This is a genomic window from Exiguobacterium sp. Leaf196 (assembly GCF_001423965.1).
Taxonomy (GTDB): Bacteria; Bacillota; Bacilli; order Exiguobacteriales; family Exiguobacteriaceae; genus Exiguobacterium_A.
This window is the reverse complement of the sequence record NZ_LMPV01000006.1, coordinates 115343-173013: the sequence shown is the minus strand read 5'-3', so window position 1 is coordinate 173013 and position 57671 is coordinate 115343. Positions and strand designations below refer to the sequence as shown.

54 protein-coding genes (2 of these 54 running past the window's edge) are annotated in these 57671 nt (G+C 46.8%); 52 read left to right on the top strand and 2 right to left on the bottom strand.

Annotated features, from left to right (window positions below; genetic code table 11):
- The 28 genes from ASG02_RS07055 to ASG02_RS06920 all read left to right on the top strand — a co-directional run.
- Nucleotides 1–651 carry the 3' portion of an isoprenyl transferase gene (locus ASG02_RS07055; protein ID WP_035407050.1) on the top strand. Its footprint begins 90 nt before the window's first position, so the window shows 651 of its 741 coding nt (coding positions 91–741); its start codon lies off the left edge, out of view; its stop codon occupies nt 649–651.
- A gap of 19 nt (nt 652–670) precedes the next feature.
- Nucleotides 671–1471, top strand: a complete 801-nt coding sequence (locus ASG02_RS07050) for a phosphatidate cytidylyltransferase (protein ID WP_035407053.1) — start codon at nt 671–673, stop codon at nt 1469–1471.
- Between the two features lie 14 nt (nt 1472–1485).
- On the top strand, nt 1486–2640 hold the full coding sequence (locus ASG02_RS07045) for a 1-deoxy-D-xylulose-5-phosphate reductoisomerase (protein WP_035407056.1): 1155 nt from the start codon (nt 1486–1488) through the stop codon (nt 2638–2640).
- 14 nt (nt 2641–2654) lie between these two features.
- Nucleotides 2655–3896: an RIP metalloprotease RseP gene (gene rseP / locus ASG02_RS07040; protein ID WP_056062204.1), complete on the top strand. Its 1242-nt coding sequence runs from the start codon at nt 2655–2657 to the stop codon at nt 3894–3896.
- 34 nt (nt 3897–3930) lie between these two features.
- The gene (locus ASG02_RS07035) at nt 3931–5631 is read left to right on the top strand and encodes a proline--tRNA ligase (RefSeq protein ID WP_035407061.1); all 1701 of its coding nucleotides are present in this window, start codon (nt 3931–3933) and stop codon (nt 5629–5631) included.
- Nucleotides 5632–5778: 147 nt separating this feature from the next.
- Nucleotides 5779–10050: a PolC-type DNA polymerase III gene (locus tag ASG02_RS07030; RefSeq protein ID WP_197026226.1), complete on the top strand. Its 4272-nt coding sequence runs from the start codon at nt 5779–5781 to the stop codon at nt 10048–10050.
- A 129-nt stretch (nt 10051–10179) separates the two neighbouring features.
- A complete protein-coding gene (rimP, locus tag ASG02_RS07025; protein ID WP_023468684.1) occupies nt 10180–10647 on the top strand; it encodes a ribosome maturation factor RimP in 468 nt (155 codons plus the stop codon).
- A gap of 17 nt (nt 10648–10664) precedes the next feature.
- Nucleotides 10665–11774: a transcription termination factor NusA gene (gene nusA, locus ASG02_RS07020; protein WP_023468683.1), complete on the top strand. Its 1110-nt coding sequence runs from the start codon at nt 10665–10667 to the stop codon at nt 11772–11774.
- A 3-nt stretch (nt 11775–11777) separates the two neighbouring features.
- Entirely contained in the window at nt 11778–12047 is a 270-nt protein-coding gene (gene rnpM / locus ASG02_RS07015; RefSeq protein ID WP_023468682.1) for an RNase P modulator RnpM, read from the top strand.
- On the top strand, nt 12040–12342 hold the full coding sequence (locus tag ASG02_RS07010; protein ID WP_023468681.1) for a YlxQ family RNA-binding protein: 303 nt from the start codon (nt 12040–12042) through the stop codon (nt 12340–12342). The genes rnpM and ASG02_RS07010 overlap by 8 nt, the downstream gene beginning before the upstream one ends.
- 15 nt (nt 12343–12357) lie before the next feature.
- Nucleotides 12358–14529, top strand: a complete 2172-nt coding sequence (infB, locus tag ASG02_RS07005) for a translation initiation factor IF-2 (RefSeq protein ID WP_035407064.1) — start codon at nt 12358–12360, stop codon at nt 14527–14529.
- A 39-nt stretch (nt 14530–14568) separates the two neighbouring features.
- The gene (rbfA, locus tag ASG02_RS07000) at nt 14569–14910 is read left to right on the top strand and encodes a 30S ribosome-binding factor RbfA (RefSeq protein WP_035407069.1); all 342 of its coding nucleotides are present in this window, start codon (nt 14569–14571) and stop codon (nt 14908–14910) included.
- Nucleotides 14911–14960: 50 nt separating this feature from the next.
- A complete protein-coding gene (gene truB, locus ASG02_RS06995) occupies nt 14961–15869 on the top strand; it encodes a tRNA pseudouridine(55) synthase TruB (protein ID WP_035407072.1) in 909 nt (302 codons plus the stop codon).
- 16 nt (nt 15870–15885) lie between these two features.
- Nucleotides 15886–16815, top strand: a complete 930-nt coding sequence (locus ASG02_RS06990) for a bifunctional riboflavin kinase/FAD synthetase (protein WP_035407075.1) — start codon at nt 15886–15888, stop codon at nt 16813–16815.
- Nucleotides 16816–16938: 123 nt separating this feature from the next.
- On the top strand, nt 16939–17208 hold the full coding sequence (rpsO, locus tag ASG02_RS06985; RefSeq protein ID WP_023468676.1) for a 30S ribosomal protein S15: 270 nt from the start codon (nt 16939–16941) through the stop codon (nt 17206–17208).
- Between the two features lie 138 nt (nt 17209–17346).
- Complete coding sequence (gene pnp, locus ASG02_RS06980) at nt 17347–19566, top strand: polyribonucleotide nucleotidyltransferase (RefSeq protein ID WP_035407078.1); 2220 nt, start codon at nt 17347–17349, stop codon at nt 19564–19566.
- Between the two features lie 74 nt (nt 19567–19640).
- On the top strand, nt 19641–20873 hold the full coding sequence (locus ASG02_RS06975) for a pitrilysin family protein (protein WP_035407082.1): 1233 nt from the start codon (nt 19641–19643) through the stop codon (nt 20871–20873).
- 59 nt (nt 20874–20932) lie between these two features.
- A complete protein-coding gene (locus ASG02_RS06970; protein ID WP_035407085.1) occupies nt 20933–22396 on the top strand; it encodes a UDP-N-acetylmuramoyl-L-alanyl-D-glutamate--2,6-diaminopimelate ligase in 1464 nt (487 codons plus the stop codon).
- A complete protein-coding gene (locus ASG02_RS06965) occupies nt 22393–23652 on the top strand; it encodes a lipid II:glycine glycyltransferase FemX (RefSeq protein ID WP_035407088.1) in 1260 nt (419 codons plus the stop codon). The genes ASG02_RS06970 and ASG02_RS06965 overlap by 4 nt, the downstream gene beginning before the upstream one ends.
- A complete protein-coding gene (locus tag ASG02_RS06960) occupies nt 23652–24314 on the top strand; it encodes a M15 family metallopeptidase (RefSeq protein WP_056062201.1) in 663 nt (220 codons plus the stop codon). Before ASG02_RS06965 ends, ASG02_RS06960 begins: the two co-directional genes overlap by 1 nt.
- A gap of 153 nt (nt 24315–24467) precedes the next feature.
- Nucleotides 24468–26132 carry a ribonuclease J gene (locus ASG02_RS06955; RefSeq protein ID WP_023468670.1) on the top strand — a complete coding sequence of 555 codons (1665 nt, stop codon included), beginning with the start codon at nt 24468–24470 and terminating at the stop codon, nt 26130–26132.
- A gap of 68 nt (nt 26133–26200) precedes the next feature.
- Entirely contained in the window at nt 26201–28348 is a 2148-nt protein-coding gene (locus tag ASG02_RS06950; protein WP_035407095.1) for a DNA translocase FtsK, read from the top strand.
- Between the two features lie 317 nt (nt 28349–28665).
- Nucleotides 28666–29679 carry a BMP family protein gene (locus ASG02_RS06945; RefSeq protein WP_035407099.1) on the top strand — a complete coding sequence of 338 codons (1014 nt, stop codon included), beginning with the start codon at nt 28666–28668 and terminating at the stop codon, nt 29677–29679.
- 222 nt (nt 29680–29901) lie between these two features.
- A complete protein-coding gene (locus ASG02_RS06940) occupies nt 29902–30621 on the top strand; it encodes a GntR family transcriptional regulator (protein ID WP_035407101.1) in 720 nt (239 codons plus the stop codon).
- 130 nt (nt 30622–30751) lie between these two features.
- Nucleotides 30752–31825 (top strand): BMP family protein, encoded by a 1074-nt coding sequence (locus tag ASG02_RS06935; RefSeq protein WP_035407104.1) that lies wholly within the window; start codon nt 30752–30754, stop codon nt 31823–31825.
- A 65-nt stretch (nt 31826–31890) separates the two neighbouring features.
- Entirely contained in the window at nt 31891–33420 is a 1530-nt protein-coding gene (locus ASG02_RS06930; protein WP_035407107.1) for an ABC transporter ATP-binding protein, read from the top strand.
- Nucleotides 33417–34487, top strand: a complete 1071-nt coding sequence (locus ASG02_RS06925) for an ABC transporter permease (RefSeq protein ID WP_035407110.1) — start codon at nt 33417–33419, stop codon at nt 34485–34487. The genes ASG02_RS06930 and ASG02_RS06925 overlap by 4 nt, the downstream gene beginning before the upstream one ends.
- Nucleotides 34487–35446 (top strand): ABC transporter permease, encoded by a 960-nt coding sequence (locus tag ASG02_RS06920; RefSeq protein WP_035407114.1) that lies wholly within the window; start codon nt 34487–34489, stop codon nt 35444–35446. Before ASG02_RS06925 ends, ASG02_RS06920 begins: the two co-directional genes overlap by 1 nt.
- A 133-nt stretch (nt 35447–35579) precedes the next feature.
- Here ASG02_RS06920 and ASG02_RS06915 read toward each other — a convergent pair whose 3' ends face one another.
- Nucleotides 35580–35828, bottom strand: coding sequence for a ferredoxin (locus ASG02_RS06915; protein WP_029342027.1), 249 nt, complete (start codon nt 35826–35828; stop codon nt 35580–35582).
- A 230-nt stretch (nt 35829–36058) separates the two neighbouring features.
- On the opposite strand from ASG02_RS06915, the gene ASG02_RS06910 reads away from it, so the two are divergent.
- The 8 genes from ASG02_RS06910 (at nt 36059) to ASG02_RS06875 (ending at nt 43957) form a co-directional block, all read left to right on the top strand.
- Complete coding sequence (locus ASG02_RS06910; protein WP_056062197.1) at nt 36059–37081, top strand: helix-turn-helix domain-containing protein; 1023 nt, start codon at nt 36059–36061, stop codon at nt 37079–37081.
- Nucleotides 37081–38511 (top strand): ATP-dependent DNA helicase RecQ, encoded by a 1431-nt coding sequence (locus ASG02_RS06905; RefSeq protein ID WP_069201480.1) that lies wholly within the window; start codon nt 37081–37083, stop codon nt 38509–38511. Before ASG02_RS06910 ends, ASG02_RS06905 begins: the two co-directional genes overlap by 1 nt.
- 43 nt (nt 38512–38554) lie before the next feature.
- Nucleotides 38555–38749, top strand: a complete 195-nt coding sequence (locus ASG02_RS06900; protein WP_035407120.1) for a hypothetical protein — start codon at nt 38555–38557, stop codon at nt 38747–38749.
- Between the two features lie 71 nt (nt 38750–38820).
- Nucleotides 38821–39705 (top strand): B12-binding domain-containing protein, encoded by an 885-nt coding sequence (locus tag ASG02_RS06895; protein WP_035407123.1) that lies wholly within the window; start codon nt 38821–38823, stop codon nt 39703–39705.
- Nucleotides 39706–39762: 57 nt separating this feature from the next.
- Entirely contained in the window at nt 39763–40353 is a 591-nt protein-coding gene (locus ASG02_RS06890; RefSeq protein WP_035407127.1) for an adaptor protein MecA, read from the top strand.
- Between the two features lie 139 nt (nt 40354–40492).
- A complete protein-coding gene (locus tag ASG02_RS06885; protein WP_056062191.1) occupies nt 40493–41425 on the top strand; it encodes a D-alanine--D-alanine ligase in 933 nt (310 codons plus the stop codon).
- Between the two features lie 146 nt (nt 41426–41571).
- Complete coding sequence (locus ASG02_RS06880; RefSeq protein ID WP_035407132.1) at nt 41572–42837, top strand: Glu/Leu/Phe/Val dehydrogenase; 1266 nt, start codon at nt 41572–41574, stop codon at nt 42835–42837.
- Nucleotides 42838–42967: 130 nt separating this feature from the next.
- A complete protein-coding gene (locus tag ASG02_RS06875; protein ID WP_056062188.1) occupies nt 42968–43957 on the top strand; it encodes a YpdA family putative bacillithiol disulfide reductase in 990 nt (329 codons plus the stop codon).
- Between the two features lie 50 nt (nt 43958–44007).
- Here the strand turns inward: ASG02_RS06875 and ASG02_RS06870 are convergent, their stop codons facing one another.
- Complete coding sequence (locus tag ASG02_RS06870; RefSeq protein ID WP_056062186.1) at nt 44008–44976, bottom strand: asparaginase; 969 nt, start codon at nt 44974–44976, stop codon at nt 44008–44010.
- A 167-nt stretch (nt 44977–45143) separates the two neighbouring features.
- Here ASG02_RS06870 and prsW point away from each other — a divergent pair, with 167 nt between their 5' ends.
- From prsW to aroC, 16 genes are all read left to right on the top strand, one after another.
- The gene (gene prsW, locus ASG02_RS06865) at nt 45144–45821 is read left to right on the top strand and encodes a glutamic-type intramembrane protease PrsW (protein ID WP_056062183.1); all 678 of its coding nucleotides are present in this window, start codon (nt 45144–45146) and stop codon (nt 45819–45821) included.
- 19 nt (nt 45822–45840) lie between these two features.
- Nucleotides 45841–46497, top strand: coding sequence for a flagellar brake protein (locus tag ASG02_RS06860; RefSeq protein ID WP_035407143.1), 657 nt, complete (start codon nt 45841–45843; stop codon nt 46495–46497).
- 76 nt (nt 46498–46573) lie between these two features.
- Nucleotides 46574–47248: a (d)CMP kinase gene (cmk, locus tag ASG02_RS06855; RefSeq protein WP_035407146.1), complete on the top strand. Its 675-nt coding sequence runs from the start codon at nt 46574–46576 to the stop codon at nt 47246–47248.
- On the top strand, nt 47245–47844 hold the full coding sequence (locus ASG02_RS06850; RefSeq protein ID WP_035407149.1) for a 1-acyl-sn-glycerol-3-phosphate acyltransferase: 600 nt from the start codon (nt 47245–47247) through the stop codon (nt 47842–47844). Before cmk ends, ASG02_RS06850 begins: the two co-directional genes overlap by 4 nt.
- A gap of 102 nt (nt 47845–47946) precedes the next feature.
- Nucleotides 47947–49080, top strand: coding sequence for a 30S ribosomal protein S1 (gene rpsA, locus ASG02_RS06845; protein WP_056062180.1), 1134 nt, complete (start codon nt 47947–47949; stop codon nt 49078–49080).
- 123 nt (nt 49081–49203) lie between these two features.
- Nucleotides 49204–50514 (top strand): ribosome biogenesis GTPase Der, encoded by a 1311-nt coding sequence (gene der / locus ASG02_RS06840; RefSeq protein WP_029342014.1) that lies wholly within the window; start codon nt 49204–49206, stop codon nt 50512–50514.
- A gap of 14 nt (nt 50515–50528) precedes the next feature.
- Entirely contained in the window at nt 50529–51554 is a 1026-nt protein-coding gene (locus ASG02_RS06835) for an NAD(P)H-dependent glycerol-3-phosphate dehydrogenase (protein WP_035407152.1), read from the top strand.
- Nucleotides 51555–51572: 18 nt separating this feature from the next.
- Nucleotides 51573–51770: a DUF2768 domain-containing protein gene (locus tag ASG02_RS15495; protein ID WP_231496841.1), complete on the top strand. Its 198-nt coding sequence runs from the start codon at nt 51573–51575 to the stop codon at nt 51768–51770.
- On the top strand, nt 51767–52501 hold the full coding sequence (locus ASG02_RS06830) for a hypothetical protein (RefSeq protein WP_056062177.1): 735 nt from the start codon (nt 51767–51769) through the stop codon (nt 52499–52501). The genes ASG02_RS15495 and ASG02_RS06830 overlap by 4 nt, the downstream gene beginning before the upstream one ends.
- 85 nt (nt 52502–52586) lie before the next feature.
- On the top strand, nt 52587–52859 hold the full coding sequence (locus ASG02_RS06825) for an HU family DNA-binding protein (protein WP_012370671.1): 273 nt from the start codon (nt 52587–52589) through the stop codon (nt 52857–52859).
- A gap of 140 nt (nt 52860–52999) precedes the next feature.
- Entirely contained in the window at nt 53000–53578 is a 579-nt protein-coding gene (locus ASG02_RS06820) for a heptaprenyl diphosphate synthase component 1 (RefSeq protein WP_035407157.1), read from the top strand.
- Between the two features lie 22 nt (nt 53579–53600).
- Nucleotides 53601–54308 (top strand): demethylmenaquinone methyltransferase, encoded by a 708-nt coding sequence (locus ASG02_RS06815; protein ID WP_035407160.1) that lies wholly within the window; start codon nt 53601–53603, stop codon nt 54306–54308.
- A gap of 1 nt (nt 54309) precedes the next feature.
- The gene (locus ASG02_RS06810) at nt 54310–55272 is read left to right on the top strand and encodes a polyprenyl synthetase family protein (protein WP_035407163.1); all 963 of its coding nucleotides are present in this window, start codon (nt 54310–54312) and stop codon (nt 55270–55272) included.
- 93 nt (nt 55273–55365) lie between these two features.
- Nucleotides 55366–55782, top strand: coding sequence for a nucleoside-diphosphate kinase (gene ndk / locus ASG02_RS06805; protein WP_035407166.1), 417 nt, complete (start codon nt 55366–55368; stop codon nt 55780–55782).
- Nucleotides 55783–55974: 192 nt separating this feature from the next.
- Nucleotides 55975–56751 (top strand): protein-glutamate O-methyltransferase CheR, encoded by a 777-nt coding sequence (locus ASG02_RS06800; RefSeq protein ID WP_035407169.1) that lies wholly within the window; start codon nt 55975–55977, stop codon nt 56749–56751.
- A gap of 19 nt (nt 56752–56770) precedes the next feature.
- On the top strand, nt 56771–57671 hold the 5' portion of the coding sequence (gene aroC, locus ASG02_RS06795; protein WP_035407171.1) for a chorismate synthase. 254 nt of this gene lie beyond the right edge of the window; only the first 901 of its 1155 coding nucleotides appear in the window; it begins with the start codon at nt 56771–56773; its stop codon lies beyond the right edge, outside the window.

Below are 57671 nucleotides of genomic sequence, written 5' to 3'. Positions count from 1 at the left end.
TGGGCACAAAAACGCGGACTTCCGCGTATCATGGGACATCGCGAAGGTATGAAATCGATTCGTGAAGTCGTTCGGGTTGCAAATGAACTCGGCATTAAGAGTCTGACATTATATGCTTTCTCGACGGAGAATTGGACGCGTCCGGAAGAAGAAGTGAGTTTTCTCATGAAGCTGCCGGCGCAATTCTTAGAGTCGGATTTAAAAGAGTTAGACGCGCAAAATGTTAAAGTCGAGGTAGCAGGAGAAGTATCACGCCTCCCTCATTTCACACGTGAGGCAGTGGAACAAGCGAAACTGGATACGCAACATAATACAGGACTTCGTCTGATTTTCGCTCTGAATTATGGAGGACGCGATGAACTCGTTCAAGTCATGCAAAAACTGGGCGAACAGGTTCAGGCAGGAACACTGTCACCGGATGCGATTACAACGGAGACGATTGAACGCGAGTTGATGACAGGATCCGTAACCGACGTCGATTTCGTCATTCGAACGAGTGGTGAACAACGGTTATCGAACTTTTTACTTTGGCAAGCGGCATATGCGGAGTTTTATTTCACAGACGTCTTGTGGCCAGAATTTCGCCGAAATGCTTTCTTAGCAGCAATTGAAGATTACAATCAACGGACACGCCGATTCGGTGGCGTCTGATTAAATGAGGAACTAGCTTATGAAAACTCGAATCATCACAGGGATATGGGCTGGTGCTATCTTTTTGGCACTTCTGTATCTCGGCGGACTTCCCTTTTTAGCATTTATGGCAATCTTAACGCTTCTCGGATATACCGAGCTCGTTCGGATGCGACAATGGAGCGGCTCACGCGTTCCTCGGATTCTGTTTGGTATTGGGACGTTATTGCCTTTCGTTGGTATTTATGAAGAAGCAGTCGATCAGACGCTTCCGATCGGACTTTCGCCAATCGCTTGGGCAATGATCATTTTATTGATCGGTCTCTTCTGGAACGTATTCTCAAAAAATGTCTTTACGTTCGATGATGTTGCGTTTTTACTGCTGACGGCCGTGTATGTCGGTGTCGGTTTTGCATCATTCGCCTATATCCGCTTACTCGAACACGGATTAACGTGGTCACTGTTGATTATCCTCTTGATCTGGTTCACGGATTCAGGCGCTTACTTCGTCGGGAAACGATTCGGTAAGAATAAACTGTGGCCGTCGATCAGTCCCAACAAAACGATCGAAGGGGCAGTCGGTGGCGTACTGCTTGCCATCTTACTCGGTGTCGTATTTGAAGGTATCGAACCGACAGTCGGTTTTGGGAAAGTCATTGTCCTTGCCATCATCGTTGCCGTCGTTGGGCAACTTGGTGACTTGGTCCAGTCTGCTTACAAACGCCATTATGGTGTGAAAGATTCTGGAACGTTACTACCGGGTCATGGTGGTATTCTAGATCGGTTCGACAGCATGATGATCGTCTTTACGGTCCTCGTCGTACTTGATATCTTTGCTTGAGGAGGCACTTCATTATGAAGAAAATCAGTATCATCGGTGGTACAGGATCGATTGGTACGCAGACGCTCGATGTCATTGCGGCTAATCCAGACCTTTTTGAATTGACGAGTTTTGCATTTGGTCGAAACACGACGGTCGCCATACCGTGGTTGAACCGTCTGCAACCGATGCTTGTCGGCGTCCAAGATGAGACGACACGTCAAGAACTCGAGCAACACTTGACTTATCAGCCAACGATCGTTGTCGGTGAAGAAAAATTGCTTGATGTCGTGACGCATCCCGAAGTCGATACGGTCATTACAGCGGTCGTAGGAGCTGTTGGCTTACGTCCAACGCTTGCTGCAATCGAGGCGGGTAAGACGATTGGTCTTGCGAATAAGGAGACACTCGTCACGGCAGGTCATCTTGTCATGAAGTTGGCACGTGAGAAAAACGTGACGATCTTACCAGTTGACAGTGAACATGCGGCGATTTTCCAATGCTTAAACGGGGAACGTCGTGAAGATGTGCGTCAAATCATCTTGACGGCTTCAGGTGGTAGCTTCCGCGACCAAACGCGGGATGAGTTAGCGAATGTTACGGTCGAACAAGCACTAGCGCATCCAAACTGGTCGATGGGAGCAAAAATCACGATTGATTCTGCGACAATGATGAACAAAGGGTTCGAAGTCATTGAAGCACATTGGTTATTTGATGTCGATTATGCAGATATCGATGTCGTCATTCACCGTGAATCCATCATCCACTCGATGGTCGAATTCAACGATGGTGCGGTCATGGCACAACTTGGTATGCCTGACATGCGAGAACCGATTCAGTACGCTCTTACATATCCGTCCCGCCTTGAAATTCAAGGGGGAGAACGGTTAAACTTAAAGGAAATCGGACGCCTACACTTTGCTGATGCTTCATTTGAGCGTTATCCGTTGTTGCGACTTGCTTTTGAAGCAGGTCAAGCCGGCGGATCGATGCCATCAGTACTCAATGCTGCGAACGAACAAGCGGTGGATCGCTTCTTAAAAGGAGACATTCGCTTTTTAGAAATCGAAGCGAGCGTTGAGGCGGCGCTTCAAGCTCATGAACTTATCGAGGAGCCTTCCTTGGATCAAATCCTTGAGGCTGATCGATGGGCGCGTGAGTTCGTATCGTCTCTTACATTCGCTAACTAAGGATGGGATAAGTAATGACGACCTTTATTTCAATCGTGCTGATGTTCGGTGTACTCGTCGCCGTCCATGAATGGGGTCATCTCGTGATGGCGAAACGGGCAGGTATTCTCTGTCGGGAATTCGCGATTGGATTTGGACCGAAGATCTTTTCAGTGTTTAAGAATGAGACGTTGTATACGGTACGTCTGTTGCCAATCGGCGGTTACGTCAAGATGGCGGGTGAAGAACCGGAACTCGTTGAGATCAAATCAGGTCAAACCGTCGGATTACAGTTAAAGGACGGCGTCATCGAGACGATTTATTTCGATGCGGATCAGCCACAAGTCGACCAAGTCGTTACTGTCGAACGGATTGACTTATTGCGTCAACTCGAACTCGTTGGATTACAAGACGAGACATCGGTTCGCTACCCCGTTTCACCGACAGCATTTCTCGTTGAAGGTCAGACACGGACACAAATTGCACCGTACGATCGTACATTCGGTTCGAAATCCGTATGGAAGCGCGTCCTTGCGATCGCTGCAGGACCGTTCATGAACTTTGTCCTCGCGTTCGTTATCCTGTTCGGTCTTGCCTTATATAATGGCTCTCCAACGGGGGACAGCGTCATCGGAACAGTTCAAAAGGGTTCTCCGGCCGATCAAGCTGGACTTGTTGAAGGTGACCGGATTGTCTCGGTCAACGGTCAGGATACAGCCAAATGGACTGATTTACGTGCTGGATTCCAAGATCGTGCCGGTAAAGCGACAGAAGTGAAATACGAACGTGATGGGAAAGAAACGACAACACAAATCACGCCAAAAGTACAACAGCAAGGAGAACAGAAGGTCGGCATCATCGGCGTCACGAATGAGACAGAAAAATCATTCGGGACAGCACTCCAAACCGGAGTTTCAGAAACATGGCGGATGTCGACGCTCATTGTCGGAGCTGTTGGAGATCTCGTGACGGGTGTCGTCGGCGTCGATCAATTATCAGGACCAGTCGGGATCGTCAAAATGACCGATCAGGTCGCAGATAGTGGGTTCTCGATGCTATTGACATGGACAGCATTGTTGTCCGTCAACTTAGCAGTCTTCAACTTATTGCCACTTCCAGCACTTGACGGAGGACGATTGTTGTTCCTCTTCCTTGAAGCCTTACGCGGTAAACCAGTTGATCCTCAAAAAGAAGGATTGGTTCACTTCGTCGGTTTCGCGCTTTTGATGCTACTCATGCTCGTCGTCACTTGGAACGACATTCAAAAATTCTTTTAATTAATCACTCAGTCAAAGGAGTTCGTGACTCATTATGAAACAATCAAAACTATTCATGCCAACGTTGCGTGAAGTACCATCTGATGCAGAAGCCATCAGTCACCAACTCTTGCTTCGTGCAGGATTCATGCGTCAAAATGCCGCTGGGATCTATTCGTATCTACCACTCGCAAAACGAGTACTCGCAAACATCGAGACGATCATCCGCGAGGAATTAGAAGCGGCGGGTGCGCAAGAATTGCTCATGCCAGCGATTCAACCAGCTGAACTATGGGAAGAAACAGGACGCTGGGATATCTATGGACCTGAATTAATGCGCTTGACGGATCGTCATGATCGCCGGTTCGCGCTCGGAGCGACACACGAGGAACTGATCACTTCGATCGTTCGTGATGAATTGAACTCGTACAAAAAGTTACCGGTCAATCTCTTCCAGATTCAAATGAAGTACCGTGACGAACGTCGTCCACGTTTCGGTTTATTACGTGGTCGTGAGTTCATCATGAAGGACGCTTATTCGTTCCATTCTTCACAAGAGAGCTTAGACGAAGAGTATCAAAACATGTTTGATACGTACTCGCGGATCTTCACACGTGTCGGTCTTGAGTTCCGTCCAGTCGTCGCTGACTCAGGTGCGATAGGTGGTAGTGGAACACATGAGTTCCATGCGTTAGCAGCAATCGGTGAAGATACGATCGTCTATTCGGATCAGTCGGACTATGCGGCAAACTTAGAGATGGCAGAGTCGATCGACGCCTATCCGAAGCAAGACAAAGCACCAGAAGCACTTGAAGAAGTGCATACGGCAGATGCGAAGACGATCGAAGCGGTCAGCGCACATTTGAATTTACCAGCAAACGAATCAATCAAGACCGTCATCTTCAAGACGGAGCAAGGGCTTGTCATGGCACTCGTCCGGGGCGATCACGAAGTCAACGATATCAAGTTGAAAAACTATCTCGGTGCACTCGACATCACGATGGCGAGCGACGAAGAGATTGAAGCAGCGCTTCACTCAACGCCTGGAACACTTGGACCAATCGGGGCAGATATGAAGGTCGTCGCGGACTACGCGATTCGTGCCTTGACGAACGCTGTCTGTGGTGCAAATAAAGCGGAAACGCATTATATCCATGTCGACCCAAGCCGTGATTTCGAAGCAGAATATACAGACTTGCGCTTCGCAGAAGAAGGTGACGCGTCACCAGACGGTAACGGTCAAGTCAAGTTCGCTCGCGGGATTGAAGTCGGTCAAGTCTTCAAACTCGGAACACGTTACTCAGAAGGAATGGGAGCGACGTTCCTCGACGAGGGCGGTAAAGCACAACCTCTCATCATGGGTTGTTACGGCATTGGTGTCTCGCGGACATTGTCGGCAGTCGTTGAACAACATTATGATGAGCGTGGAATCATTTGGCCAAAAGCAATCGCGCCATACGATGTTCATTTAATCGTCGTCAACGGTAAAAATGCAGAACAACTCGAACTCGGAGAGACACTATACCGTGAGTTGACGGCTGCAGGATTCAGCGTCTTGCTTGACGACCGGAAAGAACGAGCAGGTGTCAAGTTCGCCGATGCTGATTTGATCGGTCTACCGGTTCGCTTGAACGTCGGGAAAAAAGCGACAGAAGGAATCGTCGAATTAAAAGCCCGTCGTGGTGGCGATGCAGAAGAAGTTGGACAGGAACAAGTCGTTGAGGCTGTTCGTTCACTCTATGAAGGTTTAGAATAAAGAATGGAGACGGTCACTTTTCATAAAGTGACTGTTTTCTTGTCTCACACCCATTCGCCCCTTGGGCAATCCGCAAGAGGAGGAGGAGTTGCTGTCACGGTGTGAAGCGATCAGACAGCACAATTGCGAGTGGATACACAACAACGCATGTCACTGTTGCTCAGTGACTTGGAATTACCGAACGGTATCATTGAAGAATACTTTCACGAAGCAGTTCTCGAGAAGCTTCGCGTCAATAAAGCAAAGGCAACCTGGACATTTGAAATTCGCTTGCCACATGTTTTACCCCAAAACGTCTATCAACTCTTTACGAGTCGTTTGACAAGTCGGTATCAGCAATTTGCCGAAGTCAAAATCATATTACACGCAGATAGCCGTCCAGATGAACGGATGTATCATGATTACTGGCCATATGTCGTGCAGGATCTCGCAGATGTCTCATCGGCAATGCGGACACAACTCGGGCGTGTCTTACCGGAGTTTAAAGAACAGAAACTATTCATTCCGGTCCGAAGTGAACCGGAAGCAGGTTTCTTAAAGAGTAGCTTATGTGGGGAATTACAATTACTCTATAGTGCTTACGGATTCCCAAAATTCAACTGTGAACCGATTGTTCAGATCAACGAATCGAAACAAGAAGCGTTGCGAAATCAGGTGAAACAGGAAGACATGGAAGAAGCAAAACGGATGCTCGAGTTGCAATTCAAACGGGAACAATCGCGAGATGACGATGATGGCCCTGTCGAAATCCGGATCGGGAAACCAATTCAAGATGAGATCGTTCCGATCAAGACGATTCAAGATGAGGAACGACGGATTGCGATCCGTGGTCTTGTTTTCTCAGCTGAGAGTCGTGAACTACGAAGTGGGAAGACAATTTTTACGTTCAAGATGACAGATTATACGGACTCGCTCGTCGTCAAAATGTTTGCGCGTGACGAAACAGACGTCAAAATCCTCTCAGCCATCAAAAAAGGCATGTGGATTCAAGCAGCAGGTCGTGTCGAGTTCGATACGTTCCTGCGCGATCTCTGTATGATGATTGCCCAACTGTCAGAAGTGAAGATGGAAGCCCCTGCTGACCCTTGGGCAGGCGAGAAACGTGTCGAGTTACATGCGCATTCTCAAATGAGCCAGATGGACGCCGTCATGAACGTGACAAAATACGTCGAGCGTGCCGCAAAATGGGGTCACCCTGCTGTCGCGATTACGGATCACGCCGGTGCACAAAGTTTTCCGGATGCCTACTATGCCGGAAAGAAAAACGATATCAAGGTACTGTACGGAATTGAAGCAAACGTCGTCAATGACGGGGTGCAAGTCGCCTACCATCCGGTGGAGCGCAATTTGGATGACGCGACATTCGTCGTCTTTGACGTCGAGACAACTGGTTTATCGGCGATGTACAACAAGATCATCGAACTTGCAGCTGTTAAAATCCACGATGGTGATATCATCGATAAATTCGAAGCATTCGCGGATCCGAAGCATCTATTGTCGGCGACGACGATTGACTTGACAGGGATTACCGATGATATGGTCCGGGGAAAACCAGACCCGGAACAAGTCGTCAAGGAATTCATGGACTGGGTCGGCGACTCGATTCTCGTTGCCCACAATGCCTCGTTTGATATTGGATTCTTGAATGCGACACTCCGGTCTGGTGGTCACGATGAATCAGTCTTACCGGTCATTGATACGCTTGAGTTAGCCCGTGTCCTGATGCCGACACTTAAAAACCACCGGTTGAACACACTCGCGAAACGATTTGACATCGAATTGACGCAGCATCACCGCGCCATTTATGATGCGGAAGCGACAGGATATTTGATGGTCAAGTTGCTTCAAATGGCAGATGAGATGTTCAACATGAAGACACATGCCTCACTCAACCGAGAGATGGGAAAAGATATCTCGCGGGCACGACCATACCACGCGACGGTCTATGCGAAGAACCGGACGGGCTTGAAGAATCTGTACCAATTGATTTCGATTGCTCACACAAAACACGTGCACCGTGTCGTGCGGACACCACGCTCGCAACTCATCGCACATCGGGATGGATTGATCATCGGGTCAGCTTGTGATAACGGCGAGGTATTTGATGCCGCCTTGAATAAGTCGGACGAAGATTTAGCAAAAGTGATGCAGTTCTATGATTTCATCGAGATTCAACCACCAGCGATGTATGGTCATTTGATCGAACGGGAAATTGTTCAGAATGAACTTGAACTGCGCGAACTGATCAAAAAGATCATCCGTGTCGCGGAAGAACATGACATCTTACCAGTCGCGACTGGTAACGTACATTATCTCGATCAACATGACGCCACGTATCGAGAAATTTTGATCCGGACGCAAGGTGGAGCGAACATGCTGAACATGCGAAAACAATTGCCACCGGCGCATTTCCGGACGACGAAGGAAATGATGGACGACTTTAAGTTCCTCGGACCAGATGTGTCGGAACGTCTCGTCATCACGAACAGTCAAGCCGTCGCGGAACAGTTCGAGAACATCGATATCATTCCAAAAGATCTTTATACACCGAAGATCGAAGGGGCAGACGAAGAAGTTCGGAATCTGTCGTACGATATGGCGCACCGGATTTACGGCGAGACGTTACCGGAGATCGTCGAAGCCCGACTCGAAAAAGAGTTGAAGTCGATTATCGGTCACGGATTCGCTGTCATCTATTTGATTTCCCATAAACTCGTAAAAAAATCACTCGACGACGGCTATTTGGTCGGTTCACGGGGATCGGTCGGATCAAGTCTCGTTGCGACGATGACCGAGATTACGGAAGTCAATCCATTACCACCGCATTATGTCTGTCCGAATTGTAAGGAATCGGAGTTCTTTGATGACGGTTCCGTTGGTTCTGGATTCGATTTGCCGGATAAGTCCTGTTCGAAATGTGATATCCCGTTGTTTAAGGATGGTCATGATATTCCGTTCGAGACGTTCCTTGGATTTAAAGGGGATAAAGTACCGGATATCGATTTGAACTTCAGTGGAGAATACCAACCGCAAGCACACGCCTATACGAAAGTCTTGTTCGGTGACGATTACGTCTACCGTGCCGGAACGATCGGTACGATCGCTGAGAAGACGGCGTATGGCTATGTCAAAGGGTATCAGTCGGAGAATGAGCTGACGTATCGGAATGCGGAAGTCGATCGTCTTGTCAGTGGTGTCACTGGCGTCAAACGGACGACTGGTCAACACCCGGGAGGGATCATCGTCGTACCGGACTACATGGATATCTATGATATCAGTCCGATTCAGTATCCGGCAGACGATATGGGTTCTGAATGGAAGACGACACACTTCGACTTCCATTCGATTCACGATAACTTACTCAAACTCGATATTCTCGGTCACGATGATCCGACGATGATCCGGATGCTACAGGATTTATCGGGACGTGATCCGAAGACGATTCCGGTCGATGACCCGGAAGTCATGAAAATCTTCAGTTCGACGGAATCGATCGGTGTGACGCCGGAACAGATTGATTCAAAAACCGGAACGCTCGGTATTCCGGAGTTTGGGACGAAGTTCGTTCGCCAAATGTTAGAGGAGACGAAACCGACGACGTTCTCGGAGCTCGTTCAGATTTCAGGACTCTCGCACGGAACGGATGTCTGGCTTGGAAACGCCAGCGAATTGATCTACAACGGAACGTGTGAACTAAAAGATGTCATCGGTTGTCGAGATGACATCATGGTCTACTTGATCTACGCCGGTCTTGAACCGTCACTTGCCTTTAAAATCATGGAGTCAGTCCGTAAAGGGAAAGGACTCTCGATTGACATGGAAGAGGCGATGATCGAGAACGATGTGCCGCTCTGGTATATCGATTCCTGCAAGAAAATCAAGTACATGTTCCCGAAAGCCCACGCTGCCGCTTACGTCTTGATGGCTGTCCGGATTGCTTATTATAAAGTCCATCATCCGATGTATTACTATGCTTCGTACTTTACGGTACGTGCGGGTGACTTTGACATCGGTGCGATGAATAAGGGCTCTGCTGCTGTTCGGAAAGTTTTGCAAGACATCAAGGATAAAGGATTCGAGGCAACGGCGAAGGACAAAGGGTTGTACACGGTTCTTGAAATCGCGCTCGAGATGATTGAACGCGGCTTTACGTTCCAAAAGGTCGATCTCTATCGCTCAAGTGCAACGGAATTCCTCATTGACGGGGATACGTTGTTACCACCTTTTAACGCCGTGACAGGTCTAGGGACGAATGCTGCGAAGCAAATCGTCGAAGCACGTAAAGGCGGCGAATTCCTCTCAAAGGAAGATCTCCAAAAACGCGCCAAGTTATCGAAATCCATCATCGAGACGCTCGATAACCTAGGCTGTCTCGAAGGGTTACCAGACGAGAATCAGCTCTCCTTGTTCGACTTGTAAGCCCTTAGGAACACTTGCTTTGAGCGCTTTCCTATGCTATATTGAGTGAGGAAATGTTTTTTATACTACGACTTGGAAGGAGTAGGGGGACCTGCTCCTTTCTTGTTTGTTTTTTGAAGGAGGATGAAGATGACGAACGTAACGGAAAAGGTCGAAGCGCTCGCAAAACCAATCGTCGAACGAGAGGGGATGGAGCTAGTCGACGTTGAATTCGTCAAAGAAGGGGCGGATTGGTTCCTACGTGTCTCCATCGACAAAGAGGGTGGCGTAGATCTTGAAGACTGCGTCAAAATCAATGAACAGTTATCGGAAGCATTGAATGACAATGATCCGATCGACGAGCCGTATTACCTCGACGTCGCTAGTCCAGGAGCGGAACGTCCACTGAAGAAAGACGAGGACTTCGAAAAGGCGATTGGGAAACATGTGTACATCAAAACGCACGATCCAGTAAAGAATGCGGTTGAATTCGAAGGAACGTTGCTCGCGTACACACCTGAGATGCTTGAAATCGAAGTGCGTGTCAAAACAAGAAAATTGAAAATTGAGATACCGGTCGACAAGATTTCACTTGCGCGACTTGCGGTAATGTTCTGACGGAAAGGAAGAGAACGATGGGACCACAGTTACTCGAGGCGATCAATCAAATCGCGAAAGAGAAGGAAATTGACAAGAACATCATCATCGATGCGCTCGAACAGGCATTGATTTCAGCGTACCGACGCAACTTCGGAAAAGAGTCGGAGGCTGTAAAGGTCGAATTCGACCAGCAGACAGGAGACATTCGTGTCTTCGCGCTCAAGGAAGTCGTCGAACGATTGACGCAACCAGAGGAACAACTCTCGCTTGAAGAGGCGCACGAAATCGATCCGACATATGAACTCGGCGATTTCCATAAAGTCGAAGTGACGCCAGGCGATTTTGGTCGCGTTGCGGCACAAACAGCAAAACAAATCGTCACACAAAAAATGCGTGAAGCAGAACGCGAACGCATTTACAATCACTTCGCGGATCGTGAAGACGAGATCATGACGGGTATCGTCGAGCGTCAAGATGCACGCAACTTGTACGTCAACCTAGAAGGTATCGAAGCTGTCTTGACGACACACGAGCAAATGCCGAACGAGCGTTTCGGGATTCGTGATCGCATCAAGGTGTACGTCACGAAGGTTGATCCGATGGTCAAAGGATCAGGAGCATCAATTCTCGTATCACGGACACATCCAGGTCTCTTAAAACGTCTCTTTGAAATCGAAGTACCAGAGATTTCAAGTGGCGAAGTCGAAGTCAAGTCTGTGGCGCGTGAAGCGGGCGACCGTTCGAAAATCGCAGTCGCAGCGGACGACATCGATCCAGTCGGTGCATGTGTCGGACAAAAAGGGGCGCGTGTTCAACGCATCGTCAATGATTTGAACGGGGAAAAAATCGATATCGTTCGTTACTCGGATGATCCGAAAGAATATGTCGCGAACGCACTCAGCCCAGCTCAAGTCGTTGCGGTCTATGTCAACGAACCAGCGAAAGCGACAATCGTCGTCGTTCCAGATTTCCAACTGTCGCTTGCAATCGGGAAACGTGGTCAAAACGCACGTCTCGCAGCGAAATTGACAGGATGGAAAATCGACATCAAGAGCGAGTCTGAAGCGGAAGCGATGGATCTCGAAGATGTCTTCGCGACGGAAGAGCCGGCAGTAGAAGCGGTCCAAGTCGAAGGCGAGGAATAATTCGTGCAAAAAAAGGTACCATTACGTAAGTGTGTCATCACACAAGAAATGAAACCGAAAAAAGAATTAATTCGTGTCGTCCGGACACCTGAACAAGAGGTCGTCATCGATTTAAATGGTAAGATGAATGGGCGAGGTGCCTATTTATCGAAAGATGCGGCAGTCATTGCGACGGCGAAGAAAAAACGGACGCTTGATCATCATTTAAAGGTCAAGACGACAGATGCCTTATACGATGAATTGCTTGAAATCGCGGGAGGTACAAATGAGTAAATGGGAATCCCTTCTCGGTCTCGCGAATCGAGCTAGAAAAGTGACGACGGGAGAAGAACTCGTACTGAAAGAAGTACGAGGAGGGCAAGCGAAGCTTGTTCTTTTAGCAGCAGATGCGGGGGCTGCCACGCGTAAGAAAGTCACAGATAAATGTACGAGTTATCAGGTTCCTTACCTAGAAGTCGCCGACCGTACGATTCTCGGTCAAGCATTAGGAAAGGATGCGCGTGTTGTCGTGTCAGTCAATGAAGCCGGATTTGCGAAAAAGCTAACTGAACTCCTCTCGAACGACTAATTGGAGGTGGATCCTTTGGGTAAACGTGTATACGAATTCGCCAAGGAACAAAATGTAACAAGTAAGCAGGTCATCACCCAGCTTGAAAAGCTGGAGAAACCAGTCAAGAATCATATGGCAGTATTAGATGAACAGACAGTACAGCAACTCGATCAAGTATTTAATCCCGAGAAATATCGGGCTCAAAAGACGGAGGCTCCAAAACAAGTGAAATCAGATAATAAACCGAACCGACCAGGAAGTACAAACAAACCAGCAGGTAACCAATCACGTAATAGCAAAGGCGGACGCCCAGAATTCGGCAACCGTAACAACCGTGGCGGCAAACGTCGTCCGAACCAAAAGAAAGCAGAACCGCGTAAACTTGAAGTAGCGGATCCGAACTCGAAGTCGAGTCAACGTAAAGCTGCTCGCCGTGCACAAGAAGAGGCGATGGCAAACGTCGTTCAATACTCTGACAACTTGACAGTCGGTGAACTCGCTGAAAAAATGGCGAAAAAACCGAATGAACTGATCATGAAATTGATGGGTCTCGGTGTCATGGCGAACATCAACCAAGATCTTGATGACGAGACAGTGGAACTTCTCGCGACAGAGTTCGGCTTTGAAGTCGAGAAGACAGTCCAAGTCGATGAGACGGACTTTGATCAGTACGAATTGAATCTCGACCAGTACGAATTGTCTGAGCGTCCACCGGTCGTTACGATCATGGGACACGTTGACCACGGTAAAACGACATTGCTCGATTCGATCCGTAACACGAAGGTTACTGCAGGCGAAGCTGGCGGGATCACACAGCACATCGGTGCTTACCAAGTTGAGATCGACGGCAAGAAAATCACGTTCCTCGATACACCAGGTCACGCGGCGTTCACGACGATGCGTGCACGTGGAGCAGATGTCACGGATATCGCGATCATCGTCGTTGCAGCGGATGACGGTGTCATGCCACAGACAGAAGAAGCGATCAGCCACGCGAAAGCAGCTGGCGTTCCAATCATCGTTGCTGTCAACAAGATGGATAAAGAAGGCGCAAACCCAGACCGTGTCAAACAAGAATTGACAGAGTTCGAACTCGTTGCAGAGGACTGGGGTGGCGATACGATCTTCGTACCCGTTTCAGCACTTAAAGGTGACGGCATTGATGAATTGCTCGAAATGATTCTTCTCGTTTCAGAAGTACAAGAATACAAATCAACACCAGAAATGAACGGTCGCGGAACAGTCATCGAGGCGAAACTCGATAAAGGACGCGGTCCAGTCGCGACGCTTCTCGTACAACACGGGACACTTCGTGTTGGGGATCCAATCGTTGTCGGTCACACGTTCGGTCGTATCCGGGCAATGGTCAACGATATCGGTCGTCGTGTTAAAGAAGTTGGACCATCGACGCCAATCGAAATCACAGGTTTGAACGACGTACCGAAAGCAGGCGATCAATTCTTCGCATTCGAAGATGAGAAAAAAGCCCGCCAAATCGGTGAAGCGCGTTACCAGCGTGAAATCGAAGCACAACGTCGTGATTCGGCGAAAGTCAGCTTAGAAGATCTCTTCGATCGTATTAAAGAAGGCGAAGTCAAGGACCTCAACATCATCATCAAAGGTGACGTACAAGGTTCAGTTGAAGCCTTAGCCGGTTCATTGAAGAAAATTGATGTCGAAGGTGTTAAAATTAACATCGTACACTCAGGTGTCGGTGCCATCACGGAAGGTGACGTCATCCTTGCTTCGGCAGCGAATGCGATCATCATCGGATTCAACGTTCGTCCGGATGGTAACGCGAAATCAATGGCGGATCAGGAGAAAGTCGAAATTCGTCTTCACCGGATCATCTATAACGCAATCGAAGAAATCGAGCAAGCGATGAAAGGTCTTCTTGATCCTGAATTCGTTGAAAAAATCATCGGTCAAGCTGAAGTCCGCGATGTCATCAAAGTATCGAAAGTCGGTACGATCGCAGGTGGATATGTCACAGAAGGTAAGTTGACGCGTGATGCAGGCGTCCGTGTCGTTCGTGACAGTATCGTCATCTACGAAGGAAAACTCGATACACTTCGTCGTTTCAAAGATGATGTCAAAGAAGTCGCTACTGGCTATGAGTGTGGAATTAAGATTGAAAAATATGATGATATCAAAGTCGATGATGTCATCGAAGCGTTCATCATGGAAGAAGTCAAACGGAAGTAACAGAACGGAATCCATTCTTCCGAACTGGAGGGAATAACTATGAGTTTACGCTCGAATCGTGTCGCCGAACAGATGCGTAAGGAAATTACGCAATTGCTCATCAAAGATGTCAAGGATCCTCGCGTCAAGACGATTACCGTCACAGGTGTCGAAGTGACAGGAGACTTACAACAAGCGACGATCTTCTACTCGGTCCTCGGTGACGAAAAAGCACGTGAGGATGCGCGCATCGGTCTCGAAAGATCAAAAGGCTTCATGCGCAAGGAAATCGGATCGCGGATTCGTCTACGGAAAACACCTGAACTATTGTTCGAGGTCGATTCTTCTGTCGAATACGGATCACGCATTGATGAGTTGCTTCGGAATTTGAACAAAGATTAACATCTAAGGCAACCACGTGTGTGGTTGCCTTTTTTCAAGGAGGAAATAACGTGGAACCCATCGGAGTATTACCGTTAGATAAACCAGCGGGTATGACGAGTCATGATTGCGTCTTTCGTCTACGTCGCTTGTTTCAAACGAAAAAAGTCGGACATACTGGTACGCTTGATCCGGAAGTAACGGGTGTCTTACCGATTTGTCTCGGTCGAGCGACGAAGCTTGCCCGCTTCATCACAGATGAAGGAAAGCGCTACGCGGCGGAAGTGACGATTGGCTTTGCAACGACAACGGAAGATGCGCACGGGGAAACAGTTCGCGAAACAGCGGTTGAACCGGGAACTATTACCGAGGAAGCAATTGAGGACATCTTGACTCAATTGACAGGAGAGATCGAGCAGACGCCACCGTATTATTCAGCTGTTAAAGTGAATGGGAAAAAATTATATGAATATGCCCGAAAAGGCATTGAAGTCGAACGACCGACACGAATCGTCCGCATCGATCGATTAGAACGGACATCAGACCTTGTGTTCGAAGGTGGTCTTTGTCGTTTCCGTCTTGATATCGCTTGTGGAAAAGGAACGTATATTCGGACATTAGCAGTAGAAATCGGAGAACGACTTGGTTACGCGGCACACATGAGTGAACTACGCCGGACAGGCTCTGGTGCGATTGCTGAGACGGATACAGTGACTCTTGAGACACTCGAATCGTATGAGACGGTCGAAGAACGGATGCAACACGTTCTACCGATTGAACACGTCATCCAAAAATGGCCACGCTTGACGGTCGATGCGTCGACTGCACAGCGTGTGTTGAACGGAGCAAAGCTGACAAGCATTCCAGTCGAATTCGAGCTGTTTACTGTCTATAATGAAGAAGACGTACCTTTAGCGCTATATCGACGTCTTCCAGAAGAACAGGTAGCACGCGTTGAGGTCATGCTACAAATCGATTAAGATCGGAGAGAGCATCATGGACATCATACATTTAACATATCCGGAACAACCTCAAAAAGACCCTGCTGTCATCGCACTCGGCTTTTTTGACGGTGTACATCTCGGACATCAGCAAGTCATCGCAGCAGCACTAAAAGAAGCGGAGGCTCGTCGCCTGCCTTTGGCTGTCATGACCTTTGATCCCCATCCGAAACAAGTGCTTGGTAAAGGGGATGAACCAGTCCACTACATCACGCCGCTTGAACGCAAATTAGAGAAACTCGAGCAGCTTGGTGTCGATCGTGTTTATGTGATTGAGTTTACGATTCCTTTCTCGGAATTATCACCGCAAGCTTTCGTCGACGAATATCTGATTGCGTCTGGAGCAGAACACGTCGTTGCTGGATTCGATTATTCCTACGGTCGCTTCGGAGCCGGCAAAATGGCGACGCTTGATTTTCATAGTCGTGGCACATTTACGCATACCGTTGTAGCAGAATTCCAAGAAGAAGCTGAAAAGATCAGCTCAACCCGGATTCGTCGTTTACTTGCTGCAGGAGAAGTCGAACCGGCTGCACGTTTGCTTGGAGAACCCTACCAAATCAAAGGCACGATCATTCACGGTGACGCACGCGGACGGCAAATCGGTTTCCCGACAGCCAACATGCGACCGGAATTCGCCTACGTCATTCCGAAACTTGGTGTGTATGCGACATTCGTTCGCTTAGCAGACGGTCGCCGGTTCAAGGCGATGACGAATGTCGGGAGACGCCCAACGTTCTATGAGACGGGAGACGTCAGTATCGAGACGCATCTTCTTGACTTTGATGAAGATCTTTATGGTCAAGAATTGACGCTTGAATGGATCGCTTACTTACGCGATGAAAAAGCCTTCAACGGTATCGATCAATTGAAAGAACAATTGGCACGGGACCGCGAAGAAGCAAATGTACAATTAAGCGTTTGACAGTACGGACAGGGTTCGTTATGATAGGTCAGTACGATCACGTACAGCCGATTCACTTGGCATCTGGTCTCACCATCCGATGCTCGGGAATACGGTCATTCATAAGATGGAGGTGGAGTGACAATGGCACTCACAAAAGAACGTAAAAACGAAATCATCGAAGCATATGCTACGAAACAAGGCGATACTGGTTCGCCGGAAGTACAAGTTGCTGTTTTAACTGAACAGATCACAACTTTGAACGATCACTTACGTACACACAAAAAGGATCACCACTCACGTCGTGGTCTCTTGAAAATGGTCGGTCGTCGCCGTAACTTGCTCACATACCTTCGTAACAAGGATGTTGCACGTTACCGTTCGTTGATCGAGCGTCTTGGTCTCCGTCGCTAATCCCGACGAGAACGAGGTAGGGAAGCAGGAGCATCGTCTCCTGTTTCTTTTTTTTGCCGATTCATGGACTTTTTGCGCAAGAACCTACATAATTAGATTTGAATGAAAAAACGGATAGCAGTGAGAGGAGATTTGTGCATGTCACAAACAAAACAGACGTTTTCGACCGAACTCGGTGGACGTCCATTAACGATTGAAATCGGTCAATTAGCAAAACAAGCGAACGGAGCAGCATTGATTCGCTACGGTGATACAGCCGTTCTTGCTACGGTCGTTGCATCAAAACAACCAAAGGACTTAGATTTCTTCCCATTAACAGTGAACTATGAAGAAAAATTATATGCGGCAGGGAAAATCCCAGGTGGATTCCTTAAACGTGAAGGACGTCCTGGAGAGAGCGCGATCTTGACTTCGCGTCTGATCGACCGTCCAATCCGTCCATTATTCCCGGATGGTTTCCGTCACGACGTACAAGTGGCGACGACGGTTCTTTCGTCAGATGCTGACAATTCACCAGAAGTCGCTGCGATGATCGGGGCTTCGATTGCGCTTTCGATCTCGGATATTCCATTCGACGGTCCAATCGCAGGTGTGACGATCGGTCGCGTCGACGGAGAATTCGTCGTGAACCCGACTTCAGCGCAAATGGAAGTCAGCGACATCGACCTTCAAGTTGCTGGAACAAAACATGCCGTCAACATGGTTGAAGCAGGTGCGAAGGAAGTATCGGAACAAGCAATGCTTGAAGCGATTTTACTTGGACACGATGTCATCAAGGAAATGATCGCGTTCCAAGAAGAAATCGTCGCACAAGTCGGTAAAGGGAAGTTCGAATATACGGTATCAAGCTTCGATGAGACAATCGTCAATCGCCTGAAAGCAGAAGCATTAGCAGAAGTCACACAAGCGGTTCAAGTTGAAGAAAAACAAGCGCGTGACATTGCTATCAACGAAGTCATCGCAAAATACATCGAGTTGTATGCAGCTGACGAGTCCGTCACAGCAGAGCAACTGGCTGAAGTATCAGGCGTGCTCAACAAGTTCGTCAAAGACGAAGTCCGTCGTCTCATCACGGAAGACAAAGTTCGTCCAGATGGTCGTGGTCTTGCTGAGATCCGTCCGCTTGATTCAGAAGTCGGTCTCTTGCCACGTGCACACGGTTCAGGTCTGTTCACACGCGGTCAGACACAAGTCTTGTCTGTAGCGACACTTGGTGTTGCGGGTGACGCTCAAATCATTGATGGACTTGGTCTGAAGGAAGAGAAACGTTTCATGCACCATTATAACTTCCCACCATTCTCAGTTGGGGAAGCACGTCCGATGCGTGCACCAGGTCGTCGTGAAATTGGTCACGGGGCACTCGGAGAACGCGCACTTTTACCAGTTCTTCCGAATGAAGTTGATTTCCCGTACACGATTCGTCTCGTATCAGAAGTGCTTGAGTCGAACGGTTCTTCATCACAGGCTTCCATCTGTGGTTCGATCCTTGCCATGATGGATGCGGGTGTTCCATTAAAAGCACCTGTCGCTGGTATCGCGATGGGCTTGATCATGGAAGGCGAAAATTACTCGATCTTGACAGATATCCAAGGGATGGAAGATCATCTCGGAGATATGGACTTTAAAGTCGCTGGAACTCACGAAGGTGTCACAGCTCTCCAAATGGATATGAAAATTGGCGGAATCACGCGTCAAATTCTTGAAGAAGCACTTGAACAAGCACGTCTTGGTCGTCTGCATATTCTTGAGCATATGCAATCTGTCATTGCTGAACCGCGTGTCGAATTGTCGCAATACGCGCCGAAAATCGTCACACTTAAAATCAATCCAGATAAAATCCGTGATGTCATCGGACCTGGTGGTAAAGTCATCAACGGTATCATCGATGAGACAGGCGTTAAGATCGACATCGATCAAGACGGAACAGTCTTTATCGCTTCGACGGATCAAGCTGGCATCGATCGTGCCCGTCAATTGATCGAAGATATCGTCCGTGAAGTCGTCGTCGGTGAAGAATTCGATGGAACGGTCCGTCGCGTTGAGAAATTCGGTGCATTCGTCGAATTGTTCAAAGGAAAAGACGCACTCGTCCACATCTCGGAACTCGCACTTGACCGTGTTGGTCAAACGGAAGATGTCGTTAAACTTGGAGATAAGCTAAAAGTCCGTGTCACAGAAATCGATGACAAAGGACGCGTTAACGCGTCGCACAAAGTCCTGCTCGTCGAAGGATTAAGCGAAGAAGACCGTGCCGCATACGAAGAAAAGAAAAAGACAGAGCGTGAGAACCGCCCGCCACGCCGGGATCAGGGTTCACGCCCACCACGTGACGGACAACGTCCACCACGTCGTAACTAATGAATCCAAGGTGGCTCGACGGTGCAGAGAATGCAACGAGAGCCACCTTGTTTCCTATATTTGGAGGAATTACTATGATCGAACGGATACAACTAGAAAACGGGGTTCGACTAATCGTTGAACGGATGCCAGAAGCACGCAGCGTCGCGACCGGAATCTTCATTCAAGCAGGAAGTCGGACGGAACAGATCGAGGAGCATGGTATCAGTCATCTCATCGAGCATATGATGTTCAAAGGAACAAAACGCCATACGGCAAAAGAGATTGCGGTTTATTTTGACCGACTTGGTGGAAATATTAATGCGTTCACGAGTAAGGATCAAACGTGTTATTACGTCAAGACATTAGATGAACATGCAGGTGAAGCCTTTCAAGTGTTGGCGGACATGTTCCTCGAATCGACGTTCGATGCGGAGGAACTAGAAAAAGAGAAAAAGGTCGTCATTGAAGAGATTAAAATGTACGATGACACACCAGATGATCTCGTCCATGAGTTATTAGCTGTTGCGGCTTACGGAGAGGATGTCATGGCTCGTCCGATTCTTGGAACGGAAGAGAGTGTGCTTCGGATTGATCGTACAATGATTGAACAGTATCTCGAAGAAGCATATGCTCCGGATCAAATCGTCATTTCCGTTGCCGGAAACGTCTCAGACGAGTTGATTACGCAGATTCAAGAGCGGATGTCGATCCTCATATCACGATCGAAGACCCGTGAGACAGCGTCACCAAGGTTACAAAATGGTGTGATTCGTAAGGAAAAGGATACGGAACAGGCACATATTTGTTATAATTTCCGTGCGATTCCTTCTGCTGATCCACGATTGCCTGCCCTCGCCTTACTCAACAATGCATTCGGTGCGACGATGTCGAGTCGCTTGTTCCAATCAATCCGAGAGGAACGCGGTCTTGCTTATTCAGTCTTTTCCTATTACACGACGTTTGACGATCATGGCACGTTCACGATTTATGTCGGTACGTCTCCGGAATCAGTCGAAGAGGTCGAACAGGTTCTCGCTGCTGAGATTGATCGCTTGAAGCGGGACGGACTATCCGCTAAGGAACTCGAAGATGGCATTGAACAGCTAAAAGGTTCTCTGATTTTAGGAAACGAAGGCACATCGAGCCATATGAACCGAAATGCCCGAAATGAGTTGCATCTGCATCGTCACCCGTCACTCGAAGAAGTACTAGCGGATGTAGAACGAATTCGTCCATCGGACATCGAAGGGCTGATTGAGCACATCTTTTCGGAGGAACCGGCAAAGGCCTATATTCTTCCGGCAGACCAGGAAGAGGAAGCATGACAGCAGAACGGAATAGATGAAACATATGAAATGACGATGTCGAGAAAGAAGGAATACCGTTGAATTTAGCTGAACTGATTCAAGTCATACAGACGCAAAAAATCGAACGAATGGTAGAAGTGGACGTCACGTCCATCACGACCGATTCACGGGATGTTAAACCGGGAACATTGTTCGTCGCCATCAAAGGGTATACTGTTGATGGACACGACTATGCCAAACAGGCAGAAGCACAAGGAGCGGTCGCAATCGTTGCGGAACAACCGGTCAATGTGTCGATTCCTGTCATTCTCGTTCGTAGTACATCACGTGCCATTGCCGAATTGGCTGGCAAATTCTATGATTATCCTTCTGAAAAGATGCGGATGATTGGTATTACAGGAACGAACGGGAAAACGACGACGACGACGATTGTCCGTGATATATTAGCGCACCTTGGTCGGAAAACGGGTATCATCGGAACGGTCGAAGTCAAGATTGGTGACCGCGTCGTACCAAGTCGCAATACGACACCACAAAGCTCCGAATTACAAGCATTTTTGCATCAAATGCATAAAGAAGATGTCCAAGACGTCATCATGGAAGTCTCTTCGCATGGACTAGAGCTTGGTCGAGTAACGGGTGTCGATTACGACATTGCGGGATTCACGAATCTGACGCATGATCACCTCGATTTTCACAAAACGTTTGAGAACTATGCGCGTGCCAAAGGATTGTTATTCGCACAGCTCGGACAACGGCTGTCGACAGAGAAAGTCGCGGTCTTGAATGCCGATGATCCGACGAGCGAACTGTACGAAATGATGACAGGTGCTCGTGTCATGACGTACGGTATCGACAACGCAGCTGACCTCCGAGCAACGGCGATTGAACAGTCACTTCAACAAACGACGTTCACGATGATGTACAAAGAAGAACAAGTCGACGTCACGGCGAATTTCATCGGTCGCTTTAACGTCTACAATCTGTTGCTTGCGACAGGGATCCTCTTGTCTTGCGGATACGACCTAACGACGATTGCAGGAGCGATTTCAGCAATCCGTCCGGCAAAAGGTCGGATGCAACGCTTACCAATTGAAGGATATAACGTGTATGTCGACTACGCGCATACTCCTGACGGCATTGAACAGTGTCTGAAAGCACTCGTTGACGTACCGAAGGAAAAGATCGTCTTCCTGATCGGGACAGGTGGAAACCGCGACGTGACGAAACGACCGAAGATGGGCGAACTGGCTTCGACCTACGCAGGAACCGTCGTCATCACGACGGATGATCCACGATATGAAGCATATGAGTCAATTACATCCGGCATCGCCAAAGGGATGACCCACGATCAGTTCGTTGAAATCGGTGATCGGGAAGAGGCCGTGCGTTATGCAGCACGACTCGCACGACCAGATAATATCGTCATCTTAGCCGGTAAAGGTCATGAAAAATATCAAATCATTGGGGATGAGAAAATCCCTCTCGATGAGGAAGTCATCGTCAAAGAGATGATACGGCAAATGGAGGAACAGAAGTGACTTATCAACCAATCGTTGTAACCATAGATCAATTTGAAACATTCGTAAAAACACATCCAAAAGGCGACTTACTCCAGCTTCCAGCATGGGGAGAAGTCAAAAGCGCGACAGGATGGACACATGAACGGATCGCGGTCGGAACAACTACTGGTGAGATTGCCGGAGTTGGTCTGCTCTTGTTTAAGAAAGTACCGAAGCTACCGTTCACGCTTTGTTATGCACCGCGCGGTTTCGTCGTCGATTATACGGATACGGACGCACTTCGTGCTCTTCGTGATGAAGCGATACGTGTCGCAAAACAACAGAAGGCGATTGCGATTAAATTCGATCCGAACGTCGAGCGGGAAGAATATCCAGGTCTGTTACAGGAGATGCAAGGACTTGGCTTCAAACATAACGGTTTTGGCGGCGGTTTTGACTACGCGCAACCACGCTTTACGATGGAGACGAATCTTGAAGGAACAGAAAAAGAGATCTTCGACGGTTTCCATTCGAAGTTCCGCTACAACGTCCGTCTTGCTGAACGCAAAGGGATCGTATGCGAACAAGCGGATCGTGAAGGACTCAAGACATTTGCGAAGCTGATGGTCGAGACGGGCGAACGGGATGGGTTCTCGATCCGCGGTCTGGATTATTTCGAGAATCTGTATGATCATCTCCATCCAAAGGGTGATGCGGTCTTGTTTTTGACGAAACTTGATGTCGTACGTGCTCTTGAGAATACGGAAGCTTTATTACTTCAAGCCGATAAGGAACTCTCGAAGATTCACCGTCAGCTTGAGAAAGAGACGGCTGAGAAGAAGCTAAAAAGCTTAAACAATCGCTTGGAGCAGACGACAGCACAAATCGAAAAAGCAGAGAAGTCGAAAACGGAACTGATGACGATTGCTGCCAAACATCCAAACGGTGTCATCCTGTCTGGTGGTCTTTTGACGCTTGCTGGTCGTCGTTCCTATTACTTATATGGAGCCTCATCGAACGAGTACCGGGAATTCATGCCGAACCATTTGATGCAATGGACGATGATGCAATATGCGAAAGAACATGGTGCGCTCTCCTATGACTTCGGTGGAGTCAGTGGTTCGACCGACCCGGATGATCATTACGCGGGACTCTATGCCTTTAAATCTGGGTGGGGCAGCCGAATGATTGAAAAAATCGGTGAGTTTGATTATGTACTCAATCGTCCGCTCTATCTGTTGCTTGAGACGGGGTTACCGATTCTACAAAAACTTCGGAAGAAGCTTCGCCGCTGATGAAACGGGGAACAATCTTCGGTTGGATCGTATTTTTATTGACGATGTTTGCGATTGGATTGTTTCTTGCGGCATCCATGAACCGGATGCCGACGATTTTGATGGACCAACCGGAACTCGGGATTGATAGTTGCCCACGAGACGTAGCAGGGGAAAACCGTTTGATCAATGCAAGCGAGGCGAACCTGAAGCGTCTCCATCCAGCTGTCGAGACAGGGGCAAAGGATCTGATCCGTGTTGCACATTCTTGCTACAATATCGATATCAAGATCACGCAAGGGTACCGCTCGATCCAGCAACAGAACGCACTTTTTGAACAAGGGCGTTCTGAGGCAGGTGAAGTCGTCACGAATGCACGAGGCGGTGAATCGATGCATAACTACGGACTTGCAATTGATTTCGTGCAACTCGTAAATGGACAGATTTCGTATGATCTTGAGTATGATGGGAATCGGTCAGGGAAAAGTGATTGGCGTGAAGTCGCTGATATCGGGAAAGCACTCGGTTTTGAATGGGGAGGCGATTGGAAGCGATTCGTCGATTACCCTCATTTTGAGATGACGTTCGGGTATTCGCTCGACGAACTGAAGGCTGGTGAACGTCCAAGCCGTTCGGAAAAAGCGAAACGAACAGAAGAAGTCGAAGATTTGTTGAATACATGATTAATGTCATTCCTGGAGTAATGTGGCAGGAATGACGTTTTTTTTAGATTTCCTAGTCCGATTGTTGGCAGATTGTGAAAATTCGGCTAGAATAGTGATAGTGATAAGTGGACGGCTCACGAAAAGTGAATATGAATTATAGGAGGTCATGTCGTGTCAAAGAAGAAGACGGAAAAAGTAAGCGTCTTTGCTCTTGGTGGCGCCGGTGAGATCGGTAAGAACATGTACGTCGTCGAACTCGACGAGGACATCTTCGTCATCGATGCCGGGTTAATGTTCCCAGGAGATGAGATGCTTGGAATCGATAAAGTCATTCCAGACATCAGTTATTTAAAAGAAAACAAAGAGCGGATTCAAGGGATTTTCATTACCCATGGTCACGAGGATCATATCGGGGCACTCAGTTACGTCTTGCGTGACTTGAAGGTACCTGTTTACGGAACACGTTTGACGCTCGGTTTGATTGAACACAAATTAAAAGAAGCCGGTTTATTGAAAAAGGCAGATCTTCGTCCAATTGATGCCAAGACGAAATTAACCGTTGCAGGTCATTTTATTACGTTCTTCCGGGTCAACCACTCGATTCCGGATGCAGTTGGGGTTTGTATTCAAACGTCTCAAGGTGCCATCGTTCATACGGGGGATTTCAAGTTCGATTACACACCAGTCGATGGAAAACAAGCAGACTTCGGGAAAATTGCAGCGATTGGTCAACGGGGCGTACTGTGCTTGCTGTCTGACTCGACGAATGCAGAGCGACCAGGGATGTCTGGGTCAGAATCGATTGTCGGTTCTGAATTGAACGACGTCATTTATGAAGCACCGGGTCGTGTGATTGTAGCTTCATTCGCTTCGAACATTCATCGTCTACAACAAGTGTTTGCAGCAGCAGAAGCGAACAATCGAAAAGTAGCGGTCGTCGGTCGTAGCATGGTCAACAACGTTGAAGTGGCACAGCGTTTGAATTACTTACGCTTCAAGCAGAAAACATTGATTGATCTATCTGACATCAATCGCCTCGATGATAACCAAGTCGTCATCTTGACGACAGGATCTCAAGGTGAGCCAATGGCAGCCTTGACACGAATGGCACGTAACGCACACAAGCAAGTCAATATTCGCTTGAATGATACGGTTGTCGTCGCGGCTTCCCCAATTCCAGGTAACGAGAAGTCGGTTTCGAAAACGATCGATCTCTTATTCCGTGCGGGTGCGAATGTTATCTACAACCAACGGAAAGTACACGTTTCCGGTCACGGTCATGCGGAAGATCTGAAGCTGATGCTCAACTTGATCAAACCGAAATTCTTCCTACCGATTCACGGAGAATTCCGGATGCAAAAGGCACACAGTCGTCTCGCACAGACGGTTGGCGTCAATGCGAACAATATCTTCATCATCGAGAATGGAGATGTCGTTGAGTTTGAGAAGCGTAAAGCACGGATGTCACGCAAAGTGAACGCCGGAAACGTCTTGATCGACGGAATCGGTGTTGGTGATGTCGGAAACATCGTCCTTCGTGATCGTCGCTTGTTGTCACAAGATGGTGTCGTCCTCTGTGTCATTACGATTAGCCGAAAAAACAAAACGATCGTCTCGGGACCCGAAATCATTTCTCGCGGATTCGTCTATATGCGTGAATCAGAAGATATGATCAATGAAGCGAACCGAATCGTCGCGAAACAACTACAAGGTAAATTAAACGGAGAATTGGATTGGACGGAGATGAAGTCGTTGATTCGAGATAAACTCAGTGCTTATCTCTATGAACAGACGAAACGCCGCCCGATGATTCTTCCAATCATCATGGAGATTTAACAAACGAGCGGCTCAGATTGACCAATACCTGGTCCACTGAGCCGTTTTTTTATCAGGAGGGATGACGTATGGCGACGACGAAACGAAAAACCGTACGAAAAAAAACGCCGCCACGGAAACGACCGGCAGCGAAGAAACAACGTCAGCCGATTGCGTATCGTACATATGCGACCATCATCGCAATCGTTTCACTACTTGCCTTCGTTCTCGCATTTGGGGAATTCGGGAAAGTCGGACTGACGCTAGCTGATGGAGGAGAACGATTAATCGGTCAGTTCGGTTCCTTATTATACGGCGGGATAGGTGCCGTGCTACTCTTGCTACTATCGAACGCGTCACGGGCTCAGAAATGGGCATGGTCGATGCTACTAATGGGTTCAGTCGTCTGGATTGATCTAATGCTCGGAGCACCGCGTGGTATTCTCAATGGATGGCTCTATCAAAACGCAGCATATTACATTTCAAGTAGCGGTGCCTTCTTGATTGGTCTGTTCTTCATCGGCGCAGCTGTTCATCTACTACACCCTTCGTTTTATGGAGAGCTATGGCTTGGACTGCGGGAACGCGCAGAAGAATTTCGTAATCGTGAACGGACACCTCGTCCTCGGATCGAAAAAGACCTGACACCGAAACCGGTCCGCGAGAAAAAAGCAAAGACGTTGCGACCAGCAACTGTTGAGGAACCAATCGAAACAGAGCAAGAAGCAGAGGATCCTTCGGTCAACATTCAAGACGTTCCAATTATCGGCTTTACGGATCACGTTGAACCGCAAGCAGCGGAGACACAAGGACCACTGACGATGACGGAGACACCGGACGGATATCAATTGCCGTCGCTTGATTTATTAGCAGAGCCGACGTCCAAAGACTTATCGGGTGAGAATAAGCGACTAAAGGATAATGCGACGAAATTGATTGCGACCTTAAAATCGTTCGGGATCGGAGCGAAAGTGTTGAAGATTCATCTCGGACCAAGTGTCACGAAGTATGAGATTGAACCAAAACAAGGTATCAAGCTTAGTCGGATCACAGGACTCGCCGATGATTTAGCGCTTGCGTTAGCGGCGAAAGATATTCGAATCGAAGCACCGATTCCTGGTAAAGCGGCTGTCGGAATCGAGGTGCCAAACCGTGAAGTCGCCATGGTATCACTTCGAGAAGTGTTAGGAGCGGAGAGCGTTCAATCCGACAATGATCGTTTGCTCGTCGCACTCGGACGAAGCATTTCTGGTGAGACGGTGACAGCAAAGCTGAATAAGATGCCACACGTCTTAGTTGCCGGTTCGACCGGTTCCGGTAAATCGGTCTGCATTAACGGGATGATCGTCTCAATTTTGATGCGAGCTCGACCGGATGAAGTCCGCCTGATGATGATTGACCCGAAAATGGTCGAATTAAACGTCTACAACGGTATTCCTCATCTTTTGGCACCGGTCGTCACCGATCCGAAAAAGGCGGCGCAGGCGTTAAAACAGGTCGTCTCGGAAATGGAACGTCGTTATGAGATTTTCAGTCAAAACGGAGCGCGCAACATCGAAGGCTACAATGCACTAATCGATAAGATGAACGCAGAGGAAAAAGTGCATCAACGATTACCGTATATTGTCGTCATCGTTGATGAGTTAGCCGACTTGATGATGGTCGCGTCAAACGAAGTTGAAGATGCAATCATGCGACTTGCACAAATGGCGCGAGCAGCTGGGATTCACATGGTTATCGCGACCCAGCGACCAAGTGTTGATATCATCACTGGTGTCATCAAAGCGAATATTCCGTCACGTATCGCCTTCAGTGTGTCGAGTGCGACGGATTCACGGACGATCCTTGATACGGGAGGCGCTGATAAATTGCTTGGACGAGGGGATATGTTGTTGCTCGGTAACGGCATGAACAAACCCGTCCGTGTACAAGGTGCGTTCTTATCAGACGAAGAAGTCGAGAAGGTTGTCAATCATGTCATCAGTCAACAAAAAGCGCAGTATGTTGAAGCGATGATTCCAAAAGATGTACCTGAAGGTGAAACAGAGGTCGATGACTCACTCTATGATGAGGTCGTCCAGTTCATTCTGACCCAAGAGACGGCATCGACGTCGATGATTCAACGAAAGTATCGTATCGGCTACAACCGAGCTGCCCGGTTGATTGATGCTCTAGAAGAAAATGGTCTGATTGGTCCTTCTGAAGGATCAAAACCACGCCGCGTCATGGGACGTTAATCAAGAATCACGGTATCCACCGTGATTCTTTTTTATTAAAATAATGGATATATATGGATGAGCGTATAATGTGCTCAAAAAAATGATACAGGAGTCGTATATGAGATGAGAAAATTAGAAATGAAAGGAAGGAAAAAAGACAAAAATAAAATAAAATCGCTTTCATGAAAATAGTTGTCAGACGTCTGTTGATTTTCAATATTTTTTTTGGCATACTCAGACATATGAGTGACCGACCTTCAACATGAGGGCTGGGAGCGACTTTTTCACAAATAGATAATGAAAGCGCTCTCATAAATGCAGAGGAGATGGATGATATGAAGAAAAAACAGGTAATCGTATCGATGATGTCAGTAGCAACAGTTGGACTTGCAGCCTGCGGCGGTTCAGGTGAGAAAGCTGACCAAAAAGATCAGTTCTCTGTCGCTATGGTAGCGGATAAAGGTGGAATCGATGATAAATCGTTCAACCAATCAGCTTGGGAAGGTCTGCAAGCGTACGGTAAAGATAACAAACTCAAGCAAAATGAAGGGTTCTCTTATTTACAGTCTAAATCACAACAAGATTATCAACCGAACTTGTCACGTCTTGCACGTGGTGGAGAAGATCTCGTTTTCGGTATCGGGAATACATTCAATGAAGATGTTAAAACCGTAGCAGATCAATTCAAGGATACACAATTTGCAATCGTTGATAATGTCGTTGAAGGGAAAAACGTCACATCGATCACATTTAAGGAAAATGAAGGGGCGTATCTTGCAGGGATCGTTGCTGCTATGGAGACGAAAAAAGATCACATCGGTTTCGTCGGTGGCATGAAAATGGACGTCATCGAGCGGTTCCGAGCTGGTTTCGAAGCTGGAGCGAAATCCGTCAATCCAAAAATCAAAATCGATGTTCAGTACGCAGAGGACTTCGCAGCACCTGAAAAAGGTCAAGCCATCGCAGCCGGCATGTACGGTAAAGGAGCGGATATCATCTTCCCAGCAGCAGGCGGTACAGGAAATGGTGTCTTCACAGAAGCGAAGAACCGTAAGAAAAATGGAGAAGATGTATCGGTCATCGGTGTCGACCGTGATCAAAAAGAAGAAGGTATGCCGGAAGACGTGACGTTAACATCGGTCATCAAACGTGTCGACCGCGCAGTTGAAGATACAGCTAACGCAGCGAAAGATGGAAAACTCGAAGGTGGTAAAACGGTTCGTTATGGTCTGAAGGAAGACGGCGTTGATATCGTCCCATCTGAAAAAATCTCGAAGAAGACGATGACTGCGCTTGAGAAAGCAAAAGCGGCTGTCGTTTCAGGGGAAATCGAAGTACCTGAGCAATAAGCGTTGAAAAGATAAAGGGCATTCTTAGGTAGAATGCCCTATTTTCTTCCATTATTGATTACGTTATGAAAAGGGTTACAAAAGCGCCAGAAGTCAGACTTCTAACCTGTTACAAAATGATTGCAGGATTGTGTTAAGCGTCATATACTTATCTTGGCTGGAGTTCTCATACGTCAGAAGTCTGAGCACTGGTTACAACTAGATAGAGGATGGAGATGCGTCATGTCGATTAAACTAGATCATCGTTTGCTTTATTTACGTGTGATTGAAAAAATCAAGTCAGACATCGATGACGGCGTTTACAAGGAAGGCGAGAAGCTCCCTTCAGAGTTTGAACTTTCAAAGCAACTTGGCGTCAGTCGAGCTACTCTTCGAGAGGCATTACGAATTCTTGAAGATGAGAACATTGTCATCCGTAAACACGGTGTCGGTACGTTTATCAATGCAAGACCACCGTTTACTTCTGGTATCGAGGAGTTATACAGCGTGACAGAGATGATCGCGCGCGCAGGCATGATTCCGACCTCAGAAGTGCTATCATCCGAGATGGTCCAACCGACTGAGCGCGACCGAGAACGCTTTCAACTTGGTCCGGATGAATTGGTATATCGAATCGAACGAATCCGACTCGCAGGAGATGTTCCTGTCGTCTATTGTATCGATAAGATTCCAAGCCATTATATTAAAAATGAAGAGCAGTTCACCTCTTCGACATCATTGTTTGATGCTTTAGAAAAAGAACTCGGACGACGTGTCACACATGCTGTGACGCATATCGAGCCGCGTATTGATCCGAAAATCGCTGAACAATTACATACGGACCAACCTCTGCTCGCTTTGCGTCAGACGCATTATGATGAGCTCGACCGTTCCGTTCTTTTTTCAGCGAACTATTTCCGAGCAGATAAGTTCGATTTCCACGTCATCCGTAAACGTGTGTGAGCCATTGTTTTAGGATGAATACTGAAAGCGCTTCCCGTCAAAACCTACGTAACGCTCCTCATCGCCAGCCTCAGGTGCTAGACGTAGTCTTGAACTTTGTATGACCATATTCGAAAGGGGATTTTTCCAGATGAAAAAGAAGTCACTTCTCGCATTAGCAGCAACAGGTTTAGCAATGAGTTCCGTCCTTGCAGCATGTGGTGGCAACGACGATTCGAAAGATTCAGGTAGCGGCAGCAAATCAGAAGGCTTTAAAGTAGGTATGGTTACAGATACAGGCGGCGTGGATGATAAATCATTCAACCAATCTGCTTGGGAAGGTATCCAAAAGTTCGGGAAAGACAATGACTTAAAAGAAGGTACTGGCTATAAATATCTCCAATCTGCAAAACAATCAGACTATCAACCGAACCTTCAGCAATTAGCACGTGCAAAATACGACTTAATTCTCGGGATTGGTTTCTTGATGGCTGAAGATATCGGTAAAGTAGCGGATCAGTTCAAAAAGAACAACTTCGCACTCGTTGACCAAGTCGTCGATAAACCAAACGTCGCTTCAATCGTCTTCAAAGAAAACGAAGGTTCGTTCCTCGTTGGTGTCGTTGCAGGTCTAACGACGAAAACGGATAAAGTTGGATTTGTCGGTGGTGTCAACTCGGACTTGATCAAAAAGTTCGAAAGCGGATTTAAAGCAGGCGTTAAAGCGGCTAACCCGAAAGCGGAAATCGAAATTCAATACGCAGAAGATTTCAACGCTGCTGAAAAAGGACAAGCAATCGCTTCAGGTATGTACGGTAAAAAAGTCGACGTCATCTATCACGCAGCTGGTGGTACTGGACAAGGGGTATTCACAGAAGCGAAAAACCGTAAAAAGAACGGTGAAGATGTTTGGGTTATCGGTGTAGACCGTGACCAAGTCGAAGAAGGTATGCCAGAAAACGTCACATTGACATCAATGGTCAAACGTGTGGATACAGCAGTAGAGCAAGTCGCGAAAGACACGAAGGACGGCAACTTCCCAGCAGGTAAAGTCGTTGAGTTCGGTCTAAAAGACGGCGGTGTCGATATCGCTCCTTCAAAAGACAACGTCTCAAAAGAAGCACTCGACAAAGTCGAAGAGTACAAAAAACAAATCATCGATGGTGACATTAAAGTTCCATCGACTGACGACGAGTATAAAGAGTACGAAGCGTCACTTAAATAATAATGAAAGCGGGGGTCGCTAGCATTGCGACTCCCCTTTTAAACTAAACATGGGAGTGGATTTTCTTGGAATACGTCATTGAGATGCTGAACATCAGAAAAGAGTTTGGCAATTTCGTCGCAAATGATAATATCACGCTCCAGCTTCGGAAAGGTGAGATTCACGCTTTACTTGGTGAAAACGGTGCCGGAAAATCGACGCTGATGAACGTCTTATTTGGTTTGTATCAGCCTGAGGCTGGAGAAATTCGTGTACGCGGTGAAAAAGTCAATATTACGAGTCCGAACGTCGCGAATGATCTTGGAATCGGCATGGTGCACCAACACTTCATGCTCGTTCAAAATTTCACTGTTACTGAAAACATCATTTTAGGTGCAGAGCCACGTACAGGGATTAAGATTGATCGTGCATCGGCGCGTGAAAAGGTACGCCAGATTTCTGAACAGTATGGTCTTGCTGTTGATCCTGATGCAAAAATCGAGGATATTTCAGTCGGAATGCAACAACGTGTTGAAATTTTGAAGACGTTGTACCGTGGGGCAGACATCTTGATCTTTGATGAACCATCTGCTGTTTTGACACCGCAAGAGATCAAAGAATTGATTCAAATCATGAATCGCTTGATTGCGGAAGGAAAGTCGATTATCCTCATTACGCATAAACTGAAAGAAATCATGGAAGTAGCTGATCGCTGTACGACGATTCGCCGTGGTAAATATATCGGCACGGTCGATATTGATGAGACGATGACACAGTCGCGTCTTGCTGAAATGATGGTAGGTCGTGAAGTCAACTTTAATGCGGAGTATTCCAAGGCAACTCCACAAGAACTCGTTCTCGATATCAAGAATCTAGTCGTCAAGGACGGTCGTGGCATCAAAGCAGTCGATGGATTGAATCTCGACATTCGTGCCGGAGAAATCGTTGGAATTGCCGGAATCGACGGAAACGGACAAACGGAATTGATTGAAGCCATTACAGGTCTTCGTAAAGCAGACAGTGGCGAAATCTTCCTCAACAACAAATCGATTAAAAACCTGAAGCCACGGAAAGTAACGGAATCAGGTGTCGGTCATATCCCGCAAGACCGACATAAACATGGACTTGTCCTTGATTATTCGATTGGACATAACATGGTCTTACAAACGTACTACAAACAACCGTACTCAAAAGCAGGCATCATGAACTATAAACAAGTCATGGAAAAAGCCAAAACGCTCATCGAGAAGTTCGACGTCCGAACTCCAAGTCCAGAGACGTTCGCTCGTGCCTTGTCTGGTGGTAACCAACAGAAGGCGATCATCGCGCGTGAAGTCGATCGTTCACCAGATTTGCTGATTGCGGCTCAGCCGACTCGTGGTCTTGATGTTGGGGCAATCGAGTTCATTCATGAACAATTGGTTCTTGAGCGCGAAAAAGGTCGTGCTGTCTTGTTGATTTCATTCGAACTCGAAGAAATTCTGCAAGTCTCTGACCGGATTGCCGTGTTATATGAAGGAAAAACAGTGGCCTTCTTGGATCCGAAAGAAACGAACGAAATTGAGCTTGGCTTCCTGATGGCCGGCGGTAAGAAAGAGGAGGTAGGTCATTCATGAAGTTAGAGCGTTTTTACGGCATCCTCATTCCGATTCTTTCCATCGTGCTTGGGATGGTCGTCGGGGCAATCGTCATGCTCATTGGTGGGTATGATCCGATTGCTGGGTTTGATCAATTATTCTATGGTATTTTTGGCGAACCGTACAGCATCGGTGAAACATTGCGTGCGGCGGCTCCATTGATCTTCGCGGGTCTTGCTGTCGCGTTTGCTTTTCGGACAGGACTTTTTAACATCGGTGTCGAAGGTCAAGTGCTCGTCGGCTGGATGGTTGCAGTCTGGATTGGAATCAAGTTTGATTTGCCGACAGTTGTTCATTTACCACTCGCTTTGATTGGAGCAGGTTTAGCAGGTGCGCTTTGGGCATCGATTCCTGGTATCTTAAAAGCGAAATTCCACGTACATGAAGTCATCACGTCGATCATGATGAACTATATCGCGTTATACGTCACGAACGATATTTTACGTCACGTCATCGGCATTACGAATGAGCGGACGGAGACAATCAAGGAATCAGCATCACTTGCGTCACCGTTCTTACAAGAAATCACGGATTTCTCACGTCTTCATAACGGAATTTTCATCGCAATCATCGCTGCACTCGTCTTCTGGTTTATTCTTTGGAAAACAACACTCGGTTATGAACTTCGAGCTGTTGGATTCAATAAGAATGCTGCTGAATATGCAGGGATGGGCGTTAACCGCAATATCATCTTATCGTTCGTCATCTCAGGTGTGTTCGCTGGTCTTGCTGGGGCGATGGAAGGTCTTGGGACGTTCCAAAACATGACGTTGAATGCGTCCTTCACTGGTGTTGGATTCGACGGGATCGCGGTTGCCTTGTTAGGTGCGAATAATCCGATCGGCGTCGTGCTCGCTGCATTGCTATTTGCAGGACTCAATATCGGTGGTCTGTCGATGCAACAGATTGGTATTCCACCGGAACTGATCAAAATTATCATTGCGTTCATCATCATCTTCGTGGCTTCTGGATACGCGATTCGTCTCGTCATCGAGAAGTTCGCAGTTAAGAAAGAATCTAAAAAAGCGAAAGGAGCCGGTCAGTAATGGGCTTTCTTGAAGTACTTTATATCATCGTGCCAATCGCACTTGCCTATTCGGCTCCGTTGATCATTGCAGCACTTGGCGGCATTTTCAGTGAGCGTTCTGGCGTCGTTAACATCGCGTTAGAAGGTTTAATGGTCATGGGTGCCTTCACGGGTGTCGTCACGGCATTGACGCTATCAAAAATGGGCTTGGGTGCTGCGAGTCCTTGGCTTGCGATGCTCATTGCGATTGTCGTCGGAGCAGTTTTCTCGCTCTTCCTTGCGATTCCGGCAATCCTTTTCCGGGCTGATCAAACGGTTCTTGGAGTTGCGATCAACTTGCTTGCAGTCGGTCTTGCCATCTTCCTCGTCCGGGCGCTTTACGGAAAAGGACAAACGGATTCGATTCCAAACCGAATCTCAAAAGAGAACGTGCCATTCTTGTCCGATATTCCTGTGCTGAAGATGTTCTTCGCGAACGTCTACTACACATCGTATATCGCGATCATCCTTGCCTTCGTCGCGTGGTACATCATTTTCAAGACGCCATTTGGTCTTCGTTTACGTTCTGTCGGGGAACATCCGATGGCGGCAGATACAATGGGAATCAACGTCACGAAGATGCGTTTCATCGGTGTCATGATCTCTGGTGGTTTCGGTGGTCTTGCTGGTGCTGTTTATGCGACATCAATCTCACTGAACTTCAGTGTGACGACGATCCTCGGTCAAGGGTTCCTCGCGATTGCGGCGATGATCTTCGGAAAATGGAATCCACTCGGGGCTATGGGTGCTGCACTATTCTTCGGATTCGCTCAAGCGATTTCAATCATCGGTCAGCAATTGCCGTTACTCGATCAAATTCCGCAAGTGTATCTATTGATTGCACCGTATCTCTTGACGATCCTAGCACTCGCTGGTGTCGTTGGTCGGGCGGATGCACCAAAAGCTGTTGGTGTACCATATATCAAAGGAAAACGCTAAATTTTTTACCACTTAGAAACCGGATGTTGCCAAATGGCGACGTCCGGTTTTTTTAATGATTGATAGATATATCGCGTGAATAAAAGACCAATAAAAAAAGATGTTTCGCAAGGAAACATCTTTTTTTATTCACTTATTCGAATTTTAACGCATCGCCTTCGAACGATTCATCTGCTACTTTGATTGAATCCGTCGGGCATCCTTCAAATGCATCAATCATATCGTCGAATAATGCTTCTGGAATTTCGGCAGTACCATTGTTATCATCAAGAATGACATATGCCAAACCCTCATCATCATAATCATAGATATCTGGTGCCGCTGCTCCACAAGCACCACAAGCGATGCAAGTATCTTTGTCGACAATCGTAAATTTAGCCATTGAACGGTCTCCTCTCTATACGAAAACATTATTGAAACACGCTGTTCTCATCTATATGTCATTGTATCGGACTCATCGTTGCATTTCAATGACGAAGCGTAAGTGATAACAGAAAATGTATATATCATCACATGCCCGCAAACAGTATGTCTAAAACGTAACGAAAAGAAAATGGATGAGGTATCATCTTCAAATCGATAAACACTATATATCAGAAAGGAGCGTGGCAGATGGAAATTTCATTACTAGAGCGCATTTTTCTAGAATCGATTCAGCGTCTTCGAGACGAACGTTCGGACCGGAGTCTTTATCATGTTTTTCAAGGGAAGAAGTCAGCAACTTCTCTTCAAGATGCTCATTTTTATGATTTAGAGTCGACGTTCGGTACCGTATTAGTCAGTAAACAGCGATTCGAGTCGGTTTTAACGGAACTTGTTCAGAAAAAGTGGATCGAACGGCAAGAGACACTTCGACTGACGAGCGAAGGCGCTCGACTAGTAGGACAAACGGATGGAGTAATCATTGATCAACTTGGTGGTGAACTTCGGGGATATGCTGAAATGATGTGGAAACGGCTCAGTCTTCTCGTTCAAACGGTAATTTGTCTAGAAGCACAACAACCATTCATTCCCGTGCAACAAGAGACGATCGTCCGGGAGTGGGTCAAGAGTGTTCTTCCGACCATCTCGAATCGAGCAGATTGGTTAGCGCAGATGTATCAAGAATTGACGCTCCTCCTTGAGCGCTTACCGGAACGAGATGCGACATTGATCAGTCATCGATTATCAGGTGTGCAAACGGGATGGTCATATCCTCAATTGGCACGAATGATGAAGGTAGATGTCGAGACGGTCCAGTTCGAATTTATCATAGCTTGGCGAAGATGCATCAATGACTTAAAAAGTACACCGCTCATTCAACAAATCGGAGCCGGTCTCCATACTCCGAAGATGACGCAGTCTGCTCAAACGACTTGGGAATTATTGCAACAAGGACTCACTGTTGAAGATGTTGCGGTCAGAAGACGTCTAAAAAATAGCACGATGGAAGACCATCTTGTTGAAATTGCAATGTATGCACCCACTTTTCCGTTAGATCATTTCGTTGATACGGCTCAACAAGAAGAAATTCGACATATCGCACAACAACTCAAAACTTATGCGCTCAAGCGAATCAAAAGCGCGATGCAATCAGACGTATCCTATTTTCAAATTCGATTGGTCTTAGCTCGTAGTAAATGGGAGGGAAGTTAATGGAAGCGTTATTGCATCGACATTTCGGTTATGAAGCGTTTCGACCTGGACAACGCCAAATCATCGAATCCATCCTGAATGGAACAGATACGTTAGCAATTTTACCGACAGGTGGAGGAAAGTCTGTATGTTATCAGTTTCCTTCGTATGTAAAAGGAGAGGGACTGACATTGATTTTGTCTCCGCTGCTCTCTTTGATTGAGGATCAAGTCATGCAAATCAAACGTCGGGGAGAACGTTCTGTCGCAAAATTAACATCTGTTGAGACGCGAGAAGAAAAAGAGCAAATCTTATCCGTACTCGAACATCTACGGTATCTCTACTTATCACCGGAACAACTCGCGTTACCACAAATACGGGCTCGTCTGAAACAGGTCGACATCGCGCTATTCGTCGTCGATGAAGCCCACTGTATCTCGCAGTGGGGACACGAGTTTCGACCTGAGTATGCAAGACTTGGGCAAATTCGCCGGGAACTAGGTTTTCCGCAGTGCCTCGCCTTAACCGCAACAGCGACTCAAGCTGTCGAACGAGATATCCGAATACAATTGCAGATGCGAGAACCGCATGTCATCCGTCGTTCCGTCAATCGACCGGAAATCCAGTACATCGTGGATCGCGTCGATCGAGAAGAAAAAGACGCAGTACTCGACCGTTGGATGACTCGTATCGTTCGTCCCTGTGTCATCTATACGACAACGCGTAAAGAAGCGGAACGGATTGCAGGAATCATTGAAGGGGCAACCTACTATCATGCCGGATTAACGATGGAAGACCGTCAGCTTGTTCAACAACAGTTTCTTCATGATGAAATGGACTGTCTCGTTTGTACGAGCGCATTTGGAATGGGTGTTGATAAAGGAAACGTTCGTACAGTTATCCATCATACGATGCCGGCGACGCTTGAAGCTTATATGCAGGAAATCGGACGTGCCGGTCGGGACGGAAAAGAGGCGACGGCGATCTTGCTTTATGCTCCTCAGGATGAACAATTACAAACCTTTCTGATTGAGACACAATATGCGCCTGTCCTTTGGATTGATCAGTTACAACAAGGGGTGAGAAGAGGTGAGTCCTACGCGAAAATCGAGACTCGTCTACACCTCAATCCGGAAGATCCAGCATATCGGTTACTGAAATCGCAACTTGAGAATGGCTGGTCGAAGGAACGTATAATGCAATGGCAGGTGGAACGAAAACAGCTCAAAGGACGAGAAGTCAGCCGGATGATGGACTATATTCACCGGAATGAATGTCGCCGTACGATGTTATTGCATCATTTTGATGAACCGGCAATCGTTCAGCCACGTTGTTGTGATATATGCGGTACGATCGAATGGCAGGATCCCGTGAAGAGTAAGGTGCTTCAAACGGTAAATTGGAAAAAGCGTTTAGAACAAGTCTTTTTTTCATCACTAGATTCGGTGTAAACTAGAAAATATCCTTATTTTTTTCAAGAAAAGGTGATGAACATTGAGTAAACAAGATCAACGGCGGTTACATCAGAACGAAGAGGAGCAACTCTTACCACCACGTTCCTCGCGAATCGAACACGTTCGAAATGAACGACTGAAGCAACCATTTCGAAAAAATCCGCTAGCAATCACGCTAACGGTACTCATGATCACGATCATCATCGCCTTCGTCTCCATCGGTTTCATGATGTAAAGGCACATTGTGAACGGAGATTTTTTTCCTTTCAGCGTATACTAGAAAGGAAGGGGAAGGAGGCACGATGCATGGATCGTGGGAAATACAATATCAAAGCAGTCGCTGCGTTGGTGGGACTCAACCCGACGACCATTCGTGCTTGGGAGCGGAGATATCAAGTGCTTGATCCGGATCGAAGTGAATCCGGGCATCGCATTTATAGTGATAGTGACGTTGCGAAATTGCGTTGGATCGTCGATAAACAAAAAGAAGGATTGTCGGTTTCAAAGGCAATTCAATTATATGAGATGCCTGTCAATCGAGCTGAAGTGCCCCATGATTACGGAGTCGAACTACGAGATCAGTTATTCCGTGCATTGACGAACTTCGAAGAACGACACGCGCATGACATCATGAATAAAGCGTTCTCGATGTTTAGTTTCGATAAAGTCATTCAAGATATCGTTGGTCCACTCTTACATGAAATCGGACTGAAATGGGAGTCAGGAGAGATTACAATTGCGCATGAACATTTTGCAACAGCTTTCTTAAGAGCCCGTCTTTCGACGTTATCACTACAGATGCCGATCAATCCGTTCTTGCCGCGAATCGTTTGTGTCTGTGCACCAGAAGAAGAACATGAGCTCGGACTACTCTTCTTCACACTCTACTTGCGGCAATCGGGTTTTGATGTGATTTTCCTCGGTTCTGGTATTCCGGTGCCGGACTTAGTAGCCGTGACACATCAATTGCAACCGAAAGCTGTCATCTTATCGTGCACGTTATCCGATCATTTACCATTGCTTGATGAAGCATTAGACTGTTTGATGGCTGATTTTCCGAATCTTGAAATTGGACTTGGAGGATACGCGGTCGATCAGCTTCCGGAACGATACGGACCACACTTACTTGGTGCGGACGATCAATCGTGGAAAAGTTGGTTAAGTCGACTCACTCCGGTATCTGGTGTATAGTATGGTTCATAGCGAACGGAGACACCTATGTTTCCGGTCTTGACTGGAGGAGTCTATATGAGGTTTGAACAAATGAAACAAGGACACCTTCGTGTCTTCATTACGAAGCAAGAGTTATCACTTCACGATGTCCGACCAGAAACGTTGGCCGTTGGGAAGGGACAAGCTCTATTGCGCAATTTATTAGAGGAAGCTGAATCGAATTTTGGTTTTCAGGCAGCAGGAACACTCGAATTTTTCGTCACATTCTTTCCGAATGACGGCATGCTCGTTGATGTGCGTCGTGAAGGTGATCTACCGGAAGAGATGAATGACGAATTTGATCAAGTCGAAATTCGCATGACGGTCGACATCGTCCATCATGTCTTGTATGCCTTGAATTCGCTCGAAGATGTCATTCAAGCGAGCCATGGGTTATTACGACATATGTCGTACACGGAGACAGGCGGTAGTCTTTATTTCTTCGAAGGCAGCTATTATCTCTATTTCCAGGAACGAATGAATGACGCGCTCGAGCGTACGGTGACGACGATTTTGTCAGAATACGGGGAACCGAGCCCGAAAAGTCCGCTCGTCATGTCAGAGTACGGAAAAACGATTCAATCGAAACAAGCCATTGCCACGATTGCGGAACAATTCCACATTTAGAACATTAGGTGCGACATTGCCTCGTCAGGCAATGTCGCACCTTTTTATCTTCTACCAGAAGTGGCACCATTTTGTATTTTTTCGTGGTCAGAAGGATGGTATGATAATCATTGAACGTAAGAAGAAGGAGTGAAGTAGGATGAAAGTGGCAGTGTTATATGGTGGGACTTCAGGTGAACGGGAGGTTTCATTAAACAGTGGAAAATCAATCATGGAAGCGTTAAACAGTAAAGGACATGAAGTCACGGCTGTTGATTTCCATCCTGATCGAGCACATGAACTCTTCCAGCTGGATGTAGATGTGGCTGTCATCGCTCTTCATGGGAAAATTGGTGAAGATGGACGCGTGCAGGCGTTACTTGAACTTGCGAATATTCCATACACAGGTTCAGGTGTGTTAGCGTCAGCACTTGCGATGGATAAGGCACGTTCAAAAGTTCACTTTGATAAAGCGGGTATCACGATTGCACGTGATGTATTATTAGAACGTGAAGATGATGTCGAGGCGAAAATCGCAGAATGGAATGGTCAATTCCCTTGTGTCGTTAAACCAGCACAAGAAGGTTCATCGAATGGATTGACAATCGCACAAGACGAGACGATGTTACGTGAGGGGATTGCAAAAGCGTTCGAAGCCGATGATGCGGTTCTCGTCGAACAATTCATTAAAGGACGCGAAGTGACGGTTCCAGTCGTTGGTCATAAAGGTGCAGAAAAAGCATTACCGGTCATCGAGATCATTCCGAAGAATGCCTTTTATGATTACGAATCGAAATATGCAATCGGAGGTTCAGAGCATATCTGCCCTGCCGAACTAGATGAGACGACGACAGCAATACTTCAGGAGTGGGCCGTCAAAGCACATCAAGTACTGGGTTGTGCTGGGTATTCCCGGTCAGATTTCCTTGTTCCTGAGTCCGGAAATCCAGTTATTTTAGAGACGAATACATTGCCAGGTATGACATCAACGAGTTTATTCCCGGACGGAGCACGAGCAGTTGGTATCGAATATCCGGAATTGGTCGAGTATTTCATGGAATTAGCGATTGAACGCCACGCCCAAATCAAGTAATCCAATCATTGATATCCTAGGAAAAGAAGTGAGAAAGCGCTTACAAATATGGGCGTAACCCCTTTCATTACGTTCGAGAAAAGAGTATACTTTATCCGAACAAGGAAACGGCATAGGGGATGCCACTTATGGGGAGGAACGTTGGAATGATTACTGACCAACAACATGCGAATCATCGCAAGAACGTACTGGAAGCAACACAAGAAATCGTCAAGGAAGCACTAGGGAAATTAGGGTATCCAGACGAAATGTATGAATTACTTAAAGAACCACTCCGGATGTTGACAGTCCGGATTCCGGTGCGAATGGATGATGGTTCGACGAAAATCTTCACAGGATATCGTGCGCAACATAACGATGCTGTTGGACCGACAAAAGGGGGAATTCGTTTCCACCCAAACGTGACGGAAGTCGAAGTCAAAGCATTATCCGTCTGGATGAGTCTGAAGGCAGGTATCGTTGATTTACCATATGGCGGCGGGAAAGGCGGGATCATTTGTGATCCACGTGAGATGAGCTTCCGCGAAATCGAACGTCTCAGCCGTGGATATGTCCGTGCCATCAGTCAGATCGTTGGACCGACAAAGGATATTCCAGCACCTGACGTCTTCACGAACTCACAAATCATGGCTTGGATGATGGATGAGTACAGCCGGATCGATGAATTTAACTCTCCTGGTTTCATCACAGGAAAACCGCTCGTTCTTGGTGGCTCACACGGTCGTGAAACAGCAACGGCGAAAGGTGTCGCAATCATGATCCGAGAAGCGGCAGCAAAAAAAGGCATTACACTTGAAGGAGCACGCGTCGTCGTTCAAGGGTTCGGGAACGCAGGTAGCTTCTTGTCGAAGTTCATGTATGACTTAGGTGCAAAAGTCATCGCCATCAGTGATGCTTACGGTGCACTTCATGATCCGAACGGACTCGACATCCCATATCTACTGGACCGTCGCGACTCATTCGGAACGGTTACGACATTGTTCAAAAATACGATCTCGAATAAAGAATTGCTTGAACTCGAATGTGATATTCTTGTTCCTGCGGCAATCGAGAATCAAATTACAGAAGACAATGCACATGATATCCACGCAGCGATCGTCGTAGAAGCAGCAAACGGTCCAACGACGAACGAAGCGACGAAAATTCTTGCAGAACGTGACATTTTGATCGTTCCGGATGTTCTTGCTTCGAGTGGTGGCGTAACGGTTTCTTACTTCGAATGGGTACAGAATAATCAGGGGTATTACTGGACGGAAGAGGAAGTCCACGAGAAACTCGAAAAGGTCCTCGTGAACTCATTCAACCAAGTCTATCAGACAGCACAGACGCGAAATGTCGATATGCGTCTCGCCGCTTATATGGTAGGTGTGCGGAAAATGGCAGAAGCATCCCGTTTCCGTGGTTGGGTCTAATTAAACGTTAAAAATACGTACCACCCGTTCCTCTAGATGAGGAGCGGGTGTTTTCCTATTGCAATTTCTTTCGTCTCTTGATGAGATTTGCTAAGATATAAAAAAAGCAACCGGAAGAGGAGATATTCGAATGTTAGATTGTATCGTAATCGGTGCAGGACCATGTGGTTTATCGGCAGCGATCGAAATGCAAGATCGAGGACTAGACGTCGAAGTGCTCGAAAAAGGAAATATCGTTGAAGCGATCTATCGTTATCCGACGCATCAAACGTTCTTTTCAAGTAGTGAAAAATTAGAAATCGGTGGCGTGCCGTTCATCAATAAGGAATTAAAACCACGTCGTCTCGATGCACTCGTCTATTATCGAGAAGTCGTCAAACGAAAGCAGTTGACGATTCGTCCATTTGAGACAGTCGAGCACATTGAACGTCAGGCGGATCGCTTCATCATCCATTCAGAACGCTCTGGAGTGAAGAAACAGCGAGAAGCACGATCTGTTGTGCTTGCGACAGGTTATTATGGGTTACCGAACCGAATGGACGTCCCAGGAGAAACGTTACCCCACGTATCGCACTATTTTACGGAAGGGCATCCATACTTTGATCAGGATGTCGTCGTCATCGGTGGGAAGAATTCAAGTGTTGATGCAGCAATCGAGCTTGAAAAAGCAGGAGCACGCGTAACTGTACTTTATCGTGGACCCGAGTATAGTCCATCGATCAAACCATGGGTCTTGCCGAACTTCGAATCACTCGTTCGTTCGGAAAAGGTCAAGATGGTGTTTGACGCGATGATCGAGGAAATCACGGACCAAGAAGTCGTTTACCGAGTGGAGGGAGACAAGCGGACTGTCCGAGCAGATTTCGTATTTGCGATGACGGGTTATACACCAGACGTCGGCTTGTTCGCTGATGCTGGTATCGCGATCGATCGCAAGACAGGTGTTCCGAGTCATGATGAAGAGACGATGGAGTCGAATGTTCCTGGGATTTATATTGCCGGCGTCGTTGCAGCAGGATACGATGCCAATAAGATATTCATTGAAAACGGACGTTTTCATGGCGCGAACATCGCGAATCATCTCGTCGAACGATTACGTGGTCTATCAATTCACGTCTAAAAAACCTCTTGATTCGGAATGATGAGTTCCGAGTCAAGAGGTTTTTTCATTTATTCGACCCTGAATGACTCTTCGAGTTCTGATTGGGTCGCATTGATTTCGAGTTCAATCATTAATTTAAGTCGTGCTTTTTGTGAGTTCAGTCCATTTGAGAAAATGACACCGATCTCTTTTAACTGTTGACCGCCACCTGTATATCCATAAACATCTTGCACGATTCCATTGAAGCATCGACTAACGATGACGATCGGCATGACTGCGATCAATTCGGCAATGGCATCGACGATACTCGGAGGGACGTTTCCTTGACCGAGAACTTCAAGTACGAGTCCATCGTAACCGAGTTGTTTCACGGCTAGTAATAAATCTGGTTCCATTCCGGCATATACTTTCAAAACAGCAACACGTTTAGAGAGCGAGGTTACCATATGTGTTTGCTTCAGAAGTGGCGTGTTGAATAGGTAAACGTGATCTTTCGTCACCATGCCAAGATTTCCGAAGTGAACCGATTTAAACGTATCGACGGATGACGTATGCGTTTTCGTGACGTTGAATGCCGAATGAATCTCACCATTAAAGACGACGAGAACACCTTTTTCACGCGCTGCTTCACTGACTGCGACACGGAGTGCCGTGATCAAATTAAACTCGCCATCCGATCCGACTTCGTTGGATGAACGCATGGCTCCAGTCAAAACAATCGGAACAGGTGCACCAATTGTCAAATGTAAGAAATAAGCGGTCTCTTCAAGTGTATCCGTCCCATGGGTGATGACGACTCCATCGTAGTGTTCCTTAGCAAGTTCACTTTCGATGAAGTGTGCCAAACGTAGCATGATGTCGGGCGTCATATGTGGAGAAGGTAAATTTGAAAAATGACGCGTTGTGATGTTTGCGATATCCGTCGCTCGAGGTAGTGAAGCATCCAGTGGATTGATGTCATTCGGTAAGACGTGACCAGAGTGATCTTGCGCCATCGCAATCGTTCCACCCGTATGAATTAATAATAATGATTTCATTCTAAATGGTCTGTGTCAAAAGACAAAAGACCTTCACCTACTTTCTATAGCATATTCAATTAGTTCTTCCATATTGTAACCTTTTTCCCTCCCGAAACAACGAGGACGTTTTCTTTTTTCCAAGAAACCTTTATTCTTATGGAGAGGAAGAAAGGGGGAGAGGAAGCGTGATTCAAATCGTTTTCTCCGGAGTTGCCCCAGGCATCGCACTCCTAACTTATTTTTATCTACGTCACGAACATGAATCAGAGCCCGTTGGATATATCCTTCGAAGCTTCATTTTTGGAATTTTACTCGTTTTTCCCTTGATGTTCATCGACTACATCGTTCAAACGGAGTTTGGTGGGCGTGAAGAGGTGCAATTGATTCGAACAGCAGTCACAGAAGAGTTTGCAAAATGGTTCGTCGTCTTTTATACCGTGTATATCCATCAACGGTTTAATGATTATTATGATGGGATCATCTATGCCGTAGCGTGCTCGCTTGGATTTGCTACCCTTGAGAACATCTTATATCTGATGGTGAATGGAACGGTCGAACACATGCTATTCCGAGCTTTACTACCGGTATCCGGTCATGCTTTGTTTGCTGTCATCATGGGTTTCTTCATGGGAATGGCGAAATTCTCGCCTCACCCGTATCGGTGGTTGTCCTTATCGATAACGATTCCGGTATTTGCACATATCTTATTTAATTTGTTAATATTGGAAAATGGTGGTATATCTGTTTTGCCAATCGTCTTCATGATCATTTTATGGACGATCGGATTATTTCAAGTACGAGGTGCCAACCGTTTGAATCGTCGATTCAAACGAAAAAAACAACATTCAGATGGCATCGAATAGAAAGTAGGAGCGAAGTAGGATGATGGAAATCGGGGATTTAGTAATGCTTTCGAATAGTGAAGATCGACAAGGACGGTCAAAAGTAACAGCCGTAACGAATCGATTGATTTGGATCGAGGCGCCAAGTGAGGTCGCGACATTAAAAACGTTCATCTTGTCAGATCACGAAGAAGTTTCTTTTTACTTCTTTAAAGAAAAAGGTAAATTATTTGGGTTTGATACGGTCGTCGTGGAACGACAAAATGATCCACTTCGTGGTCAGCGGTACGCCTTAAAGCGACCGAGTGATGATCAAATCGAGCGCATCCAACGACGTCAATTCGTTCGAGTACCACAAATGCTCGATGTCGCCGTTCATCCGCATAAAACGCAATTTGATCCGTTTACGACGGTGACGCTTGACTTATCGGCTGGTGGCATGATGATTTTGTCGGATCAGTTACCGATTCAAAAAGAGGAAGAGGTGGAGATGACATTCATTCTACCTACTGGTGACGGTATTTCGAGTACTTTAGATGTTATTGCTGAGCTCGTCCGTATCGATCGACGGGAAGAACGGTATGAACTCGCATTCCAATTTACAATGATTCCTGACAGAAGTCGTGAGCTAGTATTGCGTCACTGTTATCAAATGCAAATGAAAAGTTCAAGAAGGGGCATGAATCCATTCACCTGACCGCATTTTTTTGCTATGATAACGTTCGGAAGAATGAATCCCCATCAAATATGGGGAAGATGGAAGGATTGGATGGATGATGAAGAAGATTCAAATTGCATTAGATGGACCAGCAGGTGCTGGGAAAAGTACGATCGCAAAACAACTGGCGGCACGCCTTGACTATGTATATATCGATACAGGGGCGATGTATCGTGCCGTTACGCTCGCAGCACTCGAACAATCGCTTGATCTGAACAACGGAGAAGTGCTTGGCGAATTGATGAAATCGCTTGATATTCGTTTAACACCAGGCGAAAACGGGCAACGTGTCTTTATTGGTGATCGCGAAGTGACGGATGCGATCCGTTCCATCGAAATCACGAATAATGTATCGTTCGTCGCTCGTCAAAAAGAAGTTCGAGCAGCACTCGTCACGGCGCAACGAAAATTAGCAGATCAGGGTGGCATCGTCATGGACGGTCGTGACATCGGTACAGTCGTATTACCTGATGCTGAATTAAAAGTTTTCTTGACGGCAACTGTGGAAGAGCGTGCAGCTAGAAGGCACCGGGAGAACATCGCGCGTGGGATGGATAGCGATATCACAGTTCTTCAAGAAGAAATCGCGCTGCGGGACAAACGGGACAGTGAACGTGAAGTCTCTCCTCTACGCCAAGCAGACGACGCATTATATCTAGATACGACAGAGATGACGATTGATCAAGTCGTTGTTCGCCTGATGGAACTAGCGGAAGGTGTTCTAAAATGAAACGTCAAGATACCGTTTATCGGATTGCGCGGTTTGTCGTCTGGGTCATAGCCAAAACAGTCTTCCGATTGAAGGTGACGGGGCAAGAGAATATTCCGAAAGACGGTTCCTTACTCATCTGTGCCAACCACAGTTCAAATTGGGATCCCGTCTTCCTCGTCAGTGCGATTCCACCGAAACGTTCGGTTCGTTATATGGCGAAGGAGGAGTTGTTTAAAGTCCCTGCCTTAAAGCAGCTGATGATTGCGGCAGGAACCTATCCTGTCGGTCGTGGTCAAGGGGACCGTCAAGCCTTGAAACGGACGATCGAGCTGTTAAATACGGATGAGACTGTTGGCATTTTCCCAGAAGGAACGCGTTCTGCTCCAGGAGAATTCACATCAGCACAACCCGGTGTAGGGTTCTTCGCCTTACGATCGAATGCTCAGATTTTACCGATTGCCATCATTGGATCGTATCGCCCATTCAAACGAATGCGCGTCGCGATCGGAAAACCGGTCGATATTTCGGATTTACGTGATCAACGTGGTGCTGCGAAAGCGATTTCTGATCGAATCATGGACGAAATCAAATCCGTCTACTTCAATCACGCTTAATACCTTGACAAATAGTCAGAATTGTAAGAAGTTAGAAGCAGGATAAACGCATTGACACGTGTCAGGCGTTTCTTGTACTCATCGTGAGGAGGTTGTTTTGGAATGGTCGAAGAAATGAAAGATATGCCTGATTTTGAAATTCATCGGGACCAGGTAGTTACCGGAATGGTCGTGAAAATTGAAGACAAGCAAGCACTCATTGATATCGGATATAAAACAGAAGCCATCTTACCGATCAGCGAAGTATCGAGTCTCCATCTCGATGATATTCGTGGTGTGTTGAACGTCGGAGATGAACTACAAGTGAAGGTCAAGAAAATCACGGATGAAGAGGTCGTCGTCTCAAAACGAGAAATTGATGCACTTAAAGCGTGGGAGCAAGTTGAAGAGAAGTATAAATCAGGTGAGATCTTTGAAGTTGTCGTGAAAGACATCGTTAAAGGTGGTCTCGTCGTTGATATCGGTGTCCGTGGATTCATCCCAGCGTCGCTTGTCGAGCGGCATTACGTCGAGGACTTCTCGGATTACATCGGTCGTTCGATTGACGTCAAGGTCGTTGAACTCGATCAAGAGAAGAACCGTGTCATTCTCTCGCACAAAGCCGTCGTTGAAGGTGAATTGAACGCGAAGAAAAAAGAGACACTCGAAAATCTAGAAGTGGGGCAAGTTCTAGAAGGAACAGTCCAACGATTGACAGATTTCGGTGCTTTCGTTGACATCGGTGGCGTCGATGGTCTCGTTCATATCTCGGAAATGGCACACCATCGTGTCGAACGTCCTTCGGACATCGTCACGGAAGGTCAGAAAGTCGAAGTCAAAGTACTTGGCGTCGACCGTGATACAGAAAAGGTTAAGTTGTCGATCAAGGAAACACAACCGGGTCCATGGCAACAGATGGAAGGGAAAATCGAAGCTGGGGATATTGTCAAAGGACGCGTACGTCGTCTTGTCCAGTTCGGTGCCTTCATTGAGCTTGCACCGCAGGTAGAAGGGCTTTTGCATATTTCACAAATCGCGAACCGTCATATCGGATCGCCTTCAGAAGTACTTGAAGAAGGACAAGAAATTGAAGCGAAGGTACTTGAAGTGCGTCTTGATGAGCACAAGATCTCGCTCTCGACACGTGTTCTCGAAGAGGAAGAAGGGTCTTCTGAGGACTATTCGGATTACTCGAATCAATCAGAAGGATTTTCTGTCGCTGACTTGACAGAAGACGATTCAGAGACGAAAGAATAAAGGATGACACAAAGCGGACACAAGCGTGTCCGCTTTTTATATGCGGTTTGTTATGGTATATGAGAGTTTGATTTGATACAATAGAACGGCTATGAAGCGAGAGAAGAGAAAGAAGGTGTTGGGATGGCAATTCCAGTCGTGGCGATCGTAGGTCGCCCAAATATCGGAAAGTCGACGATTTTTAACCGGGTGATTGGAGATCGGGTTTCAATCGTAGAAGACAAGCCAGGCGTTACCCGCGACCGTATTTACGGAACTGGAGAATGGCTGAATCGTCATTTTCATTTGATTGATACAGGTGGAATCGAAGTTGGGGATGAGCCCCTACTTCAAATGATGCGTCATCAGGCGGAGCTCGCCATTGATGAAGCGGACGTCATCATTTTCATGGTGAACGGACGCGAAGGAATCACAGCAGCGGATGAGGAAGTCGCGAACATGTTGTTCCGTTCGAACAAACCAGTCGTCGTAGCTGTCAATAAAGTGGATAATTTTGAGATGCGTGATTTAATGTATGAATTCTACTCTCTTGGATTCGGGGACTTATTCCCGATTTCTGGTACACATGGTCTTGGACTTGGTGATTTACTCGACCGTGTCCTTGAATTAGCACCAGATAAAGAAGAGTTGGAATATGACGAAAGTACGATTAAGTTTGCCTTGATTGGTCGTCCAAACGTCGGGAAATCAAGTATGACGAACTCGATTCTTGGTGAAGAGCGTGTCATCGTCTCGAATATCGCTGGTACAACACGTGATGCAATCGATACACCATTTACGCGGGATGAACAAGAATACGTCATCATCGATACGGCAGGGATGCGAAAACGCGGGAAAGTCTATGAATCGACAGAACGCTTTAGTGTCATGCGTGCTCAAAAAGCAATCGAACGAGCAGATGTCGTCTGTGTTGTTCTTGATGGTGAAGAAGGTATCATCGAACAAGATAAAAAAGTAGCAGGATATGCCCATGAAGCAGGTCGCGCGGTCATCATTGTCGTCAATAAATGGGATGCTGTTGAAAAAGATGATAAGACGATGAAAAAGATGCAAGAAGAGATTCGGGAAGAATTCCGTTTCCTTGACTATGCACCAATCGTCTTCGTCTCAGCAAAAACAAAACGTCGTTTACAAACGTTATTACCAGTCATTCAGCAAGCAGCGCACAGTCATGCGCAACGGATTCAGACAAGTGTCTTGAACGATGTCATCGTCGATGCTGTCGCTATGAACCCTGCGCCGACAGATAAAGGAGTTCGTTTACGGATTAACTATGCGACTCAGGTCGCGTCGCGTCCGCCAACGTTCGTCTTGTTCGTCAATGATCCAGAATTGCTTCACTTCTCTTATAAACGATATCTCGAGAACCGGATTCGGGAGGCATTTGATTTCACAGGTACACCAATCCGGATTTTAGCTCGTCAAAAACAATAATGAGGTGATTCAGTATGACCAAAATCGCTGTCATCGGAGCAGGAAGCTGGGGAACAGCGCTCTCGCTCGTCTTAGCCGATAATGATCAGGAAGTCATTCTTTACGGTCGTGAACAAACAAATGTCGACCGTATCAATGAGCATCATGAAAATGCGCAATTCTTGCCGGGCGTCGTGTTGCCACAATCATTGAAGGCGACGACGGATCTCAAAGTGGCGGTCGAAGGCGCAACACATATTTTGATCGTGACACCGTCATCTGCGATTCGTGCGGTTTCTCGTCAATTAAATGAACTATTGACAGAACCAGTCGTCCTGATTCATGCATCAAAAGGAATCGAACCGAAGACACATCTTCGATTGTCTGAGTTGATCGAAGCAGAGGTCGACCCGGCGAAACGTAAAGCGGTTTGTGTCTTGACAGGTCCTTCACATGCTGAAGAGGTTGCGTTACGTAAACCGACGACGGTGACCGTTGCATCGGATGATTTAGAAGAGGCTGGTCGTGTGCAGGAATTGTTTACGAATGAAAACTTCCGTGTCTACCTCAATGCGGACATCATCGGGGCAGAACTCGGTGGAGCACTGAAGAATATCATTGCACTTGCTGCGGGTATGACAGATGGTCTCGGTTATGGGGACAATGCCAAGGCAGCCTTGATTACGCGTGGAATGGTCGAGATGGCTCGTCTTGGAACGATGCTTGGGGCAAACCCAATGACGTTCACCGGCTTGACAGGAATGGGTGACTTAATCGTCACTTGTACTTCTGTCCATAGCCGAAATTGGCGTGCGGGAAATGCCATCGGTCGAGGAGAAAAACTAGAGACAGTGCTTGAAAACATGGGAATGGTCGTAGAAGGTGTTCGTGCGACACAAGCTGCATATGATCTAGCAGAGTCGAAACAATGTGAACTCCCAATTACTTCTGCTTTATACCATGTTCTCTTTGACGGTCATACACCGGAAGAAGAAGTCAAAAAGTTGATGCAACGACCACAAAAAAATGAGATCGAGCATCTCTTCACGACGAAAGATTAACGGAGTGGGGTGGAAACCTTGAGTCCAGGATTATTAAAAATGTGGATTTCGTTCGCTGGCATCGGACTCTTTGCGATCAGTGTCTTGCTGGTCACGGTCAGTCGGACGAAGTTGAAAGGGATTTGGCAGATTCTCGTGTCAACCTTGGCATTCGTTTGTTTCATCGTTGCGTCGATCATCATGGTATTTATCGTCATGGCGGGACCGAGCGCATGAAAAAGTGGTTCGTACTACTCATGCTCATTCCGGTGACGTTATTATCAGGTTGTCTCTTTCCGGACAGCCAGAAACCGTCGAACCGCGTGCCGTATCCGCAACAATTACGTACCGTTCAGGATGCCGTCGATGCATACCAGAAAGACACAGGTGTTTTGCCGATCAAAACGATGGAGGCAGATACGCCACTCATGGAACGTTATCAAATCGAACTGGGCCGTCTGATACCTCGTTATATGAGTGATCCACCAACGAACAGTTTCGAAGGTGGGGGAACATTCATCTATTTGTTGGTCGACGTTGAGACGAAGCCGACTGTCAAATTGATGGATTTGCTTGTCGCGGAAGAACTACAGAAGCTTCAAGTCCGAATTGATGCGTATCGTAAGAAGAATGATAAGTACCCATTTAAAGGCTCCATCGGAAAAAATCAGTTTACCCTTGACTATAAAAAGTTATTCATCAAAAAAGAACCGACTGTCCCAAGTCCGTACTCAGATGAAAAGCTATCGATCTATGTCGATGGTCAAGGTCGTCTTTTCATCAACTATTTGCCAGAGTTGAAGAAAGCTGTACAAACTGCGAAGAAAAAGCCGAAAGTCGGTCGGGATATTCGGTATTTGCTTTATGAAGATCAACCATTTGTTCCTGCCTATTCTCAAAGCTACACGATAAACGAAAAAGGCGAACCTGTGTTTTCAGAGAAATCGAGCGAAGAATCTGAAAATTGAACGTTATTTACACGAAAATGTTGTAATAGCAACGTTTATAGGGTATGATTACCCTCGAAGAAGTGATTGGGAGGGGGTGAAAGTAATGAACAAAACTGAACTCATTCAAGCAGTCGTCGAAAAATCAGGTCTTACAAAAAAAGACGTGACGAAAGTTGTTGAATCAACATTCGAATCGATCACTGAGACACTTCAGTCTGGAGAGAAAGTCCAATTGATTGGATTTGGTAACTTCGAAGTCCGTGAGCGTGCAGCCCGTAAAGGTCGCAACCCACGTACGAAAGAAGATATCGAGATTCCAGCAAGCAAAGTACCTGCCTTCAAACCAGGTAAAGCATTGAAAGATGCTGTGAAGTAATCCGGCTACATAGTCGCCCGAGATTTTCTCGGGCGGCTTTTTTGTGGACATTCAGAAGCGTGAAAGCCCGCCGATTATGGTATATTAAAAAAGAAGAACGTCCATCAACGAGATGGCACTGGAGATCGGGGGGTAAAAGCATGGAACAACATGAGCTGCGCGTGGATGAAATCATCACTGCACTCACCACTAAACAAACGACACGATTGGCTCGACATGTGGATTTCCCTTCCATCGATCGTGAACAGATCCGTTGGTTGATTGATGTCGCTCAACATGACAAGCTAGATTCAGAAGCACTCGTCAAAGCGATTCATTTCGCACAAGTCGCTTTACGTCTGCATGAACGCGTCAGTAAAACATTACGCGGTTCGAAGGAAAGACAGCTTCTTGTATTAGCTGGAGATCTTTTCTCGAGCTACTTCTTCGAACAATTAGCGGGTTTGCCGAAAGAGGTTCTTGTCTCACTCGGACGGACCATTCAACGTGTCAATGAAGCGAAGTGTGCCTTACACGAAATGAACTATGAATCAACGGAAGAACGGGTTCTCTTATGGTTAACAGCAGAGTTCGGATTAATGCAAGGACTCGCGGCAATCACCAAACGAGAATGGCTGACACGACAAGGACGGCAGATCATTCAACAACAGGCAGAGCAGCTAGATCTGGTCGCACAGAAATTACTGTTATCGCATCTCGAACAGATGGCGGTAGCATGAGATCTTGGAAAGGGTGAGCAGTGTGCAGACAAAAGATAAAGAAAAAAAAGTGTATGAAGTGTTCCAATCGATATCAACGAACTATGATCAAATGAATTCAGTCATCAGCTTCCGACTGCATAAATTGTGGAGACGCGAAACGATGCGCCGGATGCAAGTCTTCCCAGGTGCTAAATGTCTTGATCTTTGTTGTGGAACGGCAGACTGGACGATTCAACTGGCAAAAGCAGCCGGTCCGACTGGTGTCATCAAGGGACTTGATTTTTCAGAGAACATGTTAAAAGTCGGCGTGGAGAAAGTAGAAGCGCTCGATATGAAAAACATCGAATTGATTCACGGAAATGCGATGGATTTACCGTTTGGTGACAACTCATTTGATTTCGTGACAATTGGTTTCGGTTTACGGAACGTTCCTGATTACCTTCAGGTCATTAAAGAGATGCATCGCGTCTTAAAACCAGGTGGAACGGTCGTCTGTCTGGAAACGAGTCAACCGACGGCACCGATTTTCCGAGAAGCATATTCGCTATACTTTGGAAAAATCATGCCACAAGTAGGTCGTTTGCTTGCTAAATCGTATGATCAATACAACTGGTTACAAGAATCAACGGAAGTGTTCCTCGACCGTGTCGAACTGAAACAACTCTTCGAACAGGCAGGCTTCATGCAAGTGGAAGTCAAAGCATTCGCGGGTGGGGCTGCTGCGATGCACCTTGGGAAGAAGTGGTGAGATGTCACTGCATTCCATCTACCGTGATGTCACGAAGGAAGTTAATTTAGTCGATCGTTTTCTGATCAGTCATATCGCTTCGGAGGAACCAACGATTGATGCAGCAGGAAAACAACTGCTGAAAGCTGGTGGAAAACGGATTCGACCAGCGTTCGTATTGTTAGCCTCTAAATTCGGTGAGGCAGATCGAGATGAACTGATCCGTGTAGCAGCAAGTCTTGAGCTCGTCCATATGGCATCGCTTGTACACGATGATGTCATTGATGACGCTGAACTACGACGAGGAAAACCGACCGTTATGCAATACTTCGATGAAGAAGTGGCGCTTTATTCAGGCAATTATTTGTTTGGGGAAGCGATTCGGTTGATTGGAGAAGTCGGAAAACCAGAGCTGGTCCAAGTCATGGTCCATACGATGCGTGAAATTTGCGAGGGTGAGATTGAACAGATCTATGATCAATATGATTGGGAACAGTCGATTAAACGTTATATCAAACGAATTGAACGAAAAACAGCCATTCTCATTGAAGCAAGTTGCCATCTAGGTGCAATCGTTGCGAATTGTTCAGCGGCCGATACGAAAGCGTTACGACTGTTTGGACGAGATATCGGACTCGCTTTTCAGATTGCTGATGATTTGCTTGACTTCACAGCGAATCGAACGCAACTTGGTAAGCCAGTGGCAGAGGATCTACGTCATGGACATAAGACGTTACCCGTCTTTTATGGAGCGGAAGATGCTGCCTTTTACGAAAGTCTTTCGAAAATCGAGACGATGCCTACCCATGAAGAAGTTGCACCATTGCTAGCATTTCTTCAAACTTCAGGTGCCCTCGAACGAACACAACGAACGGTCGATCTTTACATTCGTCGTGCCATCAACCGGCTCGAACCCTTACCTAAATCTTCCGCTAAACGATCGCTCGAAGAAGTGGCGCGCTACGTTGGTAAACGAAAAGGATAAAGATTGTCAAAAATTTCTTGCTGTTCTTCTAAAAAGCCAGTAAACTGACTATGTAAGCGCTTTTCTAAAAGCATTTCATAGGGGGAACTAGAGATGGAACAGACATTTTTAATGGTCAAACCGGATGGCGTAGAACGTGGATTGATTGGGGAAATCATCGGACGGATCGAACGCAAAGGATTCATCATTCGTGAAATGAAAATGATGAACGTCACAGAAGAACTCGCAAAAGCACACTACGAGGAACATGCGGAGAAACCATTCTTTGGAGAGTTGGTCACTTTCCTGACGTCAGGTCCTGTCGTCGCTTTGCGTGTTGAAGGGGCAGACGTCGTTGCCGTTTCTCGTTTGATGATCGGAAAAACAAAACCACTTGAAGCAGCACCTGGAACGATCCGTGGTGATTTTGCGAACACGATGAGTGAGAACGTCATTCATGGTTCAGACAGTATCGAAAGTGCGGAGCGTGAGCTTGGTCTTTGGTTTCAAGGACAGCCAGTTAATGTCTAATACATGAATAGTAGGACAAGCGGGGAGGGATTCGATTCAATCGAATCCCTTTTGTCGTATTCTTGTAAAACGGACTGACCGGATTGGTTAATTGCTTTTTGGAATGCCTATAGCTTTATGCTACTATAGAAAATAAGTTGAACCGGTCAAAGAGATGACCATTTGATATCGAGAGTGAGCGAGGTGTGCCAATTGGAAGATTACGAACTTTTCATTCAAAGATTCAAGATCAAATCAGGGATTGATCTCGGTCAGTATAAAGAAGCACAGATGAAACGACGGTTGACGGCGTTACGTGACAAAAAAGGGTACAGTACGTTTGCGTCCTATATGCAGGCAATGGACAAAAGTACCTCGTTATACGAAGAATTTTTAGATCGGATGACGATTAATGTCAGTGAATTCTTCCGTAATCCGATACGTTGGCAACAATTGGAGCAAGACATCTTACCGGTCTTGGAATCACGTGCACATGGACGAATTCGAACGTGGAGTGCTGCCTGTTCGACGGGAGAGGAACCGTATTCCCTAGCGATGATCTTAAGTGAACGACTCGATTCGTCGGCTTTTACGATTCAAGCAACGGATTTGGATGAGCTTGTCCTTGAAAAAGCGAAGCTTGGTCGATACGGAGCTTCCGCATTGAATGAGGTCGTAGAAGCGCGGAAAAAGCAATATTTCATCGAGCAAGAGCAGACATTCGAAGTTGTTCCAGAAATCAAACGACTTGTTCGTTTCAGTAAACATAATTTGTTAGGCGACCGGTACGATACCGGTTTTGATTTAATCATCTGCCGTAATGTACTGATTTATTTTACGGAAGAAGCGAAAGCACATGTCTATCGTTCGTTCGTCGAGGCATTAAAACCAGGCGGTATTCTGTTCGTTGGAGGAACGGAACAAATTTTCCAACCAGAACGATTTGGATTAAAGATGAAACAAAGCTTCTTTTACGAAAAAATCGGTTGAACAGGAAGGGATGAAGTGAATGCGTTACATGACAGCAGGAGAATCGCACGGAAAAGGATTGACCGTCATCATTGACGGGATGCCGGCAGGACTCACGATTGATTTCGAAGCCATTCAGCGTGAAATGACGCGTCGTCAAGGGGGATATGGACGAGGTCGACGGATGCAAATCGAACAAGATCAGATTGATGCACGTGGTGGGATTCGCCACGGATACACGACGGGATCACCGATCAGTTTGTTCATCGAGAATAAGGATCATACGCACTGGACACAAGTCATGCAGGCGGAACCGCTCGAAGAAGAGTTGGAACGCCCACGGACATTAACGCGTCCACGTCCCGGACATGCGGATCTCGTCGGAGGATTGAAGTACGGTCATCGCGATTTACGCGATGTGCTGGAACGTTCTTCAGCGCGTGAGACAGCAGCACGTGTTGCCGTCGGTGCCTTCGCTAAACAATTACTGAATGAACTCGGAATTGAAGTATTCTCGCATGTACGATCGATCGGTGGGATTGATGCCCCTTGGAAAGATCCTGTAGAATATCAGGAAACAATTGATGCTTCACCTGTTCGCTGTGCCGACGAACTTGCAGGACAACGAATGATGGAGGAAATTGATGCTGCCAAAAAAGAAGGCGATACACTCGGCGGTGAGATCGAAGTCGTCGTGACGGGCATGATGCCAGGCATTGGATCCTTTACCCAAAACGATCTAAAGCTCGACAGCCGAATCGCGCAAGCTGTCATCAGCGTCAATGCTATGAAATCAGTCGGTTTTGGTGACGGGTACGAGCTCGGTCGTCGCAAAGGAAGTACCGTCCAAGATGAGATCGTCCATGATGCATCCGGATATCATCGACGGACGAATCATCTAGGTGGAATCGAAGGAGGGATGTCGACAGGGATGCCGATTC

Excerpts from the sequence above, each read along its gene's own strand:
- ASG02_RS07050 (WP_035407053.1), top strand. The coding sequence starts at position 671 with ATGAAAACTCGAATCATCACAGGGATATGGGCTGGTGCTATCTTTTTG.
- ASG02_RS07045 (WP_035407056.1), top strand. The coding sequence starts at position 1,486 with ATGAAGAAAATCAGTATCATCGGTGGTACAGGATCGATTGGTACGCAG.
- rseP (WP_056062204.1), top strand. The coding sequence starts at position 2,655 with ATGACGACCTTTATTTCAATCGTGCTGATGTTCGGTGTACTCGTCGCC.
- ASG02_RS07035 (WP_035407061.1), top strand. The coding sequence starts at position 3,931 with ATGAAACAATCAAAACTATTCATGCCAACGTTGCGTGAAGTACCATCT.
- ASG02_RS07030 (WP_197026226.1), top strand. The coding sequence starts at position 5,779 with ATGTCACTGTTGCTCAGTGACTTGGAATTACCGAACGGTATCATTGAA.
- rimP (WP_023468684.1), top strand. The coding sequence starts at position 10,180 with ATGACGAACGTAACGGAAAAGGTCGAAGCGCTCGCAAAACCAATCGTC.
- nusA (WP_023468683.1), top strand. The coding sequence starts at position 10,665 with ATGGGACCACAGTTACTCGAGGCGATCAATCAAATCGCGAAAGAGAAG.
- ASG02_RS07010 (WP_023468681.1), top strand. The coding sequence starts at position 12,040 with ATGAGTAAATGGGAATCCCTTCTCGGTCTCGCGAATCGAGCTAGAAAA.
- rbfA (WP_035407069.1), top strand. The coding sequence starts at position 14,569 with ATGAGTTTACGCTCGAATCGTGTCGCCGAACAGATGCGTAAGGAAATT.
- ASG02_RS06990 (WP_035407075.1), top strand. The coding sequence starts at position 15,886 with ATGGACATCATACATTTAACATATCCGGAACAACCTCAAAAAGACCCT.
- rpsO (WP_023468676.1), top strand. The coding sequence starts at position 16,939 with ATGGCACTCACAAAAGAACGTAAAAACGAAATCATCGAAGCATATGCT.
- pnp (WP_035407078.1), top strand. The coding sequence starts at position 17,347 with ATGTCACAAACAAAACAGACGTTTTCGACCGAACTCGGTGGACGTCCA.
- ASG02_RS06975 (WP_035407082.1), top strand. The coding sequence starts at position 19,641 with ATGATCGAACGGATACAACTAGAAAACGGGGTTCGACTAATCGTTGAA.
- ASG02_RS06960 (WP_056062201.1), top strand. The coding sequence starts at position 23,652 with ATGAAACGGGGAACAATCTTCGGTTGGATCGTATTTTTATTGACGATG.
- ASG02_RS06950 (WP_035407095.1), top strand. The coding sequence starts at position 26,201 with ATGGCGACGACGAAACGAAAAACCGTACGAAAAAAAACGCCGCCACGG.
- ASG02_RS06945 (WP_035407099.1), top strand. The coding sequence starts at position 28,666 with ATGAAGAAAAAACAGGTAATCGTATCGATGATGTCAGTAGCAACAGTT.
- ASG02_RS06940 (WP_035407101.1), top strand. The coding sequence starts at position 29,902 with ATGTCGATTAAACTAGATCATCGTTTGCTTTATTTACGTGTGATTGAA.
- ASG02_RS06935 (WP_035407104.1), top strand. The coding sequence starts at position 30,752 with ATGAAAAAGAAGTCACTTCTCGCATTAGCAGCAACAGGTTTAGCAATG.
- ASG02_RS06925 (WP_035407110.1), top strand. The coding sequence starts at position 33,417 with ATGAAGTTAGAGCGTTTTTACGGCATCCTCATTCCGATTCTTTCCATC.
- ASG02_RS06920 (WP_035407114.1), top strand. The coding sequence starts at position 34,487 with ATGGGCTTTCTTGAAGTACTTTATATCATCGTGCCAATCGCACTTGCC.
- ASG02_RS06915 (WP_029342027.1), bottom strand. The coding sequence starts at position 35,828 with ATGGCTAAATTTACGATTGTCGACAAAGATACTTGCATCGCTTGTGGT.
- ASG02_RS06910 (WP_056062197.1), top strand. The coding sequence starts at position 36,059 with ATGGAAATTTCATTACTAGAGCGCATTTTTCTAGAATCGATTCAGCGT.
- ASG02_RS06905 (WP_069201480.1), top strand. The coding sequence starts at position 37,081 with ATGGAAGCGTTATTGCATCGACATTTCGGTTATGAAGCGTTTCGACCT.
- ASG02_RS06895 (WP_035407123.1), top strand. The coding sequence starts at position 38,821 with ATGGATCGTGGGAAATACAATATCAAAGCAGTCGCTGCGTTGGTGGGA.
- ASG02_RS06890 (WP_035407127.1), top strand. The coding sequence starts at position 39,763 with ATGAGGTTTGAACAAATGAAACAAGGACACCTTCGTGTCTTCATTACG.
- ASG02_RS06885 (WP_056062191.1), top strand. The coding sequence starts at position 40,493 with ATGAAAGTGGCAGTGTTATATGGTGGGACTTCAGGTGAACGGGAGGTT.
- ASG02_RS06880 (WP_035407132.1), top strand. The coding sequence starts at position 41,572 with ATGATTACTGACCAACAACATGCGAATCATCGCAAGAACGTACTGGAA.
- ASG02_RS06875 (WP_056062188.1), top strand. The coding sequence starts at position 42,968 with ATGTTAGATTGTATCGTAATCGGTGCAGGACCATGTGGTTTATCGGCA.
- ASG02_RS06870 (WP_056062186.1), bottom strand. The coding sequence starts at position 44,976 with ATGAAATCATTATTATTAATTCATACGGGTGGAACGATTGCGATGGCG.
- ASG02_RS06860 (WP_035407143.1), top strand. The coding sequence starts at position 45,841 with ATGATGGAAATCGGGGATTTAGTAATGCTTTCGAATAGTGAAGATCGA.
- cmk (WP_035407146.1), top strand. The coding sequence starts at position 46,574 with ATGATGAAGAAGATTCAAATTGCATTAGATGGACCAGCAGGTGCTGGG.
- ASG02_RS06850 (WP_035407149.1), top strand. The coding sequence starts at position 47,245 with ATGAAACGTCAAGATACCGTTTATCGGATTGCGCGGTTTGTCGTCTGG.
- rpsA (WP_056062180.1), top strand. The coding sequence starts at position 47,947 with ATGGTCGAAGAAATGAAAGATATGCCTGATTTTGAAATTCATCGGGAC.
- der (WP_029342014.1), top strand. The coding sequence starts at position 49,204 with ATGGCAATTCCAGTCGTGGCGATCGTAGGTCGCCCAAATATCGGAAAG.
- ASG02_RS06835 (WP_035407152.1), top strand. The coding sequence starts at position 50,529 with ATGACCAAAATCGCTGTCATCGGAGCAGGAAGCTGGGGAACAGCGCTC.
- ASG02_RS06830 (WP_056062177.1), top strand. The coding sequence starts at position 51,767 with ATGAAAAAGTGGTTCGTACTACTCATGCTCATTCCGGTGACGTTATTA.
- ASG02_RS06825 (WP_012370671.1), top strand. The coding sequence starts at position 52,587 with ATGAACAAAACTGAACTCATTCAAGCAGTCGTCGAAAAATCAGGTCTT.
- ASG02_RS06820 (WP_035407157.1), top strand. The coding sequence starts at position 53,000 with ATGGAACAACATGAGCTGCGCGTGGATGAAATCATCACTGCACTCACC.
- ASG02_RS06810 (WP_035407163.1), top strand. The coding sequence starts at position 54,310 with ATGTCACTGCATTCCATCTACCGTGATGTCACGAAGGAAGTTAATTTA.
- ndk (WP_035407166.1), top strand. The coding sequence starts at position 55,366 with ATGGAACAGACATTTTTAATGGTCAAACCGGATGGCGTAGAACGTGGA.